General features: G+C 61.5%; 44 protein-coding genes and 2 rRNA genes (2 of these 46 cut by a window edge). 16 read left to right on the top strand and 30 right to left on the bottom strand.

The annotated features are described in order from the left end of the window. Positions 1-1,449 carry the 3' portion of a hypothetical protein gene (locus tag OO730_RS11465; protein ID WP_264981599.1) on the top strand. Its footprint begins 42 nt before the window's first position, so 1,449 of the gene's 1,491 nt are visible here — the last part of the coding sequence; its start codon lies off the left edge, out of view; it ends in the stop codon at positions 1,447-1,449. A gap of 6 nt (positions 1,450-1,455) precedes the next feature. On the opposite strand, the gene OO730_RS11460 is transcribed toward OO730_RS11465, so the two are convergent. The 14 genes from OO730_RS11460 to OO730_RS11395 form a co-directional block, all read right to left on the bottom strand. Next, positions 1,456-2,400, bottom strand: coding sequence for a sulfotransferase (locus tag OO730_RS11460; protein WP_264981598.1), 945 nt, complete (start codon positions 2,398-2,400; stop codon positions 1,456-1,458). A gap of 54 nt (positions 2,401-2,454) precedes the next feature. After that, a complete protein-coding gene (locus OO730_RS11455) occupies positions 2,455-3,480 on the bottom strand; it encodes a hypothetical protein (protein WP_264981597.1) in 1,026 nt (341 codons plus the stop codon). Positions 3,481-3,720: 240 nt separating this feature from the next. Then, positions 3,721-5,184 (bottom strand): hypothetical protein, encoded by a 1,464-nt coding sequence (locus OO730_RS11450; protein ID WP_264981596.1) that lies wholly within the window; start codon positions 5,182-5,184, stop codon positions 3,721-3,723. 35 nt (positions 5,185-5,219) lie between these two features. After that, entirely contained in the window at positions 5,220-6,815 is a 1,596-nt protein-coding gene (locus OO730_RS11445; RefSeq protein ID WP_264981595.1) for a B12-binding domain-containing radical SAM protein, read from the bottom strand. Beyond that, a complete protein-coding gene (locus OO730_RS11440; protein ID WP_264981594.1) occupies positions 6,812-7,780 on the bottom strand; it encodes a hypothetical protein in 969 nt (322 codons plus the stop codon). Before OO730_RS11440 ends, OO730_RS11445 begins: the two co-directional genes overlap by 4 nt. 9 nt (positions 7,781-7,789) lie before the next feature. Continuing rightward, on the bottom strand, positions 7,790-9,049 hold the full coding sequence (locus OO730_RS11435; protein WP_264981593.1) for a hypothetical protein: 1,260 nt from the start codon (positions 9,047-9,049) through the stop codon (positions 7,790-7,792). Further along, positions 9,039-9,713, bottom strand: coding sequence for an acylneuraminate cytidylyltransferase family protein (locus OO730_RS11430; RefSeq protein WP_264981592.1), 675 nt, complete (start codon positions 9,711-9,713; stop codon positions 9,039-9,041). Before OO730_RS11430 ends, OO730_RS11435 begins: the two co-directional genes overlap by 11 nt. A 211-nt stretch (positions 9,714-9,924) precedes the next feature. Then, the gene (gene asnB, locus OO730_RS11425; RefSeq protein WP_264981591.1) at positions 9,925-11,712 is read right to left on the bottom strand and encodes an asparagine synthase (glutamine-hydrolyzing); all 1,788 of its coding nucleotides are present in this window, start codon (positions 11,710-11,712) and stop codon (positions 9,925-9,927) included. A gap of 2 nt (positions 11,713-11,714) precedes the next feature. Next, complete coding sequence (locus tag OO730_RS11420) at positions 11,715-12,971, bottom strand: glycosyltransferase family 4 protein (protein WP_264981590.1); 1,257 nt, start codon at positions 12,969-12,971, stop codon at positions 11,715-11,717. Next, positions 12,968-13,870 carry a glycosyltransferase gene (locus OO730_RS11415; RefSeq protein ID WP_264981589.1) on the bottom strand — a complete coding sequence of 301 codons (903 nt, stop codon included), beginning with the start codon at positions 13,868-13,870 and terminating at the stop codon, positions 12,968-12,970. The genes OO730_RS11420 and OO730_RS11415 overlap by 4 nt, the downstream gene beginning before the upstream one ends. A 9-nt stretch (positions 13,871-13,879) precedes the next feature. Further along, on the bottom strand, positions 13,880-14,854 hold the full coding sequence (locus OO730_RS11410) for a methyltransferase domain-containing protein (RefSeq protein ID WP_264981588.1): 975 nt from the start codon (positions 14,852-14,854) through the stop codon (positions 13,880-13,882). A 19-nt stretch (positions 14,855-14,873) separates the two neighbouring features. Beyond that, positions 14,874-15,683, bottom strand: a complete 810-nt coding sequence (locus OO730_RS11405; protein ID WP_264981587.1) for a glycosyltransferase family 2 protein — start codon at positions 15,681-15,683, stop codon at positions 14,874-14,876. Between the two features lie 53 nt (positions 15,684-15,736). Further along, positions 15,737-16,843: a DegT/DnrJ/EryC1/StrS family aminotransferase gene (locus OO730_RS11400; protein WP_264981586.1), complete on the bottom strand. Its 1,107-nt coding sequence runs from the start codon at positions 16,841-16,843 to the stop codon at positions 15,737-15,739. 1 nt (position 16,844) lies between these two features. After that, complete coding sequence (locus tag OO730_RS11395) at positions 16,845-17,849, bottom strand: NAD-dependent epimerase/dehydratase family protein (protein ID WP_264981585.1); 1,005 nt, start codon at positions 17,847-17,849, stop codon at positions 16,845-16,847. 374 nt (positions 17,850-18,223) lie between these two features. Here OO730_RS11395 and OO730_RS16265 point away from each other — a divergent pair, with 374 nt between their 5' ends. Further along, on the top strand, positions 18,224-19,777 hold the full coding sequence (locus OO730_RS16265; RefSeq protein WP_323373356.1) for a Gfo/Idh/MocA family oxidoreductase: 1,554 nt from the start codon (positions 18,224-18,226) through the stop codon (positions 19,775-19,777). Positions 19,778-19,865: 88 nt separating this feature from the next. Here OO730_RS16265 and OO730_RS11380 read toward each other — a convergent pair whose 3' ends face one another. Continuing rightward, on the bottom strand, positions 19,866-20,933 hold the full coding sequence (locus tag OO730_RS11380) for an NAD-dependent epimerase/dehydratase family protein (protein WP_264981584.1): 1,068 nt from the start codon (positions 20,931-20,933) through the stop codon (positions 19,866-19,868). Positions 20,934-21,221: 288 nt separating this feature from the next. On the opposite strand from OO730_RS11380, the gene OO730_RS11375 reads away from it, so the two are divergent. Then, positions 21,222-22,889 carry an NAD+ synthase gene (locus OO730_RS11375; protein ID WP_264981583.1) on the top strand — a complete coding sequence of 556 codons (1,668 nt, stop codon included), beginning with the start codon at positions 21,222-21,224 and terminating at the stop codon, positions 22,887-22,889. On the opposite strand, the gene OO730_RS11370 is transcribed toward OO730_RS11375, so the two are convergent. Further along, a complete protein-coding gene (locus OO730_RS11370; RefSeq protein WP_264981582.1) occupies positions 22,886-24,661 on the bottom strand; it encodes a 6-hydroxymethylpterin diphosphokinase MptE-like protein in 1,776 nt (591 codons plus the stop codon). The genes OO730_RS11375 and OO730_RS11370 overlap by 4 nt on opposite strands. Before the next feature lie 186 nt (positions 24,662-24,847). Between OO730_RS11370 and OO730_RS11365 the strand changes: the two genes are divergently transcribed. From OO730_RS11365 to OO730_RS11350, 4 genes are all read left to right on the top strand, one after another. Next, entirely contained in the window at positions 24,848-25,330 is a 483-nt protein-coding gene (locus tag OO730_RS11365; protein WP_264981581.1) for a hypothetical protein, read from the top strand. 20 nt (positions 25,331-25,350) lie between these two features. Continuing rightward, the gene (locus OO730_RS11360; RefSeq protein WP_264981580.1) at positions 25,351-26,499 is read left to right on the top strand and encodes an NAD(P)/FAD-dependent oxidoreductase; all 1,149 of its coding nucleotides are present in this window, start codon (positions 25,351-25,353) and stop codon (positions 26,497-26,499) included. Positions 26,500-26,590: 91 nt separating this feature from the next. Next, the gene (locus OO730_RS11355) at positions 26,591-27,991 is read left to right on the top strand and encodes a sigma-54-dependent transcriptional regulator (RefSeq protein ID WP_264981579.1); all 1,401 of its coding nucleotides are present in this window, start codon (positions 26,591-26,593) and stop codon (positions 27,989-27,991) included. 159 nt (positions 27,992-28,150) lie between these two features. Further along, the gene (locus OO730_RS11350; RefSeq protein WP_323373355.1) at positions 28,151-28,870 is read left to right on the top strand and encodes a class I SAM-dependent methyltransferase; all 720 of its coding nucleotides are present in this window, start codon (positions 28,151-28,153) and stop codon (positions 28,868-28,870) included. Between the two features lie 58 nt (positions 28,871-28,928). Here the strand turns inward: OO730_RS11350 and OO730_RS11345 are convergent, their stop codons facing one another. The 5 genes from OO730_RS11345 to OO730_RS11325 form a co-directional block, all read right to left on the bottom strand. After that, complete coding sequence (locus tag OO730_RS11345) at positions 28,929-29,777, bottom strand: glycerophosphodiester phosphodiesterase (RefSeq protein ID WP_264981578.1); 849 nt, start codon at positions 29,775-29,777, stop codon at positions 28,929-28,931. Continuing rightward, entirely contained in the window at positions 29,778-30,632 is an 855-nt protein-coding gene (locus OO730_RS11340; protein ID WP_264981577.1) for an ABC transporter permease, read from the bottom strand. Next, a complete protein-coding gene (locus OO730_RS11335; protein WP_264981576.1) occupies positions 30,629-31,483 on the bottom strand; it encodes an ABC transporter permease in 855 nt (284 codons plus the stop codon). Before OO730_RS11335 ends, OO730_RS11340 begins: the two co-directional genes overlap by 4 nt. A 1-nt stretch (position 31,484) precedes the next feature. Then, positions 31,485-32,567: an ABC transporter ATP-binding protein gene (locus OO730_RS11330; RefSeq protein WP_264981575.1), complete on the bottom strand. Its 1,083-nt coding sequence runs from the start codon at positions 32,565-32,567 to the stop codon at positions 31,485-31,487. Positions 32,568-32,653: 86 nt separating this feature from the next. Beyond that, a complete protein-coding gene (locus tag OO730_RS11325; protein ID WP_264981574.1) occupies positions 32,654-33,712 on the bottom strand; it encodes an extracellular solute-binding protein in 1,059 nt (352 codons plus the stop codon). 299 nt (positions 33,713-34,011) lie between these two features. On the opposite strand from OO730_RS11325, the gene OO730_RS11320 reads away from it, so the two are divergent. Continuing rightward, on the top strand, positions 34,012-34,740 hold the full coding sequence (locus OO730_RS11320; protein WP_264981573.1) for a UTRA domain-containing protein: 729 nt from the start codon (positions 34,012-34,014) through the stop codon (positions 34,738-34,740). Positions 34,741-34,752: 12 nt separating this feature from the next. On the opposite strand, the gene OO730_RS11315 is transcribed toward OO730_RS11320, so the two are convergent. Further along, on the bottom strand, positions 34,753-37,662 hold the full coding sequence (locus OO730_RS11315) for an insulinase family protein (protein WP_264981572.1): 2,910 nt from the start codon (positions 37,660-37,662) through the stop codon (positions 34,753-34,755). 194 nt (positions 37,663-37,856) lie between these two features. On the opposite strand from OO730_RS11315, the gene OO730_RS11310 reads away from it, so the two are divergent. Beyond that, positions 37,857-38,489: a peroxiredoxin gene (locus OO730_RS11310; RefSeq protein WP_264981571.1), complete on the top strand. Its 633-nt coding sequence runs from the start codon at positions 37,857-37,859 to the stop codon at positions 38,487-38,489. A 1,078-nt stretch (positions 38,490-39,567) separates the two neighbouring features. On the opposite strand, the gene OO730_RS11305 is transcribed toward OO730_RS11310, so the two are convergent. From OO730_RS11305 to OO730_RS11295, 3 genes are all read right to left on the bottom strand, one after another. Beyond that, positions 39,568-40,479 (bottom strand): AEC family transporter, encoded by a 912-nt coding sequence (locus OO730_RS11305; protein ID WP_264981570.1) that lies wholly within the window; start codon positions 40,477-40,479, stop codon positions 39,568-39,570. Positions 40,480-40,560: 81 nt separating this feature from the next. After that, positions 40,561-41,304, bottom strand: coding sequence for an N-acyl homoserine lactonase family protein (locus OO730_RS11300; protein WP_264981569.1), 744 nt, complete (start codon positions 41,302-41,304; stop codon positions 40,561-40,563). Positions 41,305-41,377: 73 nt separating this feature from the next. Continuing rightward, positions 41,378-42,565 (bottom strand): MFS transporter, encoded by a 1,188-nt coding sequence (locus OO730_RS11295; RefSeq protein WP_264981568.1) that lies wholly within the window; start codon positions 42,563-42,565, stop codon positions 41,378-41,380. A gap of 231 nt (positions 42,566-42,796) precedes the next feature. Here OO730_RS11295 and OO730_RS11290 point away from each other — a divergent pair, with 231 nt between their 5' ends. Both OO730_RS11290 and OO730_RS11285 read left to right on the top strand, forming a co-directional pair. Continuing rightward, positions 42,797-43,255, top strand: coding sequence for a chemotaxis protein CheX (locus tag OO730_RS11290; protein WP_264981567.1), 459 nt, complete (start codon positions 42,797-42,799; stop codon positions 43,253-43,255). A gap of 28 nt (positions 43,256-43,283) precedes the next feature. After that, positions 43,284-44,867 carry a response regulator gene (locus tag OO730_RS11285; RefSeq protein ID WP_264981566.1) on the top strand — a complete coding sequence of 528 codons (1,584 nt, stop codon included), beginning with the start codon at positions 43,284-43,286 and terminating at the stop codon, positions 44,865-44,867. A 74-nt stretch (positions 44,868-44,941) separates the two neighbouring features. Here the strand turns inward: OO730_RS11285 and OO730_RS11280 are convergent, their stop codons facing one another. After that, complete coding sequence (locus tag OO730_RS11280) at positions 44,942-45,766, bottom strand: esterase/lipase family protein (RefSeq protein ID WP_264981565.1); 825 nt, start codon at positions 45,764-45,766, stop codon at positions 44,942-44,944. A 114-nt stretch (positions 45,767-45,880) separates the two neighbouring features. Here OO730_RS11280 and OO730_RS11275 point away from each other — a divergent pair, with 114 nt between their 5' ends. The 3 genes from OO730_RS11275 to OO730_RS11265 all read left to right on the top strand — a co-directional run bounded on the left by OO730_RS11275 (position 45,881) and on the right by OO730_RS11265 (position 52,385). Then, positions 45,881-46,912 (top strand): DUF1786 domain-containing protein, encoded by a 1,032-nt coding sequence (locus OO730_RS11275; RefSeq protein ID WP_264981564.1) that lies wholly within the window; start codon positions 45,881-45,883, stop codon positions 46,910-46,912. Positions 46,913-46,966: 54 nt separating this feature from the next. Continuing rightward, positions 46,967-50,074 (top strand): aryl-sulfate sulfotransferase, encoded by a 3,108-nt coding sequence (locus OO730_RS11270; RefSeq protein WP_264981563.1) that lies wholly within the window; start codon positions 46,967-46,969, stop codon positions 50,072-50,074. Between the two features lie 241 nt (positions 50,075-50,315). Continuing rightward, entirely contained in the window at positions 50,316-52,385 is a 2,070-nt protein-coding gene (locus OO730_RS11265; protein ID WP_264981562.1) for an AsmA family protein, read from the top strand. Positions 52,386-52,455: 70 nt separating this feature from the next. Here OO730_RS11265 and OO730_RS11260 read toward each other — a convergent pair whose 3' ends face one another. Both OO730_RS11260 and OO730_RS11255 read right to left on the bottom strand, forming a co-directional pair. Then, positions 52,456-53,073, bottom strand: coding sequence for a class I SAM-dependent methyltransferase (locus OO730_RS11260; RefSeq protein WP_264981561.1), 618 nt, complete (start codon positions 53,071-53,073; stop codon positions 52,456-52,458). A 9-nt stretch (positions 53,074-53,082) separates the two neighbouring features. Beyond that, entirely contained in the window at positions 53,083-53,841 is a 759-nt protein-coding gene (locus OO730_RS11255; RefSeq protein WP_264981560.1) for a dimethylarginine dimethylaminohydrolase family protein, read from the bottom strand. Between the two features lie 194 nt (positions 53,842-54,035). Between OO730_RS11255 and OO730_RS11250 the strand changes: the two genes are divergently transcribed. Further along, positions 54,036-54,590 (top strand): GNAT family N-acetyltransferase, encoded by a 555-nt coding sequence (locus tag OO730_RS11250; RefSeq protein ID WP_264981559.1) that lies wholly within the window; start codon positions 54,036-54,038, stop codon positions 54,588-54,590. A 9-nt stretch (positions 54,591-54,599) separates the two neighbouring features. Next, a complete protein-coding gene (locus tag OO730_RS11245; RefSeq protein ID WP_264981558.1) occupies positions 54,600-55,730 on the top strand; it encodes an aminotransferase class V-fold PLP-dependent enzyme in 1,131 nt (376 codons plus the stop codon). A 127-nt stretch (positions 55,731-55,857) separates the two neighbouring features. Here OO730_RS11245 and rrf read toward each other — a convergent pair. Both rrf and OO730_RS11235 read right to left on the bottom strand, forming a co-directional pair. Continuing rightward, positions 55,858-55,972 (bottom strand): 5S ribosomal RNA (gene rrf / locus OO730_RS11240). Between the two features lie 65 nt (positions 55,973-56,037). After that, positions 56,038-57,671: ribosomal RNA gene (locus OO730_RS11235) — 23S ribosomal RNA — on the bottom strand (it continues 1,305 nt past the right edge of the window).

The raw sequence follows: 57,671 nt of genomic DNA, 5'->3' as shown, positions 1-57,671 counted from the left end.
AAAAGAATCAAGAAAAACAACGGGCGGTTCCTGGACACGGCCCTGCGCAACCGTCCGTATCCCTTCATGTACCCGTACGCATATCACGCCCTGCTCGCACGGGTCCCCGAACAATGGATGTATCGCCTGGAAATGGGCTCATCAGCCTTTTTCGACGCCCTGTCGACGCTCATCGTCTACCACATGACCGCATGGATGAGCGCCTCCAACCCGACGCTTTTCCCTGACCACGCGCCCCTGATCACGGCCCTCCTGTTCGCCTTCTCGCCCGCCCTCGTCCGAATCGGGTCGGGACCGCGATCCTTTGCGGGCACGCCGAGAGTCATGGGGGAATTCATTTACCTGGCGCATATCGCCCTCTTTCAGATCGCCGTCACATCCGGTTCATACCTGGCGGGGGCGGGGTCCATGCTGGCCGGAGCCCTGCTGATCATCACCTCGAAATTCGGCAACCAGACCCTGGCCTTCATCTCCATTGCCCTGGCCTGGTTCTGCACGCCCCTGTACCTGCTTTTCATGGCCGGGAGCATCGCGCTTTCCGTAGCGCTTTTCCGCAAGCACCCCCTGCTCGTCATCAGGGGCCAGATCTGGCACTCCATCTGGTATCACAAGTTCTATCAGCACGTGTTCACCGGCTTCGGCCCGCGGAAGTTCGCGGACTACATCACTTCATGGAAAAATCACGGGCTGCCCAAGATCCGTGCAAAGAACCTCAAGGGATTCCTCTTCTGGTGCCTGGATGAACAATACCCCGTCCATCTCGTAGTGGTCTGCTTCACCCCGTTGCTGTTCGCCTTTTTCGCCCCCACGGAAGCACTGGGCAAACCGGATGGCGGATTCCTGTTCGGCGCGTTTGTCGGCGGCGTCGCCGCCTGCGTCATAACCAAAATGCGGTTCGCCATGTTTCTCGGCGAGGGAGAGCGATACCTGGAGCACATCATGTACCCGATCACGGTCATGGCGGTGATGGCCCTGCACAACCATCCCGTCATACTCTGGGCACTGGTGGCCTATTCCATGGCCATGACCGTCATCTGCCTTTTCAGGGTGCCGCACCTTCTGTCCGCAAGCCAGGACAAGGTCCTCAAGATCAAGGAAGGCGTGACAGCGCTCAACAACGAACCTGAAGGCCTGGTGCTCCCCCTTGGCTACACGGGATACCACGCCCTGCTCTGGGGAAACAAACCGGTCATAGGGCTGCGTGAAGAGAAGGAATACGAGTTGATGCCCGAAGAGGACTTCAGGGCGCTCAAGGCGCACCTGCCGCTTCCCACGGAAGACTTCTCCGAAGTGCGCCGACGCTTCAGGCCGGATTACATCCTGACGGAGAAGTGGGCCTTCGACATGTACCTGGGGCTCACCAAAGACAAGGCCGCCTTCCGGGATCAATTGGAAACGATCCTGGAAAACGACCACGTGGCGCTCTTCCGCGTTGTCGGGGAGCAATAGCCCTGCTCAGTCCCGTCCCTGGTCATCCTCCAGGCCGGGGAAGAATTCCCCGAGGCGGCTCAGTATCCGCCTCCTGTCCTCGGTGTCGGGGTACACGGACGGAGTGAACGGCTCGGGAGCCGGTTGCAGCGAGCCGACCGGATATCCCCTGTGGCGCAGCCACTGCGATACCGCGTCGACCAGGTCTCCCGGTCGGGCACACACGTCGGGATAGGCCACATCAATGACCTCAAGCCCCGCCAACTGGCTGTCGAGGTCGGTGCGGATGCCGTGCAACTGTCCCGCAATCTGCCCGGCCCAGCCCCGGCCCTTGACCTGCTCGTAATTCGACGGGCGGACGCTGTGCCACTTTTCCCGATCTCCATGGTAGTCCTTGCGCATCTTCAGAATCGACAAGGCGTTGTCCACGGGGTTTCTGTGAAGCCGGATGAACAACGTGTTTTCCAATCGGCGGGCCATGCCCCTCAGATGGTTGAACGCCGCCAGTGACTGATGCACGATCGGACGCCCGAACGCATGCCCCATCTGGTTGAGAAGGCCGCACAGACCTTCCCAGTCGATCCGGTCCTCGGGGATCGGGTCGTCATAGCCGCCGAACCACCTGAACCAGAAATACGGGTACTCCCCGGGCCCCCACACCTCCGGGGTCATGCCGTACCGCGACGAGAACGACATGTCGCGGCCCTTCGGCAGCACGTCGTTCGACAGGTATATGCCGAACAGGGGAGCGTGCCAGAATCTGTTCACGATGTTGTTGATGTAGCCGATGTCGAGGCAATGGCACAGGATGCTGTTGGTCAGGACCTTGCCGGAGCGGGGCGGCCCGACGATGAATATCTGGGGAATGCCCTTGTCCGCGTCCTTGGCATAGAGCCTCTCCTGCACTGCGGACAGGGACTCGTTCATCAGTTTCAAGGATTCGAACAAGGCGCCGTCGTTATGCTTTCCCATTCATTCCTCCGATCCAAACGGGACGGAACACTGCTGAGGATCTCGTCACACCGGCTACCCCGCAAGCCCTTTCAGTGTGTGCGGCTCGATGACCGAGTTCGACAGCCTGCTCATTTGGAGTGTCTTGATTAGTTTTTTCCGTTCGAAAAAGCCCCGGTACAGCCCGTAGGTGTTGGCCAGGACTTCCGGCTTGGACTGCAGGATGGAACTCAGTGCGTCGAAAATCTCCTCCCGGGCCCAGCTTGCAATGACGACAACATCGACATCGGCATGACGAAGGGAGGCCGGGTCCCGCACGACATGGCCGTCGACCTCGCTCCCCCATTTGCCGCTGTCTCCGTCGACAAATCCCCAAAAATCGAAACCGGCATCCTTTGAAGCCGGCAATCCGGCGTAATTGTCTGCATAGTTTCCGCCCGTCCCCCATATGGCGACGGTCTTGCCTGCGAGTCGCGCCGGATCAACGGACTCTTCACTCCCGGCACATCTGTGCAGCTCGTACTGCCATTCCAGACTGTCCGTGGTCACGGGCACGTCCTCTTCCTTGGTGGCGGAAAAGATATACACATACCGCGTCAGGTCGGGAAGGTACGTGGAGTGGTGCAGGTCGCCGCACGCCTTGTAAACGGAGTTCGTGTGCCCCCTGTCGGCCGCATGCAGCTGGAAATTGCCGAACCCGTTGGTTTCATAAAACCGCAACAACAGTTGCGGGTTGAAGGAATTGAATGTCGGGGAGAGGGGGTTCATGGTAAACGTGTGTATCAGAATCCCGCCGACCTGCAGCAGGTTGGCCGCGTTGCACAGGGCCGTACACCTGTCCATCACATGGTAGCCGGTCGTGCCGTCGAACACGAAGCGGGCCTTGCCCTTGAGTTCTTCCGGGATCGGTTTCCCCAGGTCGTGAATATACGCGAACGGAGAGTGCGGCAGCACATCCAGGTTGACGATTTCCCCCGCTCCCATCATCTTCAGGAATATGTTGCCCTCAAGCGGAGCGCTCAACGGCCTTCCCTGCGAGAGCAACTCCATTTCCTCTTCGGATACGGGCGCGGGCAGCAGGCCTTTTTCAAAAAAAGCCACGGCCAACTCAGAATACGAAGCCTGAATCGTCTGCGTCCCAAAGGTCACCGTCATGCCGCCGGATATGTCTCTGCCTTTGCATATATCCAGAACGGTCCGCACTTCATGTATTCGGAGGCCCATCACCAACTCCTGGTTAAAAAGTCATCCCGACCGGGCTTCTCAAAAACAGCCGGGCCCGACGCTCTCCTCTCCCCACACGAGAGAGAAGGCGCCTCACCCGGCCATCCTCAAAAACGGCTATTTCCAACGCGACATGGCATCAAGGGCGTCTTCCAGGAAATCCCCGAAATCGACATTGCCCGTTTCCAGGATGTCAAAGCACAGATCGGATATCCTGTCGCACAAGACGGCCTTGTCCTTGTTCTTGGGGGGGTATTTGTACAGGCTCGTCCTGTGCCGCACCAACTGCTCGAAGGATTTGTAGTAGGTTTTGATCGTTTCGAACGCTTCCAGGTCGGCATACGCGGGGGGGATGGGCAGGCCTTCCGGAACTCCGTGCCCCCGGGCAACCGAGAAGCCGAGCTTGATATAGTCCCAGTAACCGACATTATCCAGTCTCCCGGTATTCTCCCACAGCTTGTCGCCGAGCGGGGTGCCGACAAACGGCATGAACGGCCGCAACAGCACCCGCAGATTCCTGTACCTTCTGTACTGGGGAATGACCGAACGGATGTCCCTGACGATGTCTTCGGATGTGGACGGCTGGCCGAGAATCGAATTCAGGCCGACCATGATGTTGCCTTCGAACATCATGCCTATGGCGTCGCCGTCCCTGAGCGCTTTCTCAAAATGATCGATTTCGAAGTGCTTGCCCACACGCTTCTGGACCGGGGTCTGCAGATTCTCCAGGCCGATGAACACGCACTCCGCGCCAAGGCCCTTGAACATGTCGAGCAATTCCGGGGTAATGTCCTTGACCATGAGGCTGTACTGGTTTTCGACCTTCATCCCGGCCCTGTTGAGACTGTCAATGGTTCTCTTGTCGCAGACGTAGCTCGAAAGGTAGACCTTGTCCGTGCCGATGGCGTCCTTCAGGAAAAGCAGCTCCTCCTGAATGCGCTCGTCACTTTTTTCAATCAAGCCGCCAAAGTGCTTGAGAAAATGCGTCGCGTGGCAAAACGCGCAACCATTTTTGCACATGTATGTGGACCGGTAGTTGAAATAGATTTCCCCGGTCGCGGTGGTCATGACGCAGCTCTTGATGTTTTTTATCCTCGAAAAAGCGTCCTTCAGCTTGAGGTGATCGGGCAGTCCACCGTCCTTTGCCGCGACCAGCAGCTTCGGGGTGGATTGCTTCCCCCCGTCCAGCCACTCGGAGGACGCCGACCAGGGCCATCCGGCGATGACGTAGTCGATCCGGGTGTCCCCCAGAAGAAGATCCCTGGCCAGGGTGGGATGAATGCCGCCCATGGCTATCGTCACCTTGGCCATGCTGTTCGCCGTATCGATCAGCTCCTGCAGCATGCTCTGCATTTCAACCGGGTAGAACTTTTCATAAACCCACAGGAACAGGACAGCTTCATCGTCGCCGACGCTGCCGAGTTCGTCCAGTATGAGCGCAAGATCACCCGCTTCGAAAAGGCGATAAATGGAGACCTGGTCCATATCGACCTGATCCTTGACGGAGCTGATCGTATAGAGGGAGTCGGCAGGGAAGAATTTACGCCTGCCGGCATCAACGACAATTACCTTTTTACTCATGAGACCATACCTCCTATCACCATTCAGCTTTGTAGTTATTCATGCTCGCAGCACGCTTCGGCAACCGGCTCGACCACCGAGTTCTTTCTTTCCAGGTAGTCATAGTAGGGCTTTCTCAGCTTCCAGAGCCAGAACCAGGTGTACATCTTTGCCGACAGCGACAACACGTCGAAAACATACTTGAAGTCGTTCCACTCGGCTTCCTTCAGGAAGAAGCGGGTGACGTGGGAGATGGTGCCCAGGAAGGAATACCTCAGCTTTCTGACCCGGGGCTCCCTGGTGATGAAATCCTGCATGGCCAGATGGAACCCGGCCAATTTCTTCAAGTCGTAGGAATCGAAGTATTCAAGATAGTGGGGAATGTGCTTTTTCGCTTCATGGATGTGGTGATGATCGCATGAGTAGGTCTCATCAAACCAGGAGAAATCCTTGGCCAGCTGCCCTCTTTCTATGGCGATCTCTTCCAGCTTGGTACCCGGAACGATAAAGAACGGAGCGAGAGTGGTCTTGAACCCGAGCCTGTTCAGCTTGGCAATGTAGGTGATGGTCTTGAAAAGGTCTTTCCCCCTTTCATCCGGCATCGACATCATGGTGAAGAAATCACCGCGAACGCCCAGTTCATTGAGCTTCTTCGCAAAGTTGACGATCATATCCAGGTCGGTCCGCCGACGAAGCTTCTTCATGACCCTTTCGGAGCCGGTCTCCATGGCGAAGTCGTAGCTGATGCACCCGGCCTTTGCCATGAGCTCGAGCAAATCGAGCGGAATGTCCGGTCGGCCTTCGCAATACCATTCGATGTCGAGTTTCTCTTCAATGATCCTTTCGCAGAACTCCTGCAGGTAGCTCGAGCTGGATGCAAATGAGGGGTCACCGAAGAACATGTGCCTTGTATTGTATTTTTTCTTAATCTCTTTGACTTTGTTGATCAGATAATCCACCGAGTGGTGGCGGAACGGCTTTCTGCTGTTCAGGCAGTAAATACACCCGTTGATGCACCCCCGCCCGGCCATGATGATGTAGGCGTTCCCCTTGTCCGGGTCGTCTTCCCACCCTTTCAGCGGATGCAGGTACTTATAGTGGGGCTTGGAGATCAAGTCCTCCTGGATGTCGAACAGGTCCAGGTTCTTTTCATACTTGCGGCTGGCGTTCTTCCGGATTTCACCGTCCTCCCAATACAGCAGCCCATTGATGTCGTGCAGGGCGGGAGTGCCCGTCTGCAGATGCTGGACCAGCTCGGCCGAGGTGTGTTCTCCTTCGCCGACGCAGACATAATCCACCTCGGGGACATTGTGTAAGGTCTCTATCGGCTTGTTCCCGAAGAAGGGCCCGCCGACGATGATCTTGGAATTCGGGGAAGCCTTCCTGGTCTCCTTGACCACATGGATTGCATGCAGCCGCCCGGTGGTCAGGGCGGTTATGCCGATCAGATCATAATGTTCATTTTTGATCCTCTCGAAGTAGACGGACTCATCCTCCATGGTCAGGTCGATGTAGTCCACATCGCACAGGTCATTCTTTTTCAAGAAATTGACTATGTAAACAATGCTGTACGGATAAAGCGCCTTTTCCGGATTCACCTTGGCGTCCGCCCATTGCTTAGGATTGACAAACAATACATTGAGTCGCTTCATCTTGATTCCCCTTTGTTGGAGTTCAATTGCACCGTGTAAATATCATTTCCCTGAAGGCCGTAGAGCAGCGCCGAATCGGAACGACCCCCATCGACCATCAGGGGAATCAGCCCGATATCGTCGATGCCGTTCCTCTGAAGAAAATCACTGTGCCCGACCAGGGAAAGACCCAGGTCGTACAAGACGATTTCCCCGGAAATCAATGGCACCAGATAACGGTCCTTCCAAGGTAATATGGTGAGGAATTTTGCCGGGACCGGGACCGAATTGACGATCTGCATCCGGCCTGCATCGGAGTTGCCGTCAATGACCACAATACGATTGTGGGCAATGAGCAGATAACTCGAATCCGTTGCCATGCAGTCTCCATTGCGGATGACGATATTCTTTCCCAGCAAGACTACGGAATAATCATGGCTCGGTCGGTCTATCAAAAAATGGATAATGCCTTTATCGCCGGTCCCCGAACACACGAGCCTCCCCTGCTTGTCGCAGGAGGCGTTGCAAATCGTGGAAAGGGTCGCCAGGGCCGGTTCGCCCGCAAGGTCAATCGTCGACACGCGCCTGAAGGTTGAATCCAGGACGTCGATGATCCGCTTGTTGAAGAGCGGCAAATAATAATGCTCGCCGTCGTGTGCTATCCGAGGGATGATGTCATCGGCCTGGTAGACGGTTTCCCAATTCCTGCCGTCGGCGCAAACCAACAGCTTGTTGCTGTTGACGTTTGAGATGCAGCACACCTCGCCGTGAATACCCGCGCAGGCCCTGTGTATTTTTTCGCCCCGGGGAAGAACAATCCGATCCTGAATGGCGAACGGCAATGCAGTGGCTTGCCCCGCCTCGTTCACAAACTTGGACAAAAAATCCCCCAGCACGCTCTGGACTCCCACACTGCAGCAGGAGGACGCGATGGTGCTCAACACGGAAGAGCTCTTGTTGATATCGATTCTTTCCATTTTATGCATTGGCGCCCCTCAACCCGCGGCCCACATTCGCTTGGTGACGGTTGCAGCCGACGTTTTCCCGGCGGGCGACTCCGCGTCGAGGTCCATGCCCCGCACCCGGCCCATCCTGAGGAGGTCGTGGTAGCGCGGGAGATTGTGCGCTTCCCCTGCGGCAAAAATCGCCTGGACCTCTTTGCAGTCGGGGAAATCCCACCGCCCGGTGATATGCTTCCCGCTTGAGCCGTTGTAGACTATTCCGTTGCGGATCACCCACAGGGAGCTTTCGCTTTGGAAACGCATGGCGATGTCATACCCCCCCTGCGAAATCTCCGACAGGATCAGGAACGGAAACCCCTCCCCGGCGCAGAAGCGCCCCATGGGAACGTCCGTGAGGCGCTGCATGGGGATGACGGTCTCAAGCCCTTCGTCGTTCATTATTCCGATGACTCGGGAGTCGTCCCCGACGGGCTCGTCGCTGACGAACCGGATGCCCTGACCGGATTCGGCGAGGTGCAGCCGCGGGGAATGTATTGAGAACGCCGTGGTCCCCAGCACCCTGTGACCGCCGGCGGATTTCGCGAAAGAGGCTTCATGAAAGATGAGGCGCGACATGCCGTTGCCGTCGGTGACGCACGCTATGCGGTCGGACGATTCCCGGAACTCTTCCAGGGACAGCTCAACCAACTGCGGCCCGACAATGGAACGGGCGTCCCAAACGGTTCCCCGCCCCGGTGTCCCTTCAAGGGGGAGCTTGCAGGCGCGACCGGCCACGCCGCCCGCATCCACCAACCCGTGGGGGTCCCTGTAGTCCCTGTCCAGGATATGCATGAAACCGGCGCCACGGTGGACAAAATACCTGCTCAACTGGCAGGGATGATCCCTGACTTCCCGGATGGGCACCACCACGTCGTCGGAGTGTTCCTGCAACAGGGACAAGGCCTTCAGGACATGCAGGGTGTCCGCCCCCTGCGAGAACAGATCCACCAGGACCACGGGGCCACGAATCTCCCCGACCGCATCAAGAAGAGCCATTGAACCCGGAGGCAATCCGCCGTCTTCCCGCTTTCCTGCCGACGTCAACACGGCATTGTGTCCGAGGCCGATCAGTGCGTCATATGTCTCTTGCTCATCCACGCCGATTACGGCGGTGCCGTTCCACCAGGAACCGCTCTTGTCGAGAAACTCCCCGGCCGCAGCTGAGATGCGCTCCGCCGACAGGCCGGGATGGTCCCCGTGAGCGCCGAGCAGCGGCATAAGGCAGGTCGCCGTTTGTACGGTATCACGCAGCATAATCGTATTTGCCTTCCTTGAGCACGAGCTCGGCATGAGCAAAGTCGTCAAAAGTATCTATATCGACAAGATGCGCTTCTTCGACCACGGGATACATGTAGCTGGGCCCCAGCCCCCGGCTCAACGACTTGCCGAAGACCAGGCCGTAATTCCTGTAATAGACCGTTGCCTCATCGTCGTCCTTGGACAACACGGAACGCAGAACGCCGTTCTGGGAGGTCAGGAAGCGGCCGGGATAAACCTCGATGGGGCGGACGGTCACGAAGGAGCGGAACCCATCGTCCACCAACGCCTTGGCTGCGCTGTCGAGCATGTCCGGGGTGCGGAAGGGATGGCTCGGCAAAAGACACAGCCACGCCTTGTAGAATTCACCCGCCTGTTCCAGAAAATCTATCGCGTGGGGAACAACGTCGCCCACGGGCACGGAGTCCCCGGACAGCTTTCGGGGCCGGATAAACGGAACCTCTGCACCGTAATCCTGTGCCACCGCCGCGATATCCTCGTCATCCGTGGAAACAATAACCTTGTCGATACGGGAACTTGCGAGGGCCTGTTCAACAGTCCAGGCGATCAACGGTTTCCCGGACAGCACCTTGATGTTTTTGCAAAAAACACCCTTGGACCCTCCGCGGGCAGGGATTATGGCAACAACACCTTTGATCATGTTCACGACACCTTGTTCATTCAGCTATTGAATGTTTTTCGTTTTGGCCATGGCGGAGGACATCTGTTCCTCCACGTATTTACTCAATCGACATGGCTTGCAATTGACTTTAGGCATATGAACAGCCTTTGTTTCATTCACCTTATGAACGTTTTCCCCATGGCGCCCGATTTCAAAACTCACTATTTTTTTGACGCCCAGCCATTGCTTTTCACAATTCATGCCAAGAAAAAACGGCCACATGGCTCATCCACATTTCCAAAGCCAGGATCGCGAACAGCCGGTGGCTCTCCTCAAGGGAAAACTCGTGGCCGCGCGCCAGGGGATCGAGAAACCGTTCCCGAACCACCTCCGGGCGGTATAATCCCCGTTCCGCCCGGGCCGCATCCGACAGGACGTCCAGGACATACTCCCGCGTCTCCCCCCGGAAGGTGTTGGCCACAGGCACATTGAAGCCTCGCTTCCTGCGGTCCAGGATGGACCTCGGCAGGACCGTCGCCAACGCCTTGCGCAAAACCGCCTTGCCCTGACCATCCACGAGCTTGACCGCCGAAGGCAGGGAAAAAGCCTTTTCCACCAGATGATGGTCGAGCAGCGGAACGCGCCCCTCCACGCCGTGGGCCATGGTCATGCGGTCCGACTTGGCCAGCATCTCGCTGACCAGCGTCGAGCACGAATCCGTGTACAGCCTCCGCTTCAGGGGGTCGCCCAGGGCGGGGCGGCGGTAGAGCATTGCCAGATGGGCAAGGCCGCCGTCGCCGAGCGCCTCCTTGGCCCCGGGAAGAAGAATTTCCCCAAGCGTCATGTCGCCGTTGTGCCACATGGACCGGGCATACGCCTCGGCCCGGTTCGACTCGGGCACCGGCGCACCGTGCCGCCAAAGGTAGCCTCCGAAAAGCTCGTCGCCGCCGTCGCCAGTGAGCAGCACCTTGACACCGCAGCGCGATGCCTCCTCGGCCACCCGGAACAGTCCCAGGCCGGAGCTGATGGCGAACGGCTCGTCCGCGAACCGAACGAATCGCTCGAGCAGGCCGGGCGTGACGTCTGAAAATTGTATCTCATGGTGAATCGTTCCCAGGACCTCGGCATACTCGGCGGCCATGGCCCCCTCGTCGTGCTCGGAGCCCGGAACGGCCACGGAAAAGGTGTGCAGCGGCTCGCCCGCATTGCGCGCGGCCAGCGCGGCCAGGCCCGACGAGTCGATCCCGCCGCTCAGGGCGATGCCCACGGGCACATCCGAGACGAGGTGGGAGGCAACGGCGTCCTCGATCCCCTCCAGCAGTCCGGCTGCCGCAGTCTCCATGTCCGTATCAACGGTCTCAACATCAGCCAGGGTCCACCACTGCTCCTCACGCACCTTGCCGTCCCGGACCGTGAGCATGTGGCCGGGGGCCAGCCTGCGCACGTCCTTGATGACGGATAGCGGGTCCGGAATGGAGTAAAGGCGGAAATAGCGGCCCAGGGCGTCGAGATCGATGTCCCGAGATACCCAGGGCAGGGCGAGCATGCCCTTGAGTTCCGAGGCAAAGGACACGGTTTCATCCGCAAGGGAATAGTACAGGGGCTTGATGCCCATGCGGTCCCTGACCAGCACCAGCTCCCTGCGGCGCGGGTCCCAGACGGCCAGTGCAAACATGCCCCGCAGCCTGCCCGCAAACGTCTTCCCGTACTGCTCGTACATGGCCAGCACGACCTCGGTGTCGGAAGTCGTCCTGAACACATGGCCCAGCCCTTCCAGCTCGCGCTTGAGTTCGAGATAATTGTAGCACTCGCCGTTGTAGACGATGACGCTGCCGGACGCGCCGCGCATGGGCTGGTTGGCCGCATCGCTCAGGTCGAGGATCTTGAGCCGTCCATGGCCCAGCCCCACCGGACCGTCCGTGAAGGTGTCCGAGGCATCGGGCCCGCGATGGCGCATGGCCTCGTTCATGGTCCGGACAAGGGAAACCCCGGCCTGACGCCCGGCGTCGAGATGGCAGAATCCGGCAATGCCGCACATGGCTACCACCCCGCCTTGGCATGAAGGGATCGGAAATACTCGCCGAAGGTCCGGCAGACCGGCTGGCCGGTGCGCGCCGTGGCCTCTCCCGTGACGAGCGCGCCCAGCACCCGCACGGATTGACGCACCTTCGCGCCGAGGGAGGCCGTCTCTCCCTGCGCCGCCTGACCGAGCCGCTGGTCGAGGACCTGATCCCCGCCGCCGAGACTCAGGCGGGTCATGGTTTCCCGTGCGCCCCGGACAAGGGACCGGCGCAACTCGGCATCGCGACAGACGGCCCCGATCCCCCGGGCCACGGCGGACGACTCCGCAGGTGTGAGCCAGACGTCCCGGCCATGGGAAAAATAGTGCCCGTAGTTGGGCAGGTCGGCCATGACCAGCGGGGCGCCGCAGGCCGTGCTCTCGAAAAACGTCTGTGGCAACCCGTCCGAGGACGGGACCGACACCACCACGTCCGCCGCGCGGAAGGCCCCGGCCATGCCGCGGTCGTCCTGGGGCGGCAAAAAGATCACGCTGTCGCCGAGACCCGCGTCCAGGCAGTCCCGCTCCACCTCCGCCCGGTAGGCGGCGTCCGCCTTGTAGGTGGACAGCACGAGCCGCGCGCCCTCCCCGGCCATGCCGGAAGCGGCGAACGCCCGGACCACCAGTCGAGTGTTGTAGAGCGGCTCCATGGCCCTGGGGCTGAAGACCACCGGGGAGTCGTCGGGAATGGCGTGCTCACGCCGGAATTCCTCGCCGGAACCGATGGAAAAGACGTCGGTGTCGATGCCCCAGGCATGGGTCTCCACCTGTCCGGCCACCGGGAGCGCCCTGACCCGCTGCGCCAGGTAGTCGGACTTGCACAGGACCAGGGCCGCGTTTTCCAGCAGCCCTTTCGTGGCCGCCCGGTTCCACGCATTGGCCGTCCCCTGCTCGTCGAACAGGACGTCGCCACCCATGACGCTGACGGCCACGGGCGCGCCGAAAAGCGGGGCCGTCCAGCCCCACAGCCCTTTGGCGTAATGGACGAAAACCAGGTCCGGCGACAGGCCACGCACCGTCTTCAGGCAATGGATGATCCGGGACAGCCCGATGAGCCGCCAGCACCTGCCTGCAGGCACCCCGCGCGGGATGATCGCCCGCGCCCCCGAAACCACGCTTTTCGATCCGGTCAGCTCCACCACGTCGTGCCCCAGGCCGACGAACCGCGCCGTCCGCTCCCGATACTGCGGACTGTCGGCATGGCCCACGGAAAGGATGGTCAGCGGGCGTCGGGTCATGGCAGCAAACCGTCCTCGCCCGCCAGCTCGAACGCCATGTTCTCGTAGTTGCGGACCTTGTGCTCCCAGGTCCAGCCGTTCTCGATGCTCGCCCTGGCGGCCCGGCTCATGGCGGACCAGTCCGCCCGGCGGAGCCTCTCAATGGCCTTTGCAATGGAGTCCACGCTCCGGTCCACGAAGAACCCGTTCACCCCGTCCTCGATGATTTCCGGCATGTTGCCCACGGCGGTGGTGATCACCGGCAGACCGCAGGCCAGGGCCTCCAGGGCAGGATTGGGCGTGGCCTCGTTGGCGGAAGCGCAGATGTAGGCATGGGCCTGACGATAGACCCGATCGCGAATATCCGACTGGGAAATTATGCCCGTCTCGTCGCCCTTGGTGGCGTCACAGGCGACGTGGCGCAGGACAGCGCCCGTCTTGCGGCAGGCCTCTTCGATGAGATCAAAACCCTTCAACCCCTCGGAATTGGGGTTCCCCACCCAGCAGCAGGTCAACTCGGCAGGGGGCTGGCCGACGGGATGAAACAGATCGGCGTCCACGCCGTTCTGGCAGAGAAAAACGCGGCCCGCAGGCTTGAGGGCTTCATAGCCCATGAGGGAATTGGCGAATAAGGCCCGGCACTTTCCGGTGCGCAGCGCTTCCGCCGTCTTGTCGAGATACTCCGGCAGGTTGCTCGACGAGCCGAGCAGAATCTTTTCCGGGGGCACGGCGGCAAGCCCGGACAGCATGTAGTGGCCGAAGGGGAGCACATAGTCGAAATCCCGATGGTCCAATGGTTGCCCGAACCGGACCACATCCACCGCAACGGGGGGATGCGCCAGCCGCTTGACGGCCTGGGCCTTGTGCCACCAGGCCCAGCCCTCGACGTCGTAGGGAATGAGCAATTTCACCGTGCGCATGGCGACCGCCTAGGATTCCGGCTTCCGGGCCATGGCCTCGACCCCGTTGCCCGCGTACTCCACCCGCAGGGCCTCCAGGCCGTTGCCCTCAAGGGCCGCCCGGATCTCGTCGGTGGTGCGCCGGTGCTGGTAGTAGTCCGTGACCACGTCGTGGGTGTCGAGCACGGCCCACTGGTGCAGCAGCTCCGGCGACAGCTCGGGAAAGGCGTACTGGTAATCGAGCACCGGCGAAAGGTGCAGCAGCCGTTTGCGCACGGGCGTGAACCAGGCCGCCCTGCGCACCCGGTACAGGAACCTGTGCATGGGCCACAGCGCGTTCACCAGCCGCTCCACGAAACGCATGGAGGATTCCGAGGGCCGCTGCAGCATGTGTTTCCTGAGGGTCCGGCTGCTCCACTTCACCCCGCCCTCGCGGTAGGTGTAGTGGTCGATGATCAACAACCCTCCGGGCGCGACCTGCCGGGCCAGGGCCTTCAAGGTCTCCTCCGGGTCCGGGGTGTGCTGGACCACGCCGATGCACAGGACCACGTCGAAGCCGCCCGGGGCGAAGGGCAGCCTCCGGATGTCCGCCTGGCAGACCCGATAGTCGCCGCGCGCGCCGCAGTTCGTGAGATTCGCCTCCACCGCCTCGGACAGGTCGACGGCCGTGACCGACGCGCCCGCCTCCAGCAGCAACTCGGTGAACCGCCCTGCCCCGCAACCGGCTTCCAGCACCCGCTTGCCCGCAAAGGTCTTTTTCAGGTCGCCCCCGGCCAGCCGGGTCAAACGGTCGCGGGAGATGGTCGTCCCGGTGTGGGAGTCGAGCTGCGTGGTCCGGAAGCGGTTCCACTGCAACCCGAAGGAGCGGGCGTAGTTGGAGGAATCCACGAAGCGCGGGATATCCGCGACCACGGGAAAGGAGCACCCCTCGGGACAGGCGTACCCGTCGCCCGATGCCGTCAGGGGGATGCCGTGTTCCGGGCAGTGAAAGGCGGTACTCGTCATGATTGCATCCACGTCGTTGCTACTTGGCCGCCATGAATTCGCGCGCCTTCCTGACCAGCCCGCGGGACTCGTCGAGCAGCTTGCCCCAGTTGGACTCGCTGTGCACGTTTTCCTCGCGCCCGTCGTGTGTACGCACCGAATACAGGGTCCTGGCGATGTGTTTGAAGCGCACGCCGTTCATGGCGAAGCGCAGGAACAGTTCATGATCGTTGCCCAGGTAGTCGTTGTTGTACCAGCCCAGCTTCTCGTGCAGGGAGCGGCGGTAGATCTTGGATACGCCGCACAGGTACCAGTCGCCGAAACTCTCCTTGAAGGAATACTCCGGCAGCTTGAACTCGCGCAGGATGCGGCCCGCATCGTCGAACACGAACATGTCGGAATAGGCGAAGTCCGCCTCGTCGTTGTCCAGGGGCTCCACCAGGGTGGAGACCATCTGCGGGTGGCAGACGTCGTCGGACGCGATATAGGTGCAGTAGTCCCCCGTGGCCGCCTGGAACCCCCGGTTGTAGGTCCGGGTGGACCCCATGTTCTCCTCGTTGTGCAGGATGCGCAGGGTACGGCCTTCCTTGGCATAACGGGGATGGCGGGTGCGCTCGATCTCGCCGGTATCCTCGTTGAAATTCGAGGCAAAGGAGACCACGTCCTCGTTCACGGCCCGCTCGAAATCCTCAAGGACCTCGCGGGTGTGATCCGTGGAACAATCGTTGACCACGACGATCTCCAGGTTGGGATAATCCTGGAACCAGATGGAATCCAGGCAGGGGCCGAGGTAGTCGGCCTGATTATAGGTCGGAACGACCATGGAAACGAGCTTGGCAGTCTGTGTCATGTGATCAACCCTTGTATTTTTCGTTCCACCGGGCAGCGTCCGCCCGATTCCGCCTACGCCGCCAGCCCGGCCAGCGCCGCGACAACCCTGTCCTGCTCCGCCTCGGTCATGCCGTGATAGAGCGGCAGGGCCAGGGCGTGCTCGAAGGCGTACCGGCTGCCGTCCATGGAGCCGTGAATGCGGACCGCGCCGTTGTCCCCGTAGGCCGGGTGCATGTGCAGGGAATAGGTCCCGATCTGGGCCTCGATCCCCTGCTCGCGCATGGCCGCCATGACCGCGTCCCGGTTCTCCACGAACACGGAAAACGTCTGCCAGGAGTGCTCGCCGCCCTCGGTGATCTTCGGCAAGCTGACGCCGGGCACGTCCGCCAGCAGCGCCAGATAGCGGTCCGCCTGGGAACGCCGTTCGGCCAGCAGTTCATGGATGAGCGCGATCTGCTCCAGCCCCACGGCGGCCAGCAGGTTGCTCATCTTGTAATTGGTCCCGATGCGGGAGAACTGCGTCCCGGCGCGGCTCTGGCCGGTCTCCATGCCGAAATGCTTGTAGGAGTGCATGAAGGCGTGGAGCTCGCCGTCCCTGGTGGTGACCGTGCCGCCCTCGCCCGTGGTGATGAATTTGCGCGGGTGGTGGCTGAAGACCGCGATGTCCGCGTGCGACCCGGTCATCATCCCCTTGTACGAGGAGCCCAGGGCGCAGGCCGCATCCTCCAGCATGAACAGGGAATGCCGCTCCTTGATCGCGTTCAGGCGGTCCCAGTCGAGGGGGTTGCCGAACAGGGATACCGGGATGACGCCCCGCGTGCGGTCGGTTATGGCCGCCTCAAGGGCGTCGCAGTCGATGAGCATTGTCTGCGGGTCCACGTCCACGATGACCGGGACGGCCCCCACGATGGAGACCACGGACGCGGTGGCCGGATAGGTGTAGTCCGGGACGATGACCTCGTCGCCGGGACCGACGCCCAGGGCCCGCAGCCCCAGCTCCAGACCCGTCGTGCAGGAGGTCACGGCCAGGCAATGGTCGACCCCGCACCAGTGGGCCACCCGTTCTTCGAATTCGCGGGTGACCGGACCTTCCGTCAGGTAGCCGGAGTCCAGGACCGCGAGGACGCGCTCCCGCACCTTGTCGGTGATGAACGGCTTGATGAGTGGTATGTCGTACACGCTATTTCGCCTTCTGACGCCGACGGTCCACTTCTTCAATGTGGTTCCTGCGCCACTCGATGAGATTCATGAGCCCCTCGCGGAGGTCCTTGTCCGCCTTGAAGCCGATCTCCTGCTCCGCCTTTTCCGGGCAGCCCACGCGGTTCTTGACGAAGGTCAGGCCGCCGGGCTTGTACTCGATCTCGAGGTCGGAACCGGTCAACTCGAGCAGCAGCTCGGCCAGTTGCTTGATGGAGGTCTTGACGCCCGTCCCCACGTTGTAGCACTGGTCCGTGGCGTCGGAACGCATGGCGCAGATGTTGGCCCGCGCGCAGTCGCCCACGTAGACGAAGTCGTAGGCCTGGGTGCCGTCGCCGTAGACCACTGGCGGCAATCCCTGGTCGAGCCTGTCCAGAATCTTCATGATCACGGCGATGTACGTGCCCTGGTAATCCTGGCGCGGACCGTACACGTTCATATACCGGAGGCCTGCGTAGTCGAAGGCCTGGTCCGTGTCCTTGTACCGGTGATACAGGGAGCGGCACATGTGCTCGCCCGCGATTTTGGTGGCCCCGTAGAAATTGGTGTTGTTGTAGGGGTGGTCCTCCTTCATGGGCTCCGACACGGCGTCGCCGTACACCGAGGCCGAAGAGGAATAGACCAGCTTCTTCACGCCGTTGTTGAGCATGGCCTCCAGCACGTTGAAGGTGCCCCCGATGTTGACCTCAAAGGCGGAACGCGGAAAGTCGTAGCAGTGAAGCAGCCACATGGCGGCCAGGTGGAACACGCCGTCCACGCCCTGCATGGCGTCGTTCAGGATATCCCGATGCATGAGCTCGCCGCCCTTGTCGTACACGGTCAGGTTCGGCCGCCCCATGGAGGAGGCAAGATTTTCCACGCTTCCACGGGTAAGGTTGTCAAATATCCGGACCTCTTCGGCTCCCGCTTCGCACAACTGGTCCGCAAGATGCGAACCGATGAACCCTGCACCGCCGATAACAAGAAAGCGTTTTCCCTTTATATCCATTATCTTACATCCTCTTTGCTGTGGTGTTTCCCGTATCATTCACTCAGCGACGAAACATTCGTATTTCCGACGAGTTCCAGAAACTATGCAGAATCCGTACCCAAAAGAATTTGCCTCCGGCGAACCCTTTATTCCCGTCATATCGCTGGGAAAAGAGGTGGCCGGACGCCTTCTCGGGCCTTCAACCGGTTGAAATACAAATCATTCAGTTCATAAACAGTTGTCGACTTAAAGTCTAATTTTCTTTACCCTTGGCGCACATATCCGGGCCCGCCGTCGTCCTGCTCCGGACGCATTGGCATTGGAACTGCATCTACAGCCTGGACGCCGGAACCGACCCGGCAACGAATAGTCATCGCAAACACGGAGTGACCATGAGCAGCCCATCTGTCGCCCTGATCGGCACCGGATATTGGGGAAAGAACCTTCTGAGGAATTTCCATGAAATCGGAGCATTGCGCGTTGCCTGCGACACCTCGCCCGACAACCTCGAGGCCGTGACCGCCGCCTACCCCGACATCGAGAAGTGCACGTCGGTGGACGAGGTCTTTGAACGTCGGGACATTGACGCCGTGGTCATCGCCACGCCCGCCGTCACCCATTTCGAGCTGGTCACCAGGGGACTCCTGGCGGGCAAACACGTGTTCGTGGAAAAACCCCTGGCGCTCGACCTGGACGAGGCTCGCGAGCTGGTGGAGCTGGCCGAAGAACGCGGCCTGGTGCTCATGGTCGGCCACCTCATGCAATACCACCCCGCCTTCATGAAACTGATGGAGCTGTGCGAGGACGGCACGCTGGGAAAAATCAACTACATCTGCTCCAACAGGCTCAATCTGGGCAAATTTCGCCGCGAGGAGAACATCCTCTGGTCCTTTGCCCCCCACGACATCTCCATGATCCTGCGGCTGACCGGCGAGCCGCCGGAATCGGTTTCCGCCACCGGCGGCTACTTTCTGCACGACAAGATCGCCGACGTGACCACCACCCACATGGAATTCCCGTCCGGGGTCAAGGCGCACATTTTCGTTTCCTGGCTGCACCCCTTCAAGGAACAGAAACTTGTTGTGGTGGCCGAGAAGTGCATGGCCGTACTGGACGACACCCTGCCCTGGGACACGAAACTCGTCCTGTACCCGCACGAAATCGTCTGGAAGGAACAGATGCCCGTCCCTGAAAGAAGCCAGGGCAAGCCCGTGGAACTCACCGAGGCCGAGCCCCTCAAAGAGGAATGCCGCCATTTCATCGACTGCATTTCCACCGGCACAACGCCCCGGACCGACGGACGCGAGGGGCTGCAGGTGCTGCACGTGCTGCAGGACGCCCAGATGTCCATGGACAACGGCAGCAACTTTGTCGGCGCGGCTTCCGGCCCCAGCGCCTTCGTGCACCCCTCGGCCGTGGTGGACCAGGGAGCCGAGATCGGGACCGGCACCAAAGTCTGGCACTTCTCCCACATCCTGTCCGGCTCCCGGATCGGCACCGGCTGCAACATCGGCCAGGGCACGATGATCGGCCCGGACGTGACCATAGGCAACGGCTGCAAGGTCCAGAACAACGTTTCCATCTACAAGGGCGTGACCCTTGAGGACAACGTCTTCTGCGGCCCGTCCATGGTCTTCACCAACGTCTTCAACCCCCGTGCCCATATTCGGCGCATGGACGAGGCCCGGCCCACCCTGGTCAAGAAGGGGGCGACCCTCGGTGCAAACTGCACCATCATCTGCGGCAACACCATCGGCAGATACGCCTTTGTCGGAGCCGGTGCCGTGGTCACAAGGGATGTACCGGACCACGCCCTGGTCACGGGCAATCCGGCACGCATCACCGGCTGGATGTGCGCCTGCGGTGAAAAGCTTGACCGCGACCGGCAGTGCCCGGCCTGCAAGAAGGACTACGCCGGAACCGTCAGGGTCCAGGCCCCGGCATAGCCGCCGCCAGCCCCTCGAAAAATCAAAAAGCAGGGCCGGAACCGATGATCGGTTCCGGCCCTGCTTTTTGTCATGCGCCATGTGTCCGTCAGCGGGACATCCGTTCCCCGGTGTTCTCGTAAATCTCGGTTACGATGTCCCGGATGCCGTAGGTGTATTGCCACCTGGGATAATGCTCCCGGAACTTGGACACGTCGGATATCCACCACATGTGGTCGCCGACGCGGTTGTCGTCCGCGTAGGTGTAGTTGAACTCCCTGCCCGTGATCTCCTCGCACAGGGCGATGGCCTCCAGCATGGAGCAGTTGGAGTGCCTGCCGCCGCCCGCGTTGTACACCTGGCCGGGCCGGGGGGCGTTGAAATAGTGCCAGAACATGTTCACCAGGTCGGAACTGTGGATGTTGTCCCGGACCTGCTTGCCCTTGTAGCCGAAGACCGTATAGGGCGCACCCGTTGCCCCGCACTTGACCAGGTAGGCGAGAAAACCGTGCAGTTCGGCTCCGCTGTGGCCCGATCCGGTCAGGCATCCGCCACGGAAGACGACGGTGTTCATGCCGAAATACCGGCCGTACTCCTGGACCATGATGTCCGCCGCCACCTTGGACGCGCCGAACACGCTGTGCGTACTCGCATCCAGGCTCATGGTCTCGTCGATCCCCTGCGCATGCCACGGATGCGACTCGTCCAGTTCATAGCGGGTTTCCGTCTCCACCAGGGGCAGCGCGTTGGGCGTGTCGCCGTACACCTTGTTGGTGGAGGTGAAGATGAAAACGGCCTCCGGGCAGTGCTTGCGGACCGCCTCCAGCAGGATCAGCGTGGCCCGGGCGTTCACGTCGAAATCCGTGAGCGGCTCGCGGGCCGCCCAGTCGTGCGAAGGCTGCGCCGCCGTGTGCACCACGATGGCGATGTCCTTGCCGTGCCGAGCGAACACCCTGTCCATGGCTTCGGGATCGCGGATGTCCTCCGCATAATGGGTGTAGGAAGGAAGGCCCTCGGACAGCTTTGCGACATGCCACCGGGTGGACGCCTGCCGGCCAAAAAAATAACTGCGCATGTCGTTGTCCACACCGACAACGTCAAAGCCCTTGGACGCAAAGAATCGGGCCGTCTCGCCTCCGATCAGGCCGCCTGAACCCGTCACCAGACACACTGACATGTTCCATCCCCTCCATCCGCGGCAAAACACGGTATATTCAAACGTTCGTTCATTCTTTCAACATGTTGCGTTGACAAATCATTTCATCCATTCACCTTATGATCAATCGGCGCAAAAGCCAAACACCCTGAACAGGAGCCCGGCATTTCCATGACGCGCCTGCAGTGTCTTGCAAACTCCGGGCCTAAGGAGGGCTGCGGGAAACCGGACCGGACTCCATTTCCATACTCCCCCGACCGACGTCTTATACAGTTGCCCCGGCACGCCCTTTGGAGTAACTCTTTGCCCATGAAAATCGGTGTGCTGCAACTCAATCCCATCGTCGGGGACCTGAAGGGCAACGCCGCCCGGATTCTCAAGGCCGCAAACGAGGCCGCCGAACTCGGAGCGGACTTCTGCCTGACCTCGGAAATGGCCCTGACCGGCTACCCGCCGCGCGACCTGCTCCTGTATTCCGGGTTCGTGGGCAGGACGTGGAAGGCGGCCCAAGGCCTGGCGCTTGAACTGAAGGACGGCCCGCCCCTGCTTCTGGGGGCGGTGGAACAGAATGCAACGGGCCAGGGCAAGCCGGTCTTCAACTGCGCCCTCTGGTGCGAAGGCGGCGAAATCCGCCAGGTCTTCCGCAAGACCCTGTTGCCCACCTACGACGTGTTCGACGAGGCCCGCTACTTCGAAGCCGCGCCCCTGGGCGACCCGGAGGCCAACATCCTGCGCTGGAACGGCCGGACCATCGCCGTGACCATCTGCGAGGACGCCTGGAACGACAAGGACTACTGGGAAATCCGCGCCTACTCCCGCGACCCCCTCGAGGACGCCGCGAAATCCTCACCGGACTGCATCGTCAACCTGTCCGCCTCGCCCCTGTTCCTGGGCAAGCAGCAGCTTCGGGAGGACATGCTCGGAGCCGTGGCAGGCAAGTACAAGGTGCCCCTGGTCTACGCCAACCAGACCGGCGGCAACGACGACCTGATCTTCGACGGCCGGTCCTGCGCCTTCTCGCCCGGCGGCAAGCTCATGGCCCGCGCCCCCGGGTTCGCCGAGGCCGTGATGATCGTGGACGTGGACGACACGGACGCCGGACGCATCTCGAACGACGACTTTTCCCGCGAAGCCGAGACCTGGCACGCCCTGGTCCTGGGCACCCGCGACTATGCGCACAAGTCCGGCTTCTCCACCGCCCTGGTGGGGCTGTCCGGGGGCATCGACTCCGCAGTCACCGCCGCCGTGGCCGCCGAGGCACTGGGACCCGAGAACGTGACCTGCGTGCTCATGCCCTCCCCCTATTCCAGCAAAGGGTCCATCGACGATTCCCTGGCACTGGCCGAGAATCTCGGCATCAGGACGTACACCCTGCCCATCGAGCCGATCATGGAACAGTTCGGCAATACCCTGGCAGAGCCCTTTGCCGGACGGGAGCCCGACACCACCGAGGAGAACATCCAGTCCCGCATCCGGGGCAACCTGCTCATGGCCCTGTCCAACAAGTTCGGGGCGCTGCTCCTGACCACGGGCAACAAGTCCGAGCTGGCCGTGGGCTACTGCACCATCTACGGGGACATGTCCGGCGGGTTCGCGGTCATCTCGGACGTGGACAAGACCGGGGTCTTCGCCCTGGCCCGCTGGTACAACGCCAACGTGCGCAGGGGCGCGCCCGGCATCCCTGAGCCGATCATCACCAAGCCGCCGTCCGCCGAGCTCAGGCCCGACCAGAAGGACCAGGACTCCCTGCCGGACTATGCAGTCCTGGACTCCATCCTGGAACTGCACGTGGAACGCCACAAATCAAAGGAAGAAATCATCGATGCGGGGTTTGACGGGGAAACCGTGGAGCGGGTGTTGAAACTGGTCCGGTTCGCGGAATTCAAGCGCCGCCAGGCCGCGCCCGGCATCAAGCTCACCCCGCGCTCCTTCGGCACGGGCTGGCGCATGCCCCTGGCCTGCAGGCGGGAACTCTAGACCGAACGGGCTGCCGTGTTCAGCAGGGCGAGAAACTCCTCGCTCATGTCCAGCACGTTCTCGAAGTAGTGGACAAGGCCCGCCCGGCGATCCGCTTCGCTGCCCTGGAAAACCAGCTTGTAGAACTTCTGGTTGTTGAACGGCTTGCGCCGCTCCACCATGTAGGTCACGTTGCTGCCGTCCAGCTGCTTGAGGATGGCCATCCCCTTGGCGGCCATGGCCGGGCCGTCGTCGTCCAGCATGGCCCGGACTGCGCCGCTGACGCTCTTCCAGAGGCCGAGCTCGTGGGCCACGTACCGGCGCACCCCCTTTCGGTCCGGATTGGGCGGAGCAGCCCTGAACAGCCGCGAAAAGGGCTGGACGACCGATGCTTCGGGAAGCTCCGGCTCGCCATCGTACTCGATGCCCTCGCCGTACAGGATGCTCGACTTCGACGTGTTCACGCACTCCACCCCGGACAGCCGGATGACCTCCGCCAGCCACAGGGCCGCGTCCCGGAAATTGATGGTCGTGTACCGCTGCTCCCCGAAGGGCGTGGTCACCGGGTAGAGCTGCGGATGACGCTGGATCAACGGCTTCTCCCCGCTCTCCAGGCTCTTCTTCACCGTGCCCTCGGCGTAGCGCAGCCCCCAGGGATTGTCGGAGGCCAGCTGCGCGCCCACCAGGACGCACTTCGGGCAGCCGAGGAGGGTGGCCAGGGAAAAGGCCGTGGAGATGACCGACCCGTGGAGCCTGAGCATCTCCCTGCTGCCGAAAATCTCGGGCAGGAAGTTGCCGAACAGGTATTTCTGCCGGAACCGGCCGTCGCCCAGTTCGGACAGGCAATGGGCCACCAGGATGGTCTCCGGCAGCTCGGGAATGTGCCGGAACACGACGCCAGAATCCACGGAGGTGTCGTTGATGATCACGAAATGGGGACGTATGCCCGCGTCGACAAGCGGCTTGACCGCGTTGTTCACGCAGATGACAACCGCCCGGTCCCGGTTGGCCCGGATGTACTCGAACTTGTCGGGCAGGTCGGGACCGGCGGCGACCAGGATGGCGGGAAGGCCGTGCAGCCGGTTGCGCAATTCCGCGATGGGCGGGCAGGCGAGATAGTCGGGGATGTTCTGGTAGGCGTGCCGTTGCTGATCGTAGACCAGGCCGCGAAAGATGTTCCTGATCGGCCGGGAACGGGTCAGCCCCTGACCGGACAGGGGATAGATGACATGCCGGTAGTGGAGCACCTCGAAATAATCGATGACCCGGGCCGCCCACGGGCCGTAGTCCGCGTCGATCCGGTCGGTCAGGAGGAAGAGCGGCGTCCCCCGCTTGAACACATCGCCGGGAAAGAGGTCCTGCAGGGCGGGGTTGAAGGAATAGGGATCGCCGGTGAAGCAGAAGAAGTTCTTCCTGTTCAGGCGGGCGAGCCCGACCGCCTCCAGAAAACCGATGAGCACACGCTCGTCCGGCTCGAAGAGGACGACCACCGCATTGGGCGACTCGAGGCAGGCCCGCAGCTGGGGCGTGTCCGCCGCGCCGAGGACGATCACCAGGCGCGTCCTGCCCAGGGCCTCCTGCACAGGGGTGTCTGCGGAGAAAAAGGCGTACGCCTCCAGGGAAGGGTCCTCAAAGGGATGCTGAAACTGGGGATGCTCGAATCGGCAGAGCTGGTTGTGGCCGGAGACCGCGTGCGGCCCATGGTCCGCCGCGCCGTCGCCCGAGACTTCGACAGGCTCGCCCCGGCAGAGGATGCCGAGTTCCACCAGGGCTGCTATCTTGCTGTTTTCCATATTTTATAGTGAGTTATAGACCTGTTGCCGGATGAGCGGCAAATATCGGAATTCAACTGTGCACGTTGGCGTCAGACTCCTGTTTTGTCAAGCCACCGCCGCCGGAGAGTGGAATCTGAGCCATTTGCCAACGCACCGCTTCATGGTATAGCCTTTTCCCAACCACCGTCGCAAACAGGAGATTTCATGAGCAAAAGGCGCCGCAGCAGGGCCGAAGAGATCGTCCGCAACATCTTTTTCATCGCCGTTGCCATTCTCGTCGTGGTCATCTTTTTCAACCTCGACATCATGGAAAAAGGCGAATCCATGTTCAGCCGGAACACGGTGGCGGACATCAAGTTCAGCGGCGACCTGGACCGCAAGGATTTCTCTGACAGGGAAATCGACCGGATGCGCGGTTACCTGAAGGGGCGCAAGAAACTTCTCCAGGAGATCACCATCCAGACCTCGACCCAGGATTCGTACAGGAAGGTCACGCCCGACACGGAAATCCTGTTCGAGGTCCGCGTGGTTCTGCGGGACGGGTTCACCTTCACCACGCCGCTCCGGCGCAGCAAACGCAAGGACCTCCCCACGGGCGTCCTGGCCAAGCTGGACAAGGACCTCAAGGCTTACCAAACCTTGAAAAAACAGGGCAAGAACCCCAAGACGCTGATCAACACCATGTGATCCGGCCTTCTTTTTTCCCCATGCAAAAAATTCATGACGCCATCATCTGCGGGGGCGGACCGGCAGGCAGTTCCGCAGCCCTTTCCCTGGCCCGGCGCGGCCTTGACGTGCTCGTGCTCGACCGCGCCCGCTTCCCCCGGAAAAAGCTGTGCGGCGGCCTGCTGACATGGAAATCCGTCCGGCTGCTGGAAAACCACTTCAACGAGACCATGGACTCCCTGGCCGACGCCGGGGCCGTCAATTTCGCCTCGGACCGGTACGCCATACGCACCCTCACCGACAACCTGGCCGAGGGGCCGCTCCCCTTCCCCTTCCACTTCGTGGACCGAACCGTTTTCGACGACCGCCTCCTGCAGCGCGCGGTCGAGGCCGGGGCCGGGGTCGCCCAGGAAACGCAGGTCGTGGGCTGCGACCCGGACACGGGCACGGTCACCTGCGCGGACGGCCGGACCTTCCGGGGGCGGTACGTCATCGGGGCGGACGGGGCCAACTCCAGGGTCCGTTCCTCCTTCCCCTCGGTGGAGCGGGAGCGCATGCACCGGTTCATGGCCGCAGCCATCGAAATCGCGATCCCGAAACACTCCTTTCCCAGACCGGTGGACCACCCGGAACTGTATGTCGGCTTCCTGGATGCGGGCTACGGCTGGGTCTTCCCCAACAGGGACAAGGTGGTGGTCGGCCTATGCGGACTGCGCAGCAAGAACAGCCGCTTCCCCGACCTGTTCAAGAAATTCCTGGGCGCGCTGAAAATCAGTCCCGACGCCGTGCCGGATTGGCGCGGGCACCCCCTCCCCTACGGCAACTACCTCCATGATCCGGTCTTCGGCCGCGCCCTGCTGGCCGGGGACGCGGGCGGGTTCGTGGAACCTCTCTTCGGCGAAGGCATCTTCTTTGCCCTGTGTACGGGCCTGTACGCGGGGGAGGCCGTGGCCAAAGGCGTTGAGACCGGCACGAGCCCCGGCCCGCCGTACGCCCGCCGACTGCATCGGCACATCATCCCCGAACTCAGGGCCTCCGACCGGTTGCGCTGGGCCCTGTTCCGGTCCATGCAGTGGGTCGGCCCGCGCGGACTCGGCTGGTTCGCCACCTGGCTGAACACCCCCCTGGCCGAGATGGTGCACGGCATGCGCTCCTATTCCTGGCTCAGAAAAAAGCAGTGGGATTTCTAAAGGGCAAGCCGCCGCTTGAATCATCGGGCGCGACCGTCTATAAGGGGAAACGGCCCCTGAATCCACCAACACGCGCCGCACGGGAGTACCCATGGCCAGAAGAATCCTGATCATCGACGACGAGGAAGGCATCCGCCTTTCCCTGCGCGGCATTCTCGAGGACGAGGGTTTCAGGATCGTGGAGGCGGAATCCGGGGAGCAGGGCCTGGAACTGCTGGGCACGGACATCCCGGACATGGTCTTTCTCGACATCTGGCTGCCCGGCATGGACGGGTTGGAGGTCCTGGACATCGTCTCCCGCGACTACAAGGGGCTGCCCGTGATCATGATCTCCGGGCACGGGACCATCGAGACCGCGGTCCAGGCGCTCAAGAAAGGGGCCTTCGACTTCATCGAAAAACCCCTCTCCCTGGAAAAGGTCGTGGTCGCCACGCGCAACGCCCTGGAGTTCTCGCGGTTGCGCCAGGAAAACCAGGCGCTCAAGACGCGCATCTCCTCGGAACAGCCCGTCAACCTGACCGGCGAATCCCCGGCCATCAATCACCTCAACGAGGTCATCGGACGCGTGGCGCCCACGGAGTCGTGGGTGCTCATCACCGGCGAAAACGGCACCGGCAAGGAGATCGTGGCCCGGTCCATCCACCACCAGTCGGGGCGATCGGACAAGCCCATGGTGGCCGTGAACTGCGCGGCCATTCCCGAGGAGCTCATCGAGTCCGAACTCTTCGGCCACGAAAAAGGCGCCTTCACCGGGGCGGACAAGGCCCAGGAGGGCAAGTTCGAGCTGGCAGACGGCGGCACCCTGTTCCTGGACGAGATCGGCGACATGAGCCTGAAAACACAGGCTAAAATTCTGCGTATCCTGCAGGAGCAGTCCTTTGAGCACGTGGGCGGGCGCAAGACCATCACCGTGGACGTGCGCGTCATCGCGGCCACCAACAAGGACCTGGCCGAGGAAATCCGGGCGGGCAACTTCCGCGAGGACCTCTACTACCGGCTCAAGGTCTTCCCCCTGGAGCTGCCGCCCCTGCGCGACCGCATCGAGGATATCCCGCTGCTCATAAACGACTTCGTGTCCAGCCTGGTCAAGCAGCACGGGTTCAAGCCCATCTCCTTCGACGCCGGGGCCATCGAGGCGCTCTCCCGCTATCCGTGGCCGGGCAACGTGCGCGAACTCAAGAATTTCGTCGAGCGCATGTTCATCATGTACGGCGGCGACACCGTGACCGCCGACCGTCTGCCGCCGGAATTCGGCACGCCGCCGCCCGCGCCCAAGGCCGTCGCCCAGGCCGAGCCCGAGACCTCCATGGACGACCTCATCGCCGACGGCCCCTCGGACCTCAAACAGGCCCGCGCCGACTTCGAGGCCCGGTTTCTGGAAGCCAAGCTCAGGGAATTCGAAGGCAACATCTCGCAGCTGGCCAAGGCCATCGGCCTGGAGCGCAGCTCCCTGTACCGCAAGCTCAAGGCCTACAACATCCAGACGGATTAGGAGCGCCACCGGCCCCCATCCCCTCTCCTTTCCGAAACTTTTTGTGTCGCCTGCGGCGAGGGGCGCGCGTCATCCACAGGTGATTCTTGATGCGGGTGTTTACAGGGGCGGGCAAGATGGTCATACTTTTGAGAGCGGATGATCTAACCTTGAGGATTGATGATGGTCTGGGACCCGGACAGATACGAGGAGTGGTTCAGCACCCCTGAAGGCAGCTTCGCCCTGGAACAGGAGGCCCGGCTGTTGCAGAACGTGCTGGCGGGCTGGCCCCGGCGCAAACGCAAGCTGCTGGAAATCGGCTGCGGGACCGGGCTGTTCCTCGAGATGCTCTATCAGATGGGGCTGGACGTGACCGGCATCGACAGTTCGCCGGAGATGATCATGGCCGCGCGCAAGCGGTTCGGCAACCGGGCCGAGCTGCACCTGGGCCACGGCGAGCACATGGGGTTCTCGGACAACGAGTTCGATTACGCCTTCATCTGGTCCGTGCTGGAATTCACCGAAGACCCCGAGGCCATGCTGGCCGAAGCGGCGCGCGTGGCCGAAAAGGGAATGCTCATCGGCTTCCTGAACAAGAACTCCCTCTACTACACCATGAACGTGCGCAACTCCGGCACCACCATGGCCAAGGCCCACTGGTTCACCTGGTGCGAGATCCAGGACCTCATACAGCGCGCCACCGGCTTCCGCCCCACCCTGGCCCGTTCGGTGCTCCCCGGCCCCATGAGCACATGGAAGTCCACCGGGATATCCAGGCTGCTCAACTCAGCCATCCTGCCGCCGTCGATCGGGGCCTTCACGGCCGTGCGCGTCGATTTCGTCAACATGAAGCCGCTCACCCCCCTCTTTGCCTGGAAGACCGAGCCGGAGATGTCGTAGGGCCGATCCGGCCAGCGACAGCGGGCCATCAGCACACTTCCGGGGACGAAAACCCGCCTCAGCCGCCACGCTCCGTCAGAAGGCGGCGCAAGACATGCGTATAATCGGTGATGATCCCGAAGCACCCGGCCTCGACCAGCGAAAGAGCCTCTGCCATGTCGTTGACGGTCCACGGAGCGACACGAATCCCCTGCTTCCCAAGAGCACGAACGCACTCGGCGTCAATGAGGTTCCTGTCCGGATGGTATGTGTCGGCACCAAGGGCACGGAGATACGAAACGACATTGTCCGGCGGGGTGTCCTCCACCAAAACGGCCAGGGGTATCCGGGGAGCCAGGCGATGCATCTCCGCCAAATAGTCATGATTGAAAGACGAGATGAGCACCAGGTCTTCCGCCTCATGCTCATGTACGGCCTGAAGAACATCGCCCACAATGGACAGGTCGCCCGGCAGCTGTGTCTGGTCCTTGATTTCGATGTTGACGGGAAATGATTTTTGCTTTGAAAAGGCCAGGGCCTGGTCGAGGGTCGGAATCGACAGTCCTTTCATTCTTTTGATCAGGGCAGGGTCCCCGCTCCCCGCCGCAATGGTCCCGTAAGGATCCTCGTCGACGAACCACGAGCCGACATCCAACCGGCGCAATTCCTCCAGGGTGAACGACCATGTCGGCCACGGCGCCCTGTGGGCGAACTCGCTTTGCCGGGCGATATTCGATGTGCGGGACAGGACGTCGTCGTGGAACACGACCAAGGTCCCGTCCGCAGCCTTGTGGACGTCCGTTTCCCAATAATCCGCCCCCAGCTCCAGCGCGAGCTCAAAGGCAAGCATCGTGTTTTCCGGAGCAAGGGCGCGGGCTCCGCGATGCGCACAGACGTAGCCTGCGCCGGGCAGGCGATCAAAAAACACTTATTCTTCCTTCTTGGTGAAATACAAATTGACCACAGCCAGCAGGGACGTGGCGACGATGAGCATCAGGGAAACCGCGTTGACCACAGGCGTGCTGCCGTCGCGAACCTGAAGATAGAGGTTGATCGGCAGGGTTGGGTCCGAGCCGACGAGGAACAGGGTCGTGTTGAAATTCTCGAAACTCATGAGAAAGGCGACGGCTCCTGCGCCGAGAATGGACGGACGAAGGAACTTCAGGGTGATGTGCCAAATGACTCCGAGCCGGGTGGCCCCCAGATTGAGAGCGGCCTCCTCCAGGGCGGGGTCGAACTTCCTGAGCCGGGCCGAAACCACCAGCGTGACAAAGGTGGAGATGAACGAGAACTGGCCCAGCACTACAAGCCAGAAGCTGGGACGGAAGAGCTCGAAATCGAGGCCGAACCGTTCATCGAAGAACATCCCGGCGGTATTGGCCGCCAACAGCAGGGATATGCCGAGGATGACGCCGGGAATGACCAGCGGCGCGAGCATCAGAAAGTAGAGAACCCCCTTGAATCGAAACTCCTCCTGCTCGAAGAGAAAACTGGCGCAGGTGCCGACGACCACGCTCAGGATCGACACGAAGAACGCTGTCTGAAAGCTCGTGACGATGGAGCGCAGGTTCTGGTCGTCATGGAACAGACCGATCCTGCCCGGCCCATCGGCCAGGAACCAATCCAGGCTGAAGCCCTGCCACGGGAGGGACGGGAAGTCGGAATTGTTGAACGCCAGCACGCAGGTGACAAGCAAGGGCGCGAACAAAAAGGTGAAGTACAGCAGGATAAAACCATTGAACGACCAATCGTAGGTCTTGCTTCTCGGCAGGGAACGGATCATGACGCCACCTCCCCAAGCTTCTGGCCCGTCACCCTGAGCCCCACCCAGATGATGAGCGAGCTGAGCAGGAGCAACAGAAAGCCGAAGGCCGAGCCCTGGTTCCAATTGAAACTGGCAATGAACTGGTTGTAAATCTGTTCCGTGAACCAGAGGGAGTTTTTGCCCCCCATGAGGTTGGGCGTCAGGTAGTTGCCCAACGCGAGCATGAACACCACGATCGACCCGGACGTGATGCCGGGCTTGCAATGGGGGATGATGATGGTCCGCCAAATGGTGAACTGCCCAGCCCCGAGATCGTGCGCGGCTTCGATGAGGCTGTCGTCCAGGCTCTCCATGACCGAGACCAGCGGAACCACCATGAACAGCATGGAGGTGTACACCAGCCCCATGATCATGGTGGCATCGTTGTAGAGCATCTCGATGGGGGTATCGATGACGCCGAGCTTGAGCATGAAATAGTTGAGCACGCCGGATTCCCTGAGCAGGATCATCCAGCCGTAGATGCGCACCATCTCACTGACCCAGAACGGGAGCAGGAGCAGAATCATGAGCGCCCCCTGCACTCTCGCCCGAGCCAGCTTGGCGATGAAGAAGGACACCGGCATGGCGAGCAGGAAAGTAATGAAGGTGGTGATCATGGCATAGAGCGCCGTGCGCACGAAAGTCAGCCAGTAGATCGGTTCTATGAAGAAATTCATGTAATTCTGCATTGTCCAGACCATGTCCCCATAGTCATCCTCTCCCCTGAAACTCATGGTCAGCAGATCGAGGTGAGGCAGCACTATAAGGAGCAACAACCACATGAGGACCGGTGCGAGAAAAATCCAGAAAACCAAACGGGATCGTTGCATTTTAGTCCTCCGACGCAAAACAGATGCCGGATTCCGGGTGCCAGCCGACCGAAATCTCGTTGCCGGGCTCTATGTAATCGAACTTGCGGTTCTGCGGCAGGGTGACGATGAGCTCGTGATCTTCCTTGGTCGTGGTCAGCAACCGGCTGTTGGCGCCGTCGAACAAAATGCTTTTCACGATCACACTGAAAATGTTCAGCCCGACCGTATTCTTCGGCTCGATAATCATGGCCTCGGGGCGCAGGAAAAGGTCCGCCTTGACGCCGTCCTTGAGCGGTGCGTTCGTTTTGGTCTGAAAAGAATACCCTTCGTCCGTGGTGATCAGGACGAGACCCTCCAAGCTTTGCGAGACCGTTCCGTGCCATATGTTGTTGTCGCCGACGAATTGAGCCACAAACGGGGTTTCGGGCTGACCGTACAACTCCTGGGGAGTCCCCAACTGTTCAAAGCGGCCGTGGTTCATCACGGCCACCTGGTCCGACATGACCAACGCCTCGGACTGGTCGTGGGTGATGTAAACGAATGTCGTGCCCACCGTGGTCTGGAGCTTCTTGAGTTCCACCTTCATCTGTTCGCGAAGCTTGAGGTCCAAAGCCCCCAGCGGTTCATCGAGCAAGAGTACGGACGGCTCCAACACCAGACACCGGGCTATGGCCACACGCTGCTTCTGCCCGCCGGAAAGCTGGTTGATCTGCTTCTCGCCGAAGTCCGGCAGGTCGACTCTTTCCAGAATCGCCTCGGTCCTGCTCCTGATCTCCTTATTGCCCATGCCGCGCCGCTTCAAGCCGAAACCGATGTTTTCCGCCACGTTCATCATGGGGAACAGGGCAAGGTGCTGAAAGACAAGATTCACCGGCCGCAGGTTGGGAGGCACACCCAACATATTCTGACCGCGGATCTCGATATCCCCCGACGTCGGTTCCTCGAAACCGGCTATCATCCGCAACAAGGTGGTCTTGCCGCATCCCGAGGGGCCCAGGATTGAAAAAAACGATCCCTCGGGAACATCAAACGTGACATCGTCAACGGCTGTGAAGTCACCGAACCGTTTCACCATATTGCGAATAGACAGGTCGTTGTTCATGGCTCTTGGTTGGTTGAGGATTGAACAAGGCGAGAAGCCTTTTGCGGCCCCTCGCCTTGATATATACAGGCAACAGTGCAGTCAGGCTATTGGGCAGCCTTGATTTTATCCAGTACCTTGCCTTCCATGCTTTCCAGCTTGGCCGGAACAGGCGGATACCACTTGATGTTGTCGATGGTCGCCTGGGGGAAGGAGCGGGCAAAGTTGGCGGCAACGGCTTCGTCGGTGTACTTCAATGCGCCGTTGGAAGCGGTGGCGTACTTTTCCTGGGAGGAGAAGTAACCGGCATTTTCCGGCTTCATGATGAAGTTGATCCACTTGTAGGCGGCGTCGACGTTCTTGGCCTTGGCCGGAATGGCGAAGGTGTCGATCCAACCGAGAGCGCCTTCCTTGGGGGCCTTGAAGTCAATGGCCTTGTTGTCGCCGTAAAGCTTCCATCCGCCGGCATCCCAGGCCATGGCCACGAAGACTTCTTCGGAGCGCATGGATTCGAGCAGGGAGTCGCCGTTGGCCCAGTAGTTCTTCACAACGGGTTTGGCGTCGATCAGGGTCTCGGCGATCTTGTCGAGCATGGCCTGATATTCCTCGGGCTTGTCATACAGCGCGAAGGGGTCGTAACCGAGAGCGAAGCCCATGGCGATCAGGGTCGGCCTCTTCAGGCGGTAACTCACGCGGCCCTTGTACTTGGGGTCGATGAGAGCCTTGAAGGAGTCGACCTCGGCGGCCTTGTCGCTGTTCACGATCAGGCCGGAGGTGCCCCAGCAGAAGGGAACGGCAAAGGACTCGCCGCCCACCAGGGTGTTCTTCTTCACGGCGTTCAGCATGGACGGGATGAACAACGATGCATCAATCTTGGAATAGTCGACGGCCTGGTACAGCTTGTACTTTTCCTGAACGGAAGAGATACGATCCTGAGAAGGCTGGGCCAGATCAAAACCGGCCCCACGGGTCGCGCGCAGCTTGGCGATCATCTCCTCGTTGTTGGAAAAGGTCACTTCGACTTTGATGCCGGTTTCCTTTTCAAAGGTATCGATCAGCTTCTGGGGCGCATACCCCTTCCAGGTCAGCAGTTTCAAGGTTTCGGCATGGACGTTTCCAGCAAACGCAAACACGGCCAGCAACACAAGTACTACAATCTTTTTCATGATCACACTCCCTACAACGGTAAACATACAAAGATTCTTATACCACAGGTCAACATTTGCACGGCGTATGCCCCCGGCAAAACCGACGGACGCACAACCAGAACATCATCAGGCGCCCATGTGTGGATCAATTGCGTGTCGAATCGCACACAGAATCCACCGCATTGGGTTAACCCAATACCCTCTATTTACGCAAGGCAAACAGAGAGTTCATGACGCTACCGTGACAATACCACAAGAAAGGGGCAACGGGACAGACCTATTGATCAACGGATAAAAAAAATATAACCAATAAAACCATGGAAGAAAAAAAGAAGTCACCCCAATACCTTAAGGTCAAACGCCATATATTGGAGCAGCTTCGCATCGGAGCGCTGAAGCCCCATGACAAATTGCCCACGGAGCGGGAGCTGACCGAACTGTTTGCCGTCAACCGAAATACCGCCCGGCATGCTCTGGCAATCCTGGAGCGGGAAGGAAGAATCTACCGCGCCGGTCGCAAGGGGTGGTTCACCAGCGGCCAGAGGCTCGTCTTTGACCCGAGCAAGGAGCATGTGAACTTCGACAGGCAGGCCCGGCAGCAGGGTTTTGAACCGGCCTGGCAGGTAATAGAAAGCGGCCCCGCCATAGCCACCGGGGAACTACAGGAACTGTTCGACGTCAAGGAAGGGACGCCGCTCTTCCAAGTCCATGAGACGGGCAGCCTGGACGGGCAGCCGGTTTATTATTCGGAGTATTTCTTTCTTGCGGAAATCTGCCCCGGCTTCCTGCCCAAGATCATCGACCGACCGATGACCGACGTTCTCAGGGAAGACCACGCCATACACCTGTATCAGAAGTCCCTCCTCATCCGGCCCATCAACATGGCTGAACGAACGGCGGGGCTGCTTGACCTTCCCGCCCATTACCCCGGCGTATTCTTCCGCCGCGTCAAGACCTCCCAGACCGGTCAGGTGGTCGAGGTGGATTTCGAATACTGGCGTGCGGATTCCATCGAATTGCGAAGCGCTTTCGACACCCCCCGCTAGAGACAAGCTTCCCTACAGCACCTGCTCGATCTCCAGGTCCAGCCCTGCGTTCTCCATGGCCAGGGAATCGCCGAGCACGACGATATCGCCGTGTTTCGCGTTGATGCGCACAGCCTCGGCCAGGTCGCGGAAATCCTTGGGCGTGGCGGCCAGGGCCTGGTCGCGCACGGTCTGGAGGTATTCGTCGCTCTGGCCGGTGATGTGGCGCATGAGGGCGGTATAGCCCTTGGCGTCGGGCAGCTGATAGGCGTCCATCTCGCCGATGGCGCCGATGACGGACTTTTCCAGCTCGTCATTGTTGAGGTCGAGGTCGGCGAGGTAGTCGGCCACGTTGTCGAAGGCGGCCACGGTGTCGGCCACGTTGGGATCGCGGTAGGACACGAAGGACAGGGTCCCGGCCACGCGGTCCATGAGGCAGAACGCGCCGTAGGCCCCGCCCTGCACGCGCACCTTTTCCCACAGGTAGCCGGTGCGGATGAGCTTGTTCACGGCCAGGGCCGCGCCGGTGAAGGCGAACCCGTGCTCGGCCACGTTGCACCCCTTGCCCACGTAGTTGACCTGGGCCGGGATGGCGAGACCCTCGCGGGCGGGGAAGGCGGGCACCGTGCGCTTGACCGGCCCGGAGTCGGACTCGGGCAGCCGGTTGATCAGGGAGGCGAGGTCGGACTCCATGGCCGCGAACATGTCCGCGTCCATGGTGGCGTTGAGGATGAGATGATTCCGGCCCAGAAGCAGGGAGCGGATGCGCTCCATGTCCTTGGCCACGGAACGGAAGTCGTCTTCGATGCGTTTTTCCAGATCGCGCAGGAACAGCAGGTTGGTCAGGCCGGACATGGCCTCTTCCATGGCGTTGGCGGCATGGGACCGGGCGCGCAGCCGGGTGGCGACCACCATGTGGCCGGACGGCACCAGGCGCTGCTCGGTCCGGGCGCGGGCCTCGGATACGATCCGCGACAACCGCTCCTTGTTGTCCAGGGTGGCCGAAGTCAGGATTTCGCCCACTATGTCGAGGGTGGCGGCGACCTTGTCGCCCGTGGACTTGGCGCGCACGAACAGGCGCGAGGCCGCTTCATCGGAGCCGAGGACGGGCGCGGCAAACGGCGTGGCCCAGATGCCGCCCGAGGTGCAGGCGATCAACTGGGACAGGTCCACATAATCGCGCTCGGACGTGCCGGACTCCACCAGGGCGCGGCCGAACACGCCCATGTAGGGCAACAGCTCGTCCGGGACGACCGACAGGTCGAAGCCCAGATCGAGATAGGCGATGCCGTTGGTGGGCAGGTCGTGGAACAGCAGGTCGCAACCGGCAACGGCGCGCATCTCCGAGGGGATGACCCTGTTCTCCGCAGGCAGGTCCCCGAGGGCCAAACGCGGGATGGAATTCAGCGCCTCCACCGAATCGGGCTCGCCCTGGAGCCGGTTCAGTTCCTCGGCCTCGGTCATGACCGCCTGGACCTGTTCGGGGGTCATGGCCGCCTTGGCCGAGGCCAGCCGGTCGGTTTCCTCCTTGGCCATGCGCCGGGCCATCTTGTGGTCCGGCTCGAGCAGGACCGTGGTCCGGTGCGGGTTGTGCAGGAACAGACGGGCCAGCAGCTCCTCGAAAATCTTGTCGCCGTTGGCGATCCACGCCTTGATGTTGCCAAGCGGCTGCTCGAACGGCAGGAGCGCCAAAGGATCGCCCTCGGTTTCCCCGTCGTCATAGAGCCAGGTGGACAGGGCCTGGAACATGAGGGACAGGCCGCGCGGGTACGAACCGGTGTTGTTCTCGCGCAGGGAAAACTCCACGGAATTGATGGCGGCCTCGATGTCGCGAGCGTCGATGCCGTTGTCCACCAGCTCCTTGATGGCGTGGAAGATGACGGACTCGGCCTTCACGGCGTTGGCCGGGTGCATGCCCTTGAGGCCCACGGAGAAGAACATCTGGCGCATGTCCGCCTCGAGCCCCACCCCTGCCAGGTCGTCGCCCAGGCCGGAGTCCATGAGCGCCTTCTTGAGCGGCGAGCTGGGCAGGCCGACGAGGATGTGCTCCAGCACGTGCAGGGCGAGATTGAGATTGGCGTCGGCGGTCTCGGCCAGCAGCCAGTTGACCGTGAACATGCCCTTGGCCAGCCGGTCGGATGCCGGGTAGCCCTTGCGCACGGACCGGGCCTCGGTGAACCGCTCCTGGAGCGGCACCCGGGTGGCCGCGACGTCGATGGGCTCGTACTCGGAGAAAACCCTGTCCAGGATTTCCAGCCGCTTGTCCGGGTCGTCGTCGCCGTAGAAATAGGCATACCCGTTGGACGGATGGTAGTGGTCGCGGTGAAAGGCCATGAACTGTTCAAAGGTCAGGTCCGGGATGACCGCCGGGTCGCCGCCCGAGTCGATGCCGTAGGTGGTGTCCGGGAACAGCGACTGCTGGGAGTGCTCGTACAGGAGCGAATCGGGCGAGGAGTACGCGCCCTTCATCTCGTTGAAGACCACGCCCTTGTAAGTCAGGGGCGCGTCCGGCGCTGCCAGCTCGTAGTGCCACCCCTCCTGCTTGAGGGTGTTCTCGGTGAGCCGGGGGTGGAAGACCGCGTCCAGGTAGACGTCCACCAGGTTGTAGAAGTCCTGCACGTTGGCCGAGGCCACGGGATAGCAGGTCTTGTCCGGGAAGGTCAGAGCGTTCAGGAAGGTCTGGAGCGACCCCTTGAGCAGCTCCACGAACGGCTCCTTGACCGGATACCTGTCCGACCCGCAGAGCACCGAGTGTTCCAGGATATGGGCCACGCCCGTGGAGTCCTCGGGCGGCGTGCGGAAGGAGATGCCGAACACCTTGTTCTCGTCGTCGTTGATCATGGACAGGACGCGCGCCCCGGTCTTGTCGTGGCGGTAGATCACTGCCCTGGTGGCCATCTCCGCTATTTCCATTTCCCGTACCTTGGTGAATCCGTGGGTCATTTATTTCCTCATTTATTGTTCGCTTTTGCCGCGCCATACGGCGGAAGAAAACCATACACGACCTCGCTTCCGGGGCAAAGGAGGGATTTTTTCAAAAAAACCCTTGACTCCTCCCGTTGCCTTCCTTAGCTTGTTGAGAACGCGAATCATTCCTAAACTTATAAGTAACACATCAAAACATAAAGGATATTAGTATGAGCTGCGAACACGAACACGAAGAAATTTTCCCGGAATTCGCCAAAATCGGCCAGCCTGTCCCGGAATTCAAACTGGAGGCCTTCGACCCCACCGAGGGCGGCTTCACCGAGGTGGACCTGGGCGCGCTGCGCAAGGAAGGCAAATGGGTCATCCTGTTCTTCTACCCGGCGGACTTCACCTTTGTCTGCCCCACCGAACTGGCCGACCTGGGCAGCAGGTACGAAGCCCTCAAAGGCTTGGGTGCCGAGGTCGTCTCCGTGTCCACGGACACCAAATTCACCCACATGGCCTGGAAGACCGACGAACGGCTCCTGGCCGACGTCAAATACAAGATGGGTGCCGACTCCTCCGGCGAGGTGTCCCGCTTCTTCGACGTCTGGGACTTCGAGACCGGCCTGGCCGACCGCGGCACGTTCATCATCAGCCCCGACGGCGTGCTGGTCTCCAGCGAGATCAATTTCCACAACGTGGGCCGCAACGCGGACGAGCTGTTCCGCAAGATGGAGGCCAACGTCTACCTGCGCGAGCATCCCAACGAGGCCTGCCCGGCCAAATGGACTCCCGGCGAAAAGACCCTGACCCCCAGTGAAAAACTCGTGGGCAACGTCTACGAAGCATTGAACGACTAACGGAGTACGATCTCACACTCTCGTACATCCTGTTGCATAAGCGCCCCTCCCGGACGGTCCGGGAGGGGCGCTCCTTTTTGGTCACGGGCGGTCTGCGGCGGCGGTCATGGTGTTGTGGGGGTCGATGATTTTTCTGGCAGGCTCCAAACCCGCCTTGCGTGTTTGATCGCCTGATTTTTTGGAGAATGCGCGCATTCGCGTTGTACGGCATTCGTTATCCTTACCTTGTGTTCCGCCCCTCGGCGGCCCTATTTTTGGCTGGCGCCCCAAAAATAGGGGAAAAAACGCGCTTTTGCGCCAGCTCGTGATGGCGGGCCCAAGAGCCTGTAGGCGACTTCGCTGCCCGTCTGCAAACTTGCCTGCGGCAAGGTCGACGGGCCGCGCTGTGTCGCCCCCAACAGGCTCTAAGCCCAGCCATCAATTGCCGGTCTTCGTGTGTAGATTTGGAACTGTCGCGGTGAGATCGGCATAGGCGAACACCAGTTTCTTCCATTCCTAATAGAGCATCACCGGAGAGCGAAGCGATCCGGCAGCGGCTCTCGTTCCCGCACACCCTACCGCGCCAAGGACCATTCCACCTAAGCGCACCCTCTATTGTCCCTCGCCCTCCAAGTCCGTGGGACGCTCCAGCCCTTGATCGCGGCCTAGAAGCCGACAGCGAGGGGCGGCGGCTCCCAAAAGGGGATACGGTTGCATCGCCAGGGACATCGGCCTCGTTGGGAGGCAGCGCCTGTCATCCCCCACGGATGGGAGCCGTCCCGAGCGCATCGGATTCTCGCCGCGATCTGGGGGCGGCCAAGCTCGCAAAGCGCACTTTTTGCTTACTTTTTGGTGCGCCAGCCACAAATCCGCAGGACAGCGGATTTGGAGCGCGCCTGAAAGGCGCGACCCCGGAGGGGTGAGGGCCACGGACGGCCCGAATCAAAAAGTCAGCCGCTGTAAAAGCGGAACACAAAGTAAGGATGACGAGTGCCGTAAAACGCGAATGCGCGCACTCTCTAAAAAATCAAGCGATCATACCCGCCAAAGGCGGATATGGAGCCTGCCCCACCAAAAAAACAGCCCCATCACCCTCAATCTAACTGCCAAGCACTCCCAAAACAACCGGCATGGTCACGGCGGACAAAGCGGTCTCAACCGTGATGATCAGCGCCATGACGCGGTGGTCGCCGCCCATCTGGCGGGCCAGGATGAATGCAGACACGGACACGGGGATGGCCGTGTAGATCAGGGCCGCGTCCCGGGCGTACCCGCTCACGCCGAACAGTTGGGCGCAGCCGTAGGCGGCCAGCGGCAGGGCCACCAGATGGGCCAGGGAGGCCAACCCCACGGGCATGGCGCGCTCGCCCAACCCCTCCATGCGCAACCCCGCTCCCACGGCCAGAAGGCCCATGGGCAGGGCCGCCTTGCCCAGGATGACCAGCAGATCGTTGAGCAGGCCGGGCAGGGCCGTGCCCGTGACGTTGAGGAGCATGCCCACGGCGCAGGCCAGGATGAGCGGGTTCTTGACCAGCTCCAGTCCCACCCTGGAAAGGCCGCCGCCGTGCTTGCCGTGCTTGGACAGGACCAGCACGCAGAGCACGTTGACCAGCGGCACCAGGGTCAGCAGGGCCACGGCGGACAGGGTCATCCAGTCCGGGCCGAGCAGGGCCGCCGAGGCGGACAACCCCACGTAGGTGTTGGGCCGGATCGCGCCCTGGAAGACCGAGGTGAAGACCGGTCCGTCCATGCGGAACATGTTTTTTGCGAGCATCAGGAACGCGCCCACCAGGCAGATGGCCGCCGCCAGGGTCAGGGCCAACCCCAGGGCCGAGCCGTCGAAACTGCGGCCCGACATGCCGCTGACCAGCAGGGCCGGGAAGAGCACGTAATAGGTCAGCCGCTCGGACACGGGCCAGAAGTCCCGGCCCGGAAACTCCAACCGGCGCAGCACGAATCCGAGCAGGATGAGCCCGAAGATGGGGATGATGGCGAGGATGACCGGAGACATGGGGAAAAGGTACTCCCACCCCCGACGAAAAGGCAAGAAAAAGGGGCGCTTCCCTTGAAGCGCCCCTTTCAGATCATTAAATTAGGGCACGGTGTCCATGGACGCCCACTTGGGTTCGTGGAGCGGGAGGACGTGATCGGCCAGGGTCTTGGCCTTGACCAGGATGTCGTAGGCCTCGTAGGGGCCGGTGTTGGTGCCCGGCGGGATGACCTCCATCTCCATGGCCCGGACCTCCTTCGGGGGGTCAAGGTTTTCCAGGATGGTGCAGAAGCCGCAGATGAGGACGCTTCCCTTGTCGGTCTCCACCTTCACGGACATGCCGCCCGGGGTGTGGGCCGGGGTGTGGATCATGGTGATGCCGGGAACCACCTCGGTGTCCTGGTTCACGGCCACGATCTGGCCGTTGTCCCTGATGTCGTCCACGTAGTCCTCGAGGTAGCGGAAATCCAGCGGGTGCGGGTTGTAGACGGACTCCAGTTCCTGCTCGTGCACGTATACCTTGGCGTTGACGCACTTGTAGTCGTTCTCGCAATGGTCGTTGTGCAGGTGGGTGTGGATGACGATGTCGATGTCCTCGGGGGTCAGGCCGTACTTGGCCAGCCCTTCCTCGAAGGTGTAGATCTTGCCGCCGATGGCCTTTTCCCGCTCCTCGGATACGATGGGCTGCATCTCGCCGGTGTCCACGAGAATCTTCTTGTCGCCGCCCTCGATGTACCAGGTGTAGATGGGGATGGTGTAAGGCGTGCCGTATCCCTGCTGGTAGGTCATCATGCCCTTGTCGAAAACCTTGGTTCCCATGCAGATGGGATGCACTGTGTATTTCATGGCGTATCCTGTTGTTGACTGTCAGGGGAAACGTAGGAACGGACCCCGGGGAAGTCAAGTGCGGTGAACAAAATCAGGCCTTTCCGCCGGGCGCCAGGGGCAGCAGCAGTGCGGCGGACGCCATGACCGCGCCGAGGACGAGAAAACCGGTATCGAACCGGCCCGCGTCGCCCATCAGGCCCAGAAAGGTGGGCACCAGGCCCATGCCGAGCACGGCGTTGCACGGCCCGATCAGGGCCACGGCCACGCTGCGCTCCGCCGGGTCGAAGGACATGGAGAGCATGGTGAAGGCCGGGGCAAAGAGGATGACGCTGCACACGGGCTCCACCAGGGCCATGGCCACGAGGAACCGCCCCGACGCCAACCCCAGGGCGACCAGGCTGGCGCCGGTCAGGCAGAGGCCGAGCAGGATGGCCAGGCGAGCGCCCCATTTATCCGTTATCCACCCGGCGGCAAACGGCACGAAGCAGGCCGCTATGCGCGAATACGACAGAAGCTGGTTGGCCTCGGGACGGGAGAATCCGTGCGCGTCCACCAGATACAGCGGCAGCATGGAGTACGGCCCCACGTTGGCCCCTATGGCCAGGGAAAAGAACAGGACCAGCAGCCAGAACACGGGCCGCCGCACGATGCGGGCCGCCATGGCCGGCGTCGGCACCAGGCCGGGGAAGTCGCCGCCCCGCCCCGCCTTGAGGAACCAGAGGCCAAGGCATATCTGGACGCCGCCGATCAGAGTCAGGGCTGTCCGCCAGTCGAAAAAGAACAGGGCGGCCTCGGCCAGGAGCGGGGCCGAGACGAATGAAAGATTCGGGGCCAATTCGTGGACGGCCAGGGCCTTGCCCCAGTCCTCCTTGCGCACCAGGGAGGTTATGGCGGCGATGCCGGACGGCAGGTAGAGCCCGGCCCCTACGCCCAGGCCGAACACGGCCGCGATCAGGGTCTGATAACTGTCGGCCAGGGGTGTGATCAGGGCGAGGCCGCCCACGGCAATGGCGGACAGCCCCACTGTGCGGCGGTGATTCCAGGCCCTGGACACGAACCCGCTCAACAGCAGACCGGTGCCGTTGCCCAGGGCGATGGACAGGAAGAGGTACCCTGCCCCGGCGTGGGTGAACCCGAGATCCGCCTGCACCACGGGCATGAGCGGTGCGAGGATCACGCGGGAGATGAAATTGAGGAAAAAGATGGCCGCAACGAGCATCACGGCGGGGAGCGCCGTGGCGAAAGGGGCCGAAGCCGGTGTCCTGTCAGTCCTGCTCATGATGTCAGTAGGCACTACGACGGGGTCAAACTGCGGGCAAGGTAAATTTTGTCAAAGGAGCGTTATTAATATTATACACGGCTTGACCACCTGTTTCTAAGCCGTTAGATATTTCAAATAATGGAGCATACTGCAATCAGGTCCTGAATCAGAAATCATGCTTTTCTAATTCCCGGCACCGGACCGTTGGATGGCAATAAACATTCAATCACGCATTCAAGGAGAACCAGCATGGATGTCGAATTGGCGAAGCCCTTCATCAAAGCGGCTGTTGACGTTTTATCCACCATGGCCTTTATAAAACCGAACGTCGGAAAGCCCTATATCAAGAAAAACAACGTGGCGGCGGGTGACGTCTCCGGCATGGTCGGCATCACCGGCGAGCAGAACGGCAGCGTATCCCTTTCCTTTTCCAAAGGATGTGCGGTGGCCATCGTCAAGAATATGCTGGGCGACGAAATCGACGACATCATGCAGGACGTCAGCGACGCCGTCGGCGAACTGACCAACATGATCTCCGGCCAGGCCCGCGCCGGACTGGCGGAAAAGGGACTCGTGTTCGAAGGCTCCACGCCCACCGTGGTCATGGGGGACGGTCACACCATTTCCCACATCGCCAAAAATCCGATCATGGCAATCCCCTTCACCACTCCGGACGGGGAGTTCACCATCGAATTTTGTTTCGAATAGGAAGCTGCTTTTAACGCATGGAGAAACCATGGCAATGCTTGACGATTTTCGCAACAAGGAATTCCTCGACCAGATAACGATCCTGAACGAGATATCCGGAAGCAAGGACCCTGAAGCCCTGCCGGGGTTGATGGCCCTGCTCAAGGAGCCGGTCGGGGACACCTCCATAGACTACATGGTGGTCAACGCCCTCAATGCCGTCCTGTCCAACAACGAAGACATCGTCATCCAGGGGCTGACCGACGACCACGAGGGCTTCAACATCCTGTGCATCCGCGTGGCCGGCGAATACGCTCTCAAAAACGCGGTGCCTTCCCTCGCCTCCATGACCGAAAAGGAACAGGACCCCGACCGGCTCATGGAGATCATAACCTCCCTGGCCCGCATCGCCGATCCACAGGCCCTGCCCGTATTCAGGAAATTCCTGGACCACGAGGACGCCTTCATCCAGTCCGCCTGCATCGAGGCCCTGGGCAAACTTTCGGACACCGAATCCATCGGCCGGTTCAAGGCCATGATCGAAGAGAGCGAGGCTCCGGACCGCTTCGAGGTCTGCGACATCACCACCTGGAAGGCCGTCGACACCCTGGCCGGGTTCCGCTCGGACGACACCATCGGCTTCCTGGTGGCGAAACTCCACCACAAGAACCCCACGGTCAGGCGCATCATCACCGACGCCCTGGTGTCCATCGGCACGCAATGCGTCCCCATGCTGCTGGGATCCTTTGAAACGGGCAACACGGACGACAAGATCCTGACCGCCAACGTGCTCGGCTTCATCGGCCACCGTTCCGGCGCGGACGGGCTGGTGGCCGCCCTGGACAAGGGGCTGGCCGCGAACGAGAACGTCCGTTACGCCGTGTACGAGGCCCTGGGCCGCATCGGCACCATGAAGGGCATCATCTGCCTGGTGGACGGGCTGTCCGAGACCGAGGAGCTGATTCTCATGGCCGTCATCGGCGGGCTGGGGAATCACGTCAATCCCGGCATGATCGCCACCCTGACCAAGCTCATTGCCGAGGGCGACGACCAGTCCGCAAGACTGGTCAAGGCCATCATCGCCTCCAAGGCCACCGCCATATTCGACGCCCTGTATGAGAACCCGGAGGCCGGGGACGCCCTGATCGAAGTCCTGGCCAAATCCAAGGACCCGCATATCCTGGAAGAATTCCGCGCAGTCCTGGTCGATATCGACGACGAGCGCAGCAAGCGCGACCTCAAGCGGTTGCCCCAGGTCTCCACCGGCTCGCGCAAGGCCCTGGCCGCGGACGACTCCCGGTCCATGTGCGCCATGCACCGGGCCATCCTCACGGACCTCGGCTTCGAGCCCTTCATCGCCGTCAACGGCGAGGAGGCCTACGATTTCATCGAAGAGGGCGAGGAGTTCGAGGTCATCGTCACGGACATGAACATGCCCGTCATGGACGGCATGGAATTGGTGGCCAAGATCCGGAGCACTCCGGGCATGGAAGACACCCCCATCATCATGGTCACCACCGAGTCCGAGATGTCCCAACAGGACCTGGCTTCCAAGGCGGGCGTCACCGCTTTCATCACCAAGCCCTTCAAGCCGGACGAACTCAAGATGAAAATCAACGAGATTACTCGCTGACAAAAGGGCCCCGCAAGGGGCCTTTTTCTTTGGCCGGTCCTGCGGGAGGATTTCGCTGACGCCGCTTTCCGGGGCTAGGGCTCGACGTTCTCTTTCAGGAAATCGACGACCATCGCGGATATCTCGCGGGAATAGAGCATCCAGACATGGGCCATGGGGGAACATATCTTTTCCTGCCAACCCTCCCGGCCCGTCCTGAGCATGGACAGGGGGAAGACGTAATCGTCGGTCAGGGTAAAGATGCCCAGGCGCGGGCAATGCGGGTCGGGCATGCGGTCAACCGCCCGGGAGATGTGGCGGCCCGGGATGAGATCGCGGGCCATGCGGTTGCCGCCGAGCCGGGCCAGGTCGCTGCCGTGGTGGGGGGACCCCAGGGTGATCAGCCCCTTGATGCGGTCCCGGTACTGCGGGTTCCCAGCCACACAACGGGAGACCAGGCCGCCCAGGCTGTGGCCCATGAGAACGACCCCGGCGTCGCGGCCGCCGGGCAGGGAGTCCAGCTTGCGCAGCAGGCCGTGCACGGCGGGTTCGAAGTCGCGGGTAAAGCTGTTGTACTGGTAGGTGTGCAGGTTGGTGTACCCGGCTTTCCTCAACCGCCGCTTCATGATCAGCCAGGCGGTCCGGTTGTGGTACAACCCGTGGACCATGACCACCGGCACCCCGGGCGTGTCCGGATCGTCCTCGGGCAGGAGCAGGAACAGGGAGCTTGCCAGGGCCACCGCGTCGGCCAGCATGGCCGTGACCACCCCGCGCAGGACCGGAAGGAACAGGGGCCCGGCCTTTTCCCGTATCTCCCCGAGCTCCCCGGCCAAATGGTTGGACAGGAAAAAGGCCGTGTAGCGGAGAACGGCCAGCACGAAGACGGCCCAGAAGAACAGGCTGAGGATGAAAAACAGCATGATCGCACCATGACGACAGGGGAGGCCGGTGTCAACCCGCGCCCCAAAAGGGACCGGTTGCCCTCGCTCACGGCCCGGTGTATGCCCATGCGAACCCGCAAAAGGAGATCCGCCGTGGCAAAAACCACCCTGTGCCTGGACATCGGCAGCGGCACCCAGGACGTGCTGCTCTACTCGCCCGACATGACCCTGGAGAACTGCCCCAAGTTCGTGCTCCCCTCCCCGGCCCTGCAGATCGGCAAGCGCATCGAGGCGCTGCGCATGCAGGGGAAGAATATCTGGCTGCACGGCAGCAACATGGGCGGCGGCGTCACCCGCTTCATCCGCGCACACCAGAAGGCGGGGCTGACCGTGGCCTCCTCCGAGGGGGCGGCCTACACCATGGCCGACGACCTGGCCAACGTCACCGAATCGGGCATCGAGCTGACCGATAACTGTCCGGACGGGTTCACCCCGGTCCGACTCACGGACTTCGACGAGGAATGGTGGCGCAATTTCCTCGACGCCGCAGAGCTCCCCTGGCCCGACGCCATCGCGGGCTGCGCCCAGGACCACGGGTTCCACCCCGGCAAGTCCAACCGCATCGGTCGGTTCAATCTCTGGAAATCCCTGCTCGAAGAGGGCGGGGGGCGGCCCGAGTCCCTGGTCTACGACACCCCGCCCGACACGCTGACCCGGCTGGCCGACCTGCAGCGGGACATGGGCGGCGGCGTGGTGGCCGACACCGGGGCCGCCGCCGTGCTCGGCGCGCTCTTCGTGGACGAGATCGAGCGGCACAGCCATGAGACCGGCGTCACCCTGGTCAACATCGGCAACTCCCACCTGATCGCTTTCCTGCTCTACAAGGGCCGCATCTACGGCGTATACGAACAGCACACCGGCTGCGTGGACGGGGCCAAGCTCTGGGCGGACCTGGAAAACTTCCGTTGCGGCTGTCTGTCCTTCGAGCAGGTCTTCGAGGAGCGCGGCCACGGCTGTCTCTGTCTCGACCTGCCAAAGGAGGCGGAGGGGTTCCGCCCCACCTACGTACTCGGCCCCCAGCGGGCCATGCTCGAAGGGTACGACGTGTCCTACCCGGCCCCGGGCGGGGACATGATGCTGGCAGGCTGTTTCGGCCTGATCAAGGGCGTGGCCATGCGGGGCTGACCTCACCGATTTTCGTGACCCGTTGACGCGGACCGGCCCATACGTCTACTACATATGGTCATGAAACCCCATTGCCCGCTCGTCCCCGTCGTCCTCGTCCTCCTGCTCCTGGCAGGCCCTGCCCATGCCCGCACCCTGTACGTCAACGGGACCGGCTCTCCCGGCGACGGCTCCTCCTGGGCGTCCGCGCTGACGAATCTCACCGACGCCCTGGACCAGGCGGCCCCCGGCGACCAGATCTGGGTTGCCCGCGGCGTCTACCTGCCCACCGCGACCGCAGACCGCACGGCCACCTTCCGGCTGCGCCAGGGCGTGGAGGTCTACGGCGGCTTCTCCGGCGTTGAAACCGAACTGAAAAAACGGGACGTCGAGCAGCACCCGACCGTCCTGTCCGGCGACATCGGCGTGCCGGGCGTGCCGGACGACAACGTCTACCACGTGGTCACGGCCACCCAGTCCGGCGTGCTGGACGGCTTCACCGTTTCCGGCGGATACAGCGCGAACGCGGGCTGGACCGGCCGCAGCACACTCACCGCAGCCGAGGTGGCCTCCGGCTACCATCACGGCATGGGCGCGGGCATGCTCATCTTCCAGGCCGCGCCCGAGGTGCGCCACTGCGTGTTCCAGGACAACCACGCGCTGATCGGCGGCGGCGTCTACGTCATGACCTCCCCGGCCGACGCGCCCACGGCACCGGCAGCTGCCTCGCCCCGATTCACGGACTGCGTGTTCTGGCAGAACTCGGCCCTGGGCAACGGCGGCGGCACGGCCAACTGCCTGCGCACGGCCCCGATCTATGTTTCCTGCGTGTTCGACTCCAACGTGGCCGACATCCGTGGCGGCGGCATGTTCAACGACTTCGGTGCCGCCCCCCGGCTCCTGAACACCCTTCTGCGCAACAACGAGGCTGAGTCCGGCGGCGGCATGGCCAACGACGGCGGGGCCCGACCCGTGCTCTTCTACTCCACCCTGACCGGCAACCGGGCACTCAAATCCGGCCCGGCCATCCACCAGTCCGGCGGCCCGGCCAACGTCACCGTGCTGCTCAAGACCATTGTCTGGGACAACCTCTGCGAATGCCCGGACACCCGGTTTTCTTCCGCCCCGCCGTCCGAGATCCGCGTCCGGGATTCCGTGATCCAGGGCGGGTATGCGGGCAAATCCGTGTTCCGGGCCAACCCCGGCCTGGACCGCCGGTCCGAGACCCTGCTCAACACCGGCTACAAGACCGACGGCCACCGCTTCCGCGGGACCAAGCTCCCCCACCGGCTCAAGGACGTTGCCCGCCACGAAGAGGCCGGGAGCCTGCCCGATTTCGATCCGGCCTACGTGGCCACGGTGGACCCCCGGATGCTGACCGCGCCCGTCACGCCCCCGGCTCCGGAGCCCGCCGCACCTCCGGCGGTCGAGACCGTCGCCTCACCTGCACCCCGACCGGAAGCCGCCCCCGCACAGGCTGCGGCCCCGATGGCGGAGCCGATCCCAGCTCCCGCGCCCGAACCCGCTCAAAGGGCCAAGCCCGAGCCTGCGGCACCGCCCGCCTCCCCCGCACCAAACGCAATCGAGCCGGAACCCGAGGCCGTGGCCGTGGTTGCCCCCGAAACCTTGGCGGCCGTACCCGTGGAGCCCGAGCCCCAAGTCACCCGGCCCGCACCGCCAGCGCCCCCTGCCGTCGAGCCGCAGAGCGCGGACCAGACCGTGAAAGACATGGACATGGACGGCAACGGCTGCCTGACCATCAACGAGGTGGACGGGCCGCTGCAGCAACATTTCTGGCGCGTGGACGGCAACGGCGACGGCTGCCTCTCCCGGGCCGAACTTGACCAGGCCGACGCCATGGGCGGGAAACGGCCCCGGCAGCCCGTTGCCCGACCCGCACCGCCCGCACAGGCTGCCAAACCCAAGGCTCCCGCACCCGTGGCCATGGCTCCCGCGCCCCGCGCCGCCACCCCGGCCCCGCAGCCGAAGCAGATTGTTGCCCCTGCCGCTTCCCCGGACGGCTACACCCTGTTCGCGCCCGTGGGCGGCAGGGAGACCTATCTCATCGACAGGGAAGGCAACGAGATCAAAAAATGGACCGGCACGGACCGGTCGAGCGGTGCCGCGTACCTCCTGGCCAACGGCAACCTGCTGCGCTGCGTGTCCCCGGACAAGGGCGAGCTGAAGACGCCGTTCGACGCGCCGGGCGTCAGGGGCGGCATCGTTCAGGAGGTCTCACCGCGCGGCCAGGTGGTCTGGGAATACGCATACGTGAACAAGGACGTCCGCCAGCACAGCGACATCGCCCCCATGCCCAACGGCAACGTCCTGCTCCTGGCCTGGGAGCTCAAGACCGGTTCCGACCTGGCTGCGGCGGGCGGGTCCGTGCGCAACCATCCCGACGGGCAGGTCTGGGCCGAACACATCGTGGAGGTCCGCAAGGCCGGACCGCGCTCGGGCGTCGTGGTCTGGCAGTGGCACTCCTGGGACCACCTGGTACAGGACACGGACAGGAACGCGCCCAACTACGCCAGCCCGTCCCGGCTGCCCCGCCGCATCGACCTCAACCACAACCCGCAGCGCACCCCCGACTGGCACCACGCCGAATCCATCGACTACAACCCGGTGGCCGACCAGATCGTGGTCAGTGTGCGCAACGCGAACGAAATCTGGATCATCGACCACTCCACCTCCTCGGCCCAGGCGGCCTCAAGCGAAGGCGGCGTCATGCATCGCGGCGGGGACCTGCTCTTCCGATGGGGCAATCCAGCCACCTGGGGCGGCACGGGCAGGCAAACCCTGTCCGATCCCCACAACGCCGTCTGGATTACCGGCAAGAGGCCGGGAGATGCCACCATCCTGCTGTCCAACACCGGCAACACCGCCCCGGCGGTCATGGAGATCAAGCCCGCCTACTACTTCAAATCCACGCAGCTCGAAGCGAAACAGGTCTGGGAATACGCCGACCGGAACCGCACCGACCGATCCGCCGAACACGGCTCCGGCGCGCAGCGGCTCGAAAACGGCAACACCCTCATCTGCGACGGGACCGGCTCGCGCATGTTCGAGGTGGACGGGAAGGGCCGAACCGTCTGGGAATACAGCCACAAAGGCGACGGCCGTCTTACGCGGGCCACGCGCCTCGCGGCCGACCATCCCGGCATACGCAGGCTCCTGCGCTGAAACCGCCGCCCCCGGGGAGCTAATGTTTTGTAAAATACGCATTGCCCCACTAGGCACACCCCGCACCGCATGTTATGATCCACGACGTAACCCGGACAAAACCCGACGGAAGCAAGACATGGCCACCGACACGGTCCCGGTCGCCATGTTTCACTCTATGGGAAAGAAGGAAACCTCTTTACGCGAAACAGGCGGGGAAGGCACCGGCACCCTGCTGAAAACGATTTTCTAGGAGCATCCCATGGGCAAAGCAATCAAGACCCTACTCATCATTGTGGGCGTTCTCATCGTCCTGTTCGTCGCAGCCGCCGCCATCCTGGTGGCTACGGTGGACCCCAACGACTACAAGGAACAGATCGCCCAGGCCGTGAAGGACAATACGGGCCGCGAGCTCACTTTTGAAGGCGACATCGGCTTCAATTTCTTCCCCTGGCTGGGGCTGCGCGTCGGCTCCATGGCGCTGGGCAACGCAAAGGGATTCGCCCCCGATGAAATGCTCCGCATCACCAAGGCCCAGGCGTCCATCCAGATCATGCCGCTCCTGACCGGCGAGGTGAAGGTCGGCATGGTGGTGCTCGACGGGCTGACCGCCAACCTAGCAAAGAACAGGAAAGGCGTGACCAACTGGGACGACCTGGCAAAGCCTGCCGAGCCCGAGGAAACGAACAGGGCCTCCAGGCTGGTAGACAAAAAGGACGCCGAGGGAGGCAAGCAGCTCGAAGCTCTTTCCGTTGAAGGCGTGGAGATTACCAACGCCAACATCCTCTACGACGATCAGCAGGCCGGGAAAAAGACCACGATCAACAACCTGAATCTCATTGTCGGCGAGATCGGCAGCGGCGAACGGTTCCCGTTCGAGCTGTCCTTGGACCTCAAACTCGACGATCCCAAGATAGACACCCGACCGACCCTGACCGGGTTCGGCACCCTGGACCAGGACGCCGGGACCTTCGACATCGACGAACTGAAGCTCGCCGCCCTGAACCTGGAACTGACCGGCAAGCTGTTCGCCAGGTTCAAGGAAGCGGTCAGCTACTCAGGCGAACTCGCCCTGGCCGAGATGTCCGTGAAACAGCTCATGCGGGAGATCGGCATGGAGCCGCTCCAGACCGCCGACCCCGAGGCGCTTGAGGCTGTGTCCGCCGACATCAAACTGAACGGCACGGACACCTCAGTGGCCCTGGAAAAGATGACCGTCATGCTCGACGCCACCACCATCGAGGCCGAGGGCTCGGTGACGAACTTCGACAAGCCCGCAATCCGGTTGACCCTCAACGTGGACGACATCGACGCGGACCGCTACATGCCGCCCAAGGCGGAAGGCGAATCCGGCCAAACCGAAGAGCAGCCCGCAGAGCCCGCCGCGCAGGAACCGGCGCAGGAGCCGGACCTGAGCGCGCTCAAGGAGCTCGACCTCGGGGCCAAGCTGACCGTGGGCAGGCTCAAGGTCATGAACCTGATCATCACCGAGATACTGGCCGAACTGACCGCCGGGAACGGCGTGCTGGCGGCCAAGCCCGTCTCCCTCAAGCTCTATGACGGCGTCTACGAGGCCGAGGGCAAGCTGGACGCCAATCCCAGGCTGGCCACATGGTCCGAAAAGGGCCAGCTCAAGGGCGTCCAGGCCGGTCCCCTGCTCAAGGACCTGACCGGCAAGGCCCACCTGGAGGGCGCGGGCGTGGTCAACTACGACCTGCACGGCTTCGGCCTGACCCCCGACAATATCAAGCGCTCAATCACCGGCACCGCGTCCTTCTCCTTCATGGACGGGGCCGTCAACGGCGTGAACGTGGCCAAGATGATCCGCGACGGCTGGAACAAGCTCAAGGGCAAGCCCGCCGGACCGGACGAGCCGCAAAAGACCGACTTCGCCGAACTGCTCGGCTCGGCCACCCTGCGCGAGGGACACATCGTCAACAAGGACCTGCTCATGAAGTCCCCCCTGCTCCGCCTCACCGGCGAGGGCTGGGCCAACCTGCCCGGCAACAACACGGATTACCTGGCCACGGCCACCGTGGTCGGCACCCTCAAGGGCCAGGACGGCGAATCCATGGACGAGTTGAAAGGGCTTCCCCTGCCCGTTCGCATCAAGGGCGACCTGAACCAGCCCGACATCAGCCTGGACCTGGCCGCCATGGCCAAGGCCCTGTTCGGCGATTCCATCAAGAAGGGCACCAAGGCCATCGAGGACTCCCTGAGAAAGACGATTCTCGGCGGCGAATCCAAGACCACGGACACCAAGTCCGGGACCACGACCGACACCAAGAAGGACACCAAGTCCACCAACCCGATCAAGAAGCTCTTCCAGTAGCTATCCGTACCGCAACAAAAAAGGCCGTCATGACGACGGCCTTTTTTTATGGGCGGTATGAACGGGCGTGCTATTTCCGCCCGGCCACGCAGAGCATGGCCGCATTGTCCGGCACCGACCGGGTCTCGACGGCCGAGAAACCGGCAGCTTCCAGCAACCCGGCGACCGTCCCGGCGGCCATGGGCCGGAAGATATCCATGTCGAGCGGCATGGAGTCCATCTTGGACTTGTCCACAAAGGCCAGCACCACCCGGCCCCCCGGCTTGAGCACCGAGTGAATGCGCGAGCAGGTGGCGGCGGGGTCGGGCCAGAAGTAGATGGTGTTGGCCGAGCAGACCGTATCAAAGGCGGACTGCGCATACGACGCCGCATCGAAGTCGCCGTGCGTCAGGACGACGCGCCCGGCCTCGATGTGATGCCGGTTCCGCTTGCGGGCCACGTCCATCATGGCGTCGGAGAAATCAATGCCCTCGACCCTGCCGCCGCCCACGGCGTCGGCAACGGATTTGATGACGCTGCCGCAGCCGAACCCGATCTCGAGAACGGCCTGGCCCGGCTGTGGGGCCATGACCTCGAGCATCAGGGTGTTCAGCGGCTGGTTGCCCTTGTCGAAAATGACGCGCGACACGAAGCGTCCGAACAGTCCTGAAGGCCGGCGGGCCTGTCGGGAAAAGAAACGCTTCCACATGGCGGGCTCCTAGAACCGCAGCGACAGGCAGGTCAGGCCGCCGTCGAGTTTCCTGAATTCGGACATGTCCAGGACCACGGTCTCGACGCCGGTGGCCCGGACCTTGGCAAGGGTATTGGGGAACCCGTCAGGAACGATGACCGTGCCGTTGATATACAGGCAGTTGCGCGCGTAGGCCTCGTCGTCCTCGACAACGATGCGGTCAAAACCGGCCAGCTGCTCCATGTCGTCGCAGCAGGGCGAGACCAGGATGGTGTTGTTGCCGATGAAGTTGACGTCGGTCTTGAAGTGCAGGCTCGGGCAGCAGGCGATGACCACGGTCTCGTACCCGTGCGGCGAAACGGCATCGGCCAGGGCCTGGGCACCCATCTCGTTGGTCCGATCGGACAGCCCGACATAGAAGGTCTTCTCCACCAGCAGCACGTCCCCGCCCTCGATGAGCGCGGGCGGCTCGATGACGACCAGCTCCCGGTACTTGGCCAGCTCGGGGGCGATGGTCTTCTGCTCCCCCTGCCGGGACGGTGCGCCCAGCGGCGTCAGCACGGCCACCTCGGGGCAGACGACGGCGGTGTCCTCCACGAAACAGCAGTCCGGATACCCCGGCTCGGCGTCCAGCACCGTGACCGCAAGGCCCAGGTCGCGCAACGTCTGCACGTAGGCGTCGTGTTGCCTGAGGGCCAGCTCGAAATCCGGTTTGCCGAGATTCTGGGAAGTGATGCCGTCGACCACCTCGGGCCCGGGGCGGCGGGTTATGGCTTTGGTGAACATGGTGGTTTGACTCCTTGTTGTGCTCGTCAGTTGGATGAAGAGTGTCGCTTGCAGCCGATCGCGTCAAGAGTGTTTTTCCTGTTGACTCACTCCATAACCATTGACACCAACGGGAGTATACGGTTTTCGCCTTTACTCGAAACGTTTGTTTAAGATACTGCATACAGATAAGGAAACATAACCACCCGTCAACCATGAAGCAGATATCCGACACCCTAGGCATCATTTATCGCCCGGCGACATCCGAAGCCGATTACAAGAGGATTCATGCATTGAATCACCGAATCTTCTCGGATGAGATCGGGCAGCATGCCCCCGCCGAATCCGGGCTGCTCATCGACAAGTTTCACGATAAGAACCACTACATTGTCGCGGAAAGAGAGGGTGAGATCATCGGCATGATCTGCGCCCATTGGCGCCCCCCGTACTCTGTGGCGGACAAATACCCCGGGATTCTTTCCCACCTCAAGGAATCCGTGTTCCCAGCCGAGGTGCGACTGCTCGCGATCATCCCCGAGTACAGGCACACGACAGTTGCCTGGCGGCTCATGCGGCATCTGTCGCAAGCATTGCTGGAAAGGGGAGTGGACACAATAGTCATCTCCGGGATCGAAGAGCAAAAAGCGACATATGAAAAGATCGGATTCAAGGCCGTCGCCCCCGCTGTACGATGCGGCGAGGCCTTTTATTACCCGATGATCATGACAAAAGACGACTTCCTGCGCGGCAGGACGCGCCTTCCTTCATGACACAGTATTATGACCAAGAAAACAGAACCAGGCTATTCCACTCCCACGACCATGCGTGACACATTTTTCGCCGGCACAAAAACACGACTGAGCTTTTCCCCCTCTGCGCCCAGGCTCTTTCCGCGCGCCCAAGAGTCGCTGGCATGGGGCCCCGTAACGCACCGCTCCCCCGCATTTGAAGCATTGTGCGGCCAAACCCTGTCCCGTCTGGGCCAACTGCTCGGATCAACGCATCTGCTCCCTGCCGTGACGGCTGGGAGCGGCACCCTTGCCAATGACTTGATGCTCTCGTTCATGACGACGGAATGTCGCTGCCCGCTCGTATTGAGCAATGGTGAATTTGGCCGACGTCTCCATCTGCAATGCAAAAGGCACTTCGTGAAATGCCATCTGCTTGATGTGGGATGGGGCGGAGCGCTCACCCGGGACAACGTCCGTGCGGCGATAGAGAAACATGCACCCGACGGCCTGCTCTTCACAGCCGTCGAGACAAGCACCGGAATGGTCAACCCTCTCGAGGAACTGGCGGCCTTGGCTGAAGAACTGCATTTGGTCGTCGGCATCGACTCTGTCAGCGCGTTGGGAAATGTTCACCACGAGTACTCCCGGCAATCCATTTCCTGCGTTTCCTCCACGAGCGGTAAAGCCCTGGCCGCCCTGGCCGGTGTTGCCATCGTCTTCATGCGGGACAAGAGACACACCGGAAGCATGAACGAATCGCAGCCGGTGTCGCTCGACGCGATCGACCTGCTCCAGGGACAGCAATCACCCGGTAAAGTGCGCAACACCTTGTCGTCAACATTGCTCGCAACGCTTCATGAGTCTCTGGAACACATGTTCTCCAACGGACTGGAATCGCACTTCACGCACAATCAACTGCTGAAGAAAGCCGTTCTCCGGCACGCTCAAGAAGCGGGCTTTGAGATATTCTCCGGCGGAGACTCCCCTTGCGTGACGACGCTCAAGATACCATCAGGCTGCGACTGGCAGGGAATGATGTCTCAATTGGAGGATGCGGGTTTCGAGATTTACCACAACACTCCGTATCTGGCTGATGAAAACGTCTTCCAGGTCGCCACCTTCGGGGATTTCACAGTAGACGACGTCAAAGCTCTCTTCAGCGCCCTCGCCTGCGGGTAAGGGCGCGGAGCCAAACGCCTCGGACGTAATCAATGATTGCTTCGCCGCCCCGCCTCTCCCCCGGTCGTGTGTGGCATCCAGACGCAAAAAAGCCCTTCAGCTTATGCTGAAGGGCTTTTGAAATATTCCTTGGCACCGACCTACTTTCCCACACGCTACCATGCAGTATCATCGGCGATGGAGGGCTTAACTACCGGGTTCGGAATGGGACCGGGTGTACCCCCTCCTCCTTGGGCACCAAGAAAAAGTGTTGAGTTTTTACTCAAATATTTAAGTAAATAGGGGAAGAGAGAATTCCTTTTTATTGTAGAATAAGTCGCACGATCTATTAGTACTGGTCAGCTGAACAGCTCACACTGCTTACACCTCCAGCCTATCAACCTCGTAGTCTTCGAGGGATCTTTAGGGACCGAAGTCCAGGGAGAATTTATCTTGAGGCGGGCTTCCCGCTTAGATGCTTTCAGCGGTTATCCTTACCGAACTTAGCTACCCTGCAATGCCACTGGCGTGACAACAGGAACACCATAGGTTCGTCCACCCCGGTCCTCTCGTACTAGGGGCAGACCCTCTTCAATTCTCCTACGCCCACGGAGGATAGGGACCAAACTGTCTCACGACGTTTTAAACCCAGCTCGCGTACCACTTTAAACGGCGAACAGCCGTACCCTTGGGACCTGCTTCAGCCCCAGGATGTGATGAGCCGACATCGAGGTGCCAAACCGCGTCGTCGATGTGAACTCTTGGACGCGATCAGCCTGTTATCCCCGGCGTACCTTTTATCCTATGAGCGATGGCCCTTCCATTCGGAACCACCGGATCACTAAGACCAACTTTCGTTCCTGCTCGAGATGTCTCTCTCACAGTCAAGCTCCCTTATGCCTTTGCACTCAACGGCTGGTTTCCAATCAGCCTGAGGGAACCTTTGCAAGCCTCCGTTACATTTTAGGAGGCGACCGCCCCAGTCAAACTACCCACCAGACACTGTCTCCAAACCGGATTACGGTATTGGATTAGATACCTAAGTATTCAAGGGTGGTATTTCAAGGGTGACTCCACGCATACTGGCGTACACGCTTCAAAGTCTCCCACCTATCCTACACATGAATAATCAAATACCAATGTCAAGCTGCAGTAAAGGTGCACAGGGTCTTTCCGTCCTTCCGCGGGTACCCGGCATTTTCACCGGGAATTCAATTTCACTGAGTCTCTGGTTGAGACAGTGGGGGGATCGTTACGCCATTCGTGCAGGTCGGAACTTACCCGACAAGGAATTTCGCTACCTTAGGACCGTTATAGTTACGGCCGCCGTTTACCGGGGCTTCGATTTAGAGCTTCGACCGAAGTCTAACCCCACCTCTTAACCTTCCGGCACCGGGCAGGCGTCAGTCCCTATACATCGTCTTACGACTTAGCAGAGACCTATGTTTTTAGTAAACAGTCGCCCCCCCCGATTCGCTGCGTCTCAAAACCGCTCATATAGTTAAATATTCACAGTCTCGAGCACCCCTTCTTGCGAACTTACGGGGTCATTTTGCCGAGTTCCTTAACCAGAGTTCTCTCAAGCGCCTTGGTCTACTCGACCCACCTACCTGTGTTGGTTTGCGGTACGGTTTGCACATGCTAAACTTAGAAGCTTTTCTTGGCAGCATGGAATTAACGGCTTACGTCAGTTTAATGACTCGGCATCACGTCTCAGGCATATAGATTGGCGGATTTGCCTGCCAATCAACCCTACACGCTTGCACCGGGATATCCAACACCCGGACCGTCTATCCTCCTGCGTCCCTCCTTCGCACACATGTACAAGTACAGGAATATTAACCTGTTTCCCATCGACTACGCATTTCTGCCTCGCCTTAGGGGCCGACTTACCCTGGGAAGATTAACTTTACCCAGGAAACCTTAGGTTTACGGCGAATAAGTTTCTCACTTATTTTATCG

This window comes from Pseudodesulfovibrio portus (assembly GCF_026000375.1).
Classification (GTDB): Bacteria; Desulfobacterota; Desulfovibrionia; order Desulfovibrionales; family Desulfovibrionaceae; genus Pseudodesulfovibrio; species Pseudodesulfovibrio portus.
This window is presented reverse-complemented; position numbering and strand designations above follow the sequence as displayed.

What these genes read in the sequence shown, in the direction of transcription:
- OO730_RS11330 (WP_264981575.1), bottom strand. Translation starts at nt 32,567, where the DNA reads ATGAACAACGACCTGTCTATTCGCAATATGGTGAAACGGTTCGGTGAC.
- OO730_RS16265 (WP_323373356.1), top strand. Translation starts at nt 18,224, where the DNA reads ATGAGCAGCCCATCTGTCGCCCTGATCGGCACCGGATATTGGGGAAAG.
- OO730_RS11380 (WP_264981584.1), bottom strand. Translation starts at nt 20,933, where the DNA reads ATGTCAGTGTGTCTGGTGACGGGTTCAGGCGGCCTGATCGGAGGCGAG.
- OO730_RS11340 (WP_264981577.1), bottom strand. Translation starts at nt 30,632, where the DNA reads ATGATCCGTTCCCTGCCGAGAAGCAAGACCTACGATTGGTCGTTCAAT.
- OO730_RS11450 (WP_264981596.1), bottom strand. Translation starts at nt 5,184, where the DNA reads ATGAGTAAAAAGGTAATTGTCGTTGATGCCGGCAGGCGTAAATTCTTC.
- OO730_RS11355 (WP_264981579.1), top strand. Translation starts at nt 26,591, where the DNA reads ATGGCCAGAAGAATCCTGATCATCGACGACGAGGAAGGCATCCGCCTT.
- asnB (WP_264981591.1), bottom strand. Translation starts at nt 11,712, where the DNA reads ATGTGCGGCATTGCCGGATTCTGCCATCTCGACGCCGGGCGTCAGGCC.
- OO730_RS11440 (WP_264981594.1), bottom strand. Translation starts at nt 7,780, where the DNA reads ATGCATAAAATGGAAAGAATCGATATCAACAAGAGCTCTTCCGTGTTG.
- OO730_RS11310 (WP_264981571.1), top strand. Translation starts at nt 37,857, where the DNA reads ATGAGCTGCGAACACGAACACGAAGAAATTTTCCCGGAATTCGCCAAA.
- OO730_RS11305 (WP_264981570.1), bottom strand. Translation starts at nt 40,479, where the DNA reads ATGTCTCCGGTCATCCTCGCCATCATCCCCATCTTCGGGCTCATCCTG.
- OO730_RS11245 (WP_264981558.1), top strand. Translation starts at nt 54,600, where the DNA reads ATGACCAAGAAAACAGAACCAGGCTATTCCACTCCCACGACCATGCGT.
- OO730_RS11430 (WP_264981592.1), bottom strand. Translation starts at nt 9,713, where the DNA reads ATGATCAAAGGTGTTGTTGCCATAATCCCTGCCCGCGGAGGGTCCAAG.
- OO730_RS11395 (WP_264981585.1), bottom strand. Translation starts at nt 17,849, where the DNA reads ATGGATATAAAGGGAAAACGCTTTCTTGTTATCGGCGGTGCAGGGTTC.
- OO730_RS11405 (WP_264981587.1), bottom strand. Translation starts at nt 15,683, where the DNA reads ATGACACAGACTGCCAAGCTCGTTTCCATGGTCGTTCCGACCTATAAT.
- OO730_RS11315 (WP_264981572.1), bottom strand. Translation starts at nt 37,662, where the DNA reads ATGACCCACGGATTCACCAAGGTACGGGAAATGGAAATAGCGGAGATG.
- OO730_RS11375 (WP_264981583.1), top strand. Translation starts at nt 21,222, where the DNA reads ATGAAAATCGGTGTGCTGCAACTCAATCCCATCGTCGGGGACCTGAAG.
- OO730_RS11255 (WP_264981560.1), bottom strand. Translation starts at nt 53,841, where the DNA reads ATGTTCACCAAAGCCATAACCCGCCGCCCCGGGCCCGAGGTGGTCGAC.
- OO730_RS11265 (WP_264981562.1), top strand. Translation starts at nt 50,316, where the DNA reads ATGGGCAAAGCAATCAAGACCCTACTCATCATTGTGGGCGTTCTCATC.
- OO730_RS11410 (WP_264981588.1), bottom strand. Translation starts at nt 14,854, where the DNA reads ATGACGAGTACCGCCTTTCACTGCCCGGAACACGGCATCCCCCTGACG.
- OO730_RS11280 (WP_264981565.1), bottom strand. Translation starts at nt 45,766, where the DNA reads ATGCTGTTTTTCATCCTCAGCCTGTTCTTCTGGGCCGTCTTCGTGCTG.
- OO730_RS11435 (WP_264981593.1), bottom strand. Translation starts at nt 9,049, where the DNA reads ATGCTGCGTGATACCGTACAAACGGCGACCTGCCTTATGCCGCTGCTC.
- OO730_RS11365 (WP_264981581.1), top strand. Translation starts at nt 24,848, where the DNA reads ATGAGCAAAAGGCGCCGCAGCAGGGCCGAAGAGATCGTCCGCAACATC.
- OO730_RS11360 (WP_264981580.1), top strand. Translation starts at nt 25,351, where the DNA reads ATGCAAAAAATTCATGACGCCATCATCTGCGGGGGCGGACCGGCAGGC.
- OO730_RS11295 (WP_264981568.1), bottom strand. Translation starts at nt 42,565, where the DNA reads ATGAGCAGGACTGACAGGACACCGGCTTCGGCCCCTTTCGCCACGGCG.
- OO730_RS11460 (WP_264981598.1), bottom strand. Translation starts at nt 2,400, where the DNA reads ATGGGAAAGCATAACGACGGCGCCTTGTTCGAATCCTTGAAACTGATG.
- OO730_RS11260 (WP_264981561.1), bottom strand. Translation starts at nt 53,073, where the DNA reads ATGTGGAAGCGTTTCTTTTCCCGACAGGCCCGCCGGCCTTCAGGACTG.
- OO730_RS11335 (WP_264981576.1), bottom strand. Translation starts at nt 31,483, where the DNA reads ATGCAACGATCCCGTTTGGTTTTCTGGATTTTTCTCGCACCGGTCCTC.
- OO730_RS11250 (WP_264981559.1), top strand. Translation starts at nt 54,036, where the DNA reads ATGAAGCAGATATCCGACACCCTAGGCATCATTTATCGCCCGGCGACA.
- OO730_RS11270 (WP_264981563.1), top strand. Translation starts at nt 46,967, where the DNA reads ATGGTCATGAAACCCCATTGCCCGCTCGTCCCCGTCGTCCTCGTCCTC.
- OO730_RS11420 (WP_264981590.1), bottom strand. Translation starts at nt 12,971, where the DNA reads ATGACCCGACGCCCGCTGACCATCCTTTCCGTGGGCCATGCCGACAGT.
- OO730_RS11445 (WP_264981595.1), bottom strand. Translation starts at nt 6,815, where the DNA reads ATGAAGCGACTCAATGTATTGTTTGTCAATCCTAAGCAATGGGCGGAC.
- OO730_RS11350 (WP_323373355.1), top strand. Translation starts at nt 28,151, where the DNA reads ATGATGGTCTGGGACCCGGACAGATACGAGGAGTGGTTCAGCACCCCT.
- OO730_RS11320 (WP_264981573.1), top strand. Translation starts at nt 34,012, where the DNA reads ATGGAAGAAAAAAAGAAGTCACCCCAATACCTTAAGGTCAAACGCCAT.
- OO730_RS11300 (WP_264981569.1), bottom strand. Translation starts at nt 41,304, where the DNA reads ATGAAATACACAGTGCATCCCATCTGCATGGGAACCAAGGTTTTCGAC.
- OO730_RS11370 (WP_264981582.1), bottom strand. Translation starts at nt 24,661, where the DNA reads ATGGAAAACAGCAAGATAGCAGCCCTGGTGGAACTCGGCATCCTCTGC.
- OO730_RS11325 (WP_264981574.1), bottom strand. Translation starts at nt 33,712, where the DNA reads ATGAAAAAGATTGTAGTACTTGTGTTGCTGGCCGTGTTTGCGTTTGCT.
- OO730_RS11290 (WP_264981567.1), top strand. Translation starts at nt 42,797, where the DNA reads ATGGATGTCGAATTGGCGAAGCCCTTCATCAAAGCGGCTGTTGACGTT.
- OO730_RS11285 (WP_264981566.1), top strand. Translation starts at nt 43,284, where the DNA reads ATGGCAATGCTTGACGATTTTCGCAACAAGGAATTCCTCGACCAGATA.
- OO730_RS11415 (WP_264981589.1), bottom strand. Translation starts at nt 13,870, where the DNA reads ATGCGCACGGTGAAATTGCTCATTCCCTACGACGTCGAGGGCTGGGCC.